The organism is Vibrio sp. S11_S32 (assembly GCF_014694465.1).
Classification (GTDB): Bacteria; Pseudomonadota; Gammaproteobacteria; order Enterobacterales; family Vibrionaceae; genus Vibrio; species Vibrio algicola.
The window spans coordinates 115,344-173,014 of the sequence record NZ_JAAUWS010000002.1; the positions used below are offsets into that span (position 1 = coordinate 115,344).

Below are 57,671 nucleotides of genomic sequence, written 5' to 3' on the forward strand. Positions count from 1 at the left end.
TTTGGTTTTATTTTTAGCTTTTATTAGACGATAAAGGATAACAGACATTAAAACTTAGCTAGATATCCTTAAATCGGAGTGAAACATCAGTTTTAGAGCTTATGCTGGCGGTTTCTCCGGCTAGACGCATTAAAACGATGACGGTAAAGTGATCAGGTTGAGAGTCGGGAATTCTCTCAATAATGCACCTCCTTAAGCGATTATGATCGAATTAAGGGGTACATAGATTGGATAGATATTCGCATCGTATCCCTCGTAGATACCGGTTGTAGTGTGAAGTTATCTCTTTATTTAGGCTAAAAATAAGCCCTAACTATGTAAACATTTATCGCATGGATGAGCGAGATGTCTCCATTTGGTAAGTGATGCCAAGCAAGTCATTTGATGATTGAAATCATTATGACGATTGGTCTATTAACGGAGGCAATATGGAAATGTTATCCGGCGCGGACATGGTCGTTCGCTCTTTGATTGATGAAGGTGTTGAACACATCTTTGGTTACCCTGGCGGCTCAGTACTCGACATCTATGATGCTTTGCATGAAAAAAGCGATATTGAGCATGTATTGGTTCGTCACGAACAAGCTGCCGCGCACATGGCTGATGGTTACGCTCGCGCTACCGGAAAAGTTGGCGTGGTGTTAGTGACATCGGGCCCCGGCGCCACCAATACTATTACAGGTATCGCAACCGCTTACATGGATTCAGCGCCAATGGTAGTGATATCTGGTCAAGTACCCAGTAACTTAATTGGTAATGATGCCTTTCAAGAATGCGACATGGTGGGGATCTCTCGCCCTGTGGTGAAACACAGTTTCTTGGTGCAAAGAGCGCAAGATATTCCTGAAGTAATCAAAAAAGCCTTCTATTTAGCATCCACCGGTCGTCCTGGTCCGGTAGTGGTTGATCTGCCTAAAAATGTATTAAACCCACTTGAAACTTTCCCTTATCAGTATCCTGATGAAGTTAAAATGCGATCGTATAATCCGACCACGTCAGGCCATAAAGGACAAATCAAAAAAGGCTTAAGAACCTTACTTGAAGCGAAAAAACCAGTGTTGTATGTCGGCGGAGGCGCGATCATTGCGGAGGCGAGCGAGCAACTGATTAAGCTGGCTGAAGCATTGAATTTACCCGTTGTCAGCACCTTAATGGGGCTCGGCGCTTTCCCTGCAACTCACAAAAATTCATTAGGTATGCTCGGGATGCACGGTACGTATGAGGCCAATATGGCGATGCATAATGCCGATTTGATCTTTGGTGTAGGGGTACGTTTTGATGATCGAACCACCAACAATGTAGAAAAATACTGTCCCAATGCCAAGATCATGCACATTGATATTGATCCTTCTTCTATTTCCAAGACCATTCATGCCGATCTGCCGATTGTTGGCTCGGCTGATGAAGTGCTCAATAGCATGCTTAAGCAACTGCCAGAAAAAGAGATCAAACAAGACAGTGAAGCGATCGAAACTTGGTGGCAAGAGCTGCAAGGTTGGAAAAATCGTCAGTGTTTGGAATTTGATCGCACCAGTGATCGTATTAAGCCACAACAAGTGATTGAAACGCTGTATAAATTGACCAAGGGCGAAGCGTATGTCGCTTCTGATGTCGGTCAGCACCAAATGTTTGCTGCGCTGTATTACCCATTTGATAAACCGCGCCGTTGGATTAACTCTGGCGGTCTGGGCACTATGGGCTTTGGTTTGCCTGCCGCGATGGGGGCCAAGTTTGCCATGCCACAAGAAGAGGTGGTGTGCGTCACTGGAGATGGCAGCATTCAAATGAATATCCAAGAGCTATCCACTTGTTTGCAATACGATATTCCGGTAAAAATTATTAACTTGAATAACCGATTCTTAGGCATGGTTAAGCAATGGCAAGACATCATTTACCAGGGACGTCATTCTCATTCTTATATGGATTCAGTACCCGATTTTGCCGCGATAGCCGAAGCCTATGGGCATGTTGGGATCCGAATTGATAAACCCGAAGATCTTGAAGCTGGCTTACAAAAAGCGTTAGATATGAAAGATCGTTTGGTGTTTGTTGATATTAATGTCGATGAAACTGAACATGTTTACCCAATGCAAGTGAAGGGTGAAAGTATGGATAAGATGTGGCTAAGCAAGACGGAGAAAACCTAATATGAGACATATTATTTCGCTATTATTAGAGAACCAAGCGGGGTCATTATCTCGCGTGGTGGGTCTATTTTCGCAGCGTGGTTATAACATTGAGTCACTAACGGTTTCAGCCACCGATGATCCAACTCTCTCTCGTTTAAATATTACTACCGCCAGTGACGCGCTTGAGTTAGAGCAAATTGAAAAACACTTACACAAGCTGGTGGATGTATTAAAAGTACAAGAAGTGACAGAGCAATCTTACGTTGAACGTGAGTTAATGTTGGTCAAAGTGAAAGCCAGTGGTTTTGCTCGCGCCGAAGTACACCGTTTATCGGATGTCTTTCGTGGTCAGATCGTCGATGTCACCGCCTCTTTATTTACCATTCAACTGGCGGGCGATAGTGAAAAACTGGATGCCTTCATTCGAGCGGTATCGGAAATGACAGATGTCATCGAAGTGGCGCGTAGTGGTGTGGTGGGTATTGCCCGTGGCGAGCGAGCGTTAAAAGCTTAGCTTATTTAGCGTGAGATCAAATTAAAGCTTAAGCAATCAAACAATTACTCTTTATAAGCAATACTAGCAGTCCTCAATGGGCTGCTTTTTTTTGCATTAACCAAAATACATTCGACTTTAGTCTAATAAAAAGTGTGATCTTAATCTAATCTTTAAAGTGTCGAACGGTATTTTGACTAGGTGTATATACCCAAAGTAATTGAAGTTGCAGTGAGGCGGCAAGTAAACGAAGCCCCATGAGCTTAGCTTGCCTAAGTGATTGGGGTGAGTTAGCGCAGCCAAAAAAGCTGCAGCTTCAAGTAAGAAGGGTATAGAATATGAGATAGGGGCGGAGGCAACAGGTTATGGCGAGCATAGCATTGGTGAGGTTAACAATCGGATCTTTGATGGTGTTAGGGTTTCAGCTCAGCGCGTTGTATTTTCTTTTGTTGGTGGTATTGCTCAATACCCATCATAAAGAATTTTTTGGGTGGTAATTAACGGTTAGATTAACGGCGTTAGTGGCAAAGCGGCAGTAGGAAAGTTGAAGTGGAAATTTTGACAATAAAAAAGGAGGCGATAAAGCCTCCTTTTGTTTTTCATCTTTTCGGTAACGCGAACTTTATATTAAAGAACGTGAACAGAAGAAGTGTTAGTTGTGCCTGATGGTACAAGAGCACCAGAAACCATAACTGCGACATCACCTTTCTCGCCGTAACCCATTTCTAGAGCTAGAGCCATACCTTGACGGTAGAAGTCTTCAGTATCATTGATAGCGGCAACAACGATTGGTGTAACACCTTTAGACAAGCAAAGTTGCGCGGCTGTTTTAGTGTTAGTTGTTACTGCAATGATTTTCGCTGTTGGGAAGTATTTACGTACTGAACGTGCAGATTTACCTGCTTCAGTTGCAATAACGATTACAGGAGCGGCTAGTTTCTCAGCGGTTTCAACGGCTGATTTACATACTGCTTCAGTGATGCGTAAACGTGGGCTATCTAAACGAGAACCTAGTTCAGCTTTCAAAGCGCGGTCTGTACGAGCACAGATTTGAGCCATGATAGTTACCGCTTCAACAGGGTATTTACCTTTTGCTGATTCACCAGAAAGCATAACTGCATCGGTGCCATCCATGATTGCGTTAGCAACGTCGCCCGCTTCTGCGCGAGTTGGACGTGGGTTTTTAATCATTGAATCAAGCATTTGAGTTGCAGTGATAACCACTTTACGTGCGCGGTTACATTTCTCAATCATCATTTTTTGAGCGAAGATTACTTCTTCAACTGGGATCTCAACACCTAGGTCGCCACGAGCAACCATGATGCCGTCTGATGCTTCAAGAATTTCGTCGAAGTTATCAACACCTTCTTGGTTCTCAATTTTAGAGATGATTTGGATGTTTTCGCCGCCGTTAGCGCAAAGAAGTTCACGGATTTCTTTAACATCATCAGCTTTACGGATGAAAGATGCAGCAACGAAATCAACGCCTTGCTCACAACCAAACTTAAGGTCAGCTTTATCTTTTTCTGCAAGAGCAGGAAGTTTTACTGAAACGCCAGGAAGGTTAACACCTTTGTTTTCACCTAAGTCACCGTTGTTAAGGACTTTACACTTAACTTCAGTATCGGTAGTCGCAATAACTTCCATTTCGATAAGACCATCATCCACTAGGATAGTATCGCCAGCAGTAAGATCTTGTGCGAAACCTGGGTAAGTAACCGCAACTGTGTTGATGTTACCCACAACCGTGATATCAGTGGTGAAAGTGAATTCTTGACCCGCAACTAGAGCAACATCGTCGCCATTTTCTAGTTTGATAGTACGGATTTCAGGACCTTTAGTATCAAGCAAGATAGCAAGTTGCTTGCTTGTGTTCTTCATCACTTGACGAAGATTATCAATACGAGTTCCGTGCTCTTCGAAATTACCGTGTGAGAAGTTTAAACGCATAACGTTCATACCTGCGTTAGCAAGTTCAGTTAGTTTCTCAACAGATTCAGTTTTCGGGCCAATCGTACATACGATTTTGGTCTTTTTCATTTGGGATACTCTCCAGTAAATAATATTAAATATTTGAATATTGTCGGTTTCGAAGGAGCCAAATCATCCAATCTAGATGGATAAGTACTCTTCAAAACAAAAACCGTGTAGACAGAAATGCTGTCATACAGTGTAGATGCTATTTATACGTCCGCATAATAATGATTTTCTCGCCTTTTTATAAAGCCAGATGACGACGGACGTTTACATTCAAGTTACGAGATTTTTAAGTAACTTAGTTATAGATGTAATTTACTTTCTAAATTGAGGTCGGAATTTTACCAGTCTTTGATACTAAGATCACGGTTCTTACTTGTCTTAGAACAAGATTTGGCCATAAAACAATTATTTTTCGTTGTGAATTAAATTGAATGTGAATAAAAGTTACAAAATAGCAGTAACAATTTGCTTGTTATTTTGGGCTTTTATTAAAGTGAATAAAAGGTCATTCAGGCTTATGAGAGCTTAGAGCTGCGTTAAAAATGAGCAATAAAAAACCGCCCAGGAATGTGGGCGGCGAGTATCGTAGCTTTTGCATTAATCTCATAAAGGTAAGTGAGAGCGATGCTTTTGCACTAAAGGTATTTAATCAAAGGTTATAAACCTTTAATGTTCTCAGCTTCTAATTCAGAGAAATACTTCACTGTTTTTACTTTTAGCTCTTGTTGCGCCGCTTCATCCGCCACCAAGATTGCTTTACGGTGCAATTGCAGCGTAGTCACAGTCCACATGTGGTTAACAGAGCCTTCAATCGCCATTTGTAGTGCTTGGCCTTTATTATGGCCAACAGACAAAATAACCACTTCTTCAGCGTCAAGCAAAGTGCCAACACCAATAGTTAGCGCGTATTTAGGCACTTGATTTAGATCGTCGTTAAAGAAACGTGAGTTTACGATACGGGTTTCTTCAGTCAGCGTTTTGATACGAGTACGAGAAGATAAAGACGATCCTGGCTCATTGAATGCAATGTGTCCGTCAACGCCAACGCCACCCATAAATAAGTTAATTTTGCCGTATGAACGAATTTTATCTTCATACGCTTGGCAATGCGCTTCCGTATCTGCCGCTTGACCGTCAAGAAGGTTGATGTTTTTTTCTTGAATATCAATGTGATTAAACAAGTTATTAAACATGAATGAACGGTAAGACTCAGGATGGTTAGGATCAATGCCAACATACTCATCCATATTGAAAGTCACGACATCTTTAAAACTTACGTCACCATTTTTACAAGCTTCAATTAAGTACTTGTAAGTTACTAGAGGTGTACCACCAGTAGGAAGACCTAAAACAAATGGGCGGTCAGCCGTTGGTTTGAAAGCATTAATACGACTTACGATATGACGAGCAGTCCATTTACCAACTTGTTCTGCATTTACTAATGGGATCAATCTCATGTTTATAGCCCTTATTTCAGATATTCATTTAATGTTTTTTTGTATTGTAAATTAAGTTCTTTTGTTTTCCTAGACAATTTGTTTGTAGTCTTGATCTGCCTCAATATCAACCAATATGAAACAATTTTCATCACTACAGTGGTTTTGGTTCGAAGCTTTTTAGTTTCGAATTGGTTTTTTGTGGATATTTTAATTGAATTAAAGTGAATGTTAAGTATTATAACTTTCGATTCGAAACTTATATCTTTCGTTTTATTGGGTTTAGCGAGGCTTTATTGGCTATTATGAGAAAAAGAAATACACAATTGCGTCGTCATGAAATTGTGAATCTAGTGGTTGAAAAAGGTGAGGTTAGTGTTGAAGAATTGGCGCTTACTTTTGAAACTTCTGAGGTGACGATTCGCAAAGATCTTACCGCTTTAGAAAGTAGTGGGCAGCTATTGCGTCGTCATGGTGGCGCCATTTTATTACCCAAAGAAGTCACTGACAGCATTGCAACCGAGGTCGCTTCAAAACAAAAAGAAGCCTTAGCAAAAACTGCGTTAACTTTAATCCAAGATTACAACCGGATTGTGATTGATTATGGCACTACTACTGGGGCATTGATCCCATTGTTGGGCAATAAACGTGGTTTAGTGGTGATGACCAACTCATTGGCATTGGCAAACTCGATTAACGATCTCGAAAACGAACCAACACTTATCATGACCGGGGGGACATGGGACACCAATTCAGAATCATTTCAAGGTAAGGTGGCCGAATCGGTGTTGCGTTCTTACGATTTTGATCAATTGTTTATCGGTGCCGATGGTTTGGATCTTGAACGTGGAACCACCACTTTTAATGAATTGACAGGTTTAAGCCAAGTGATGGCGGAAGTGTCGCGCGAAGTGATCGTGATGATCGAATCTGAAAAAATACATCGCAAAATGCCAAATCTAGAATTGGGTTGGGAAGGGATCGATATTTTGGTCACCGATGATCACTTATCTGATCAAGATATGGCAACCATAAAATCTAAAGGTGTACGCGTTATGCGGGCACACTATTAAAATAAATATCATTCATGACAAATCAATTTGAACATACCGAAAAGACGCTGTCCCGTCCATGGACGCTTGAAAAAGGTCATCCATGGCCTTTGGACACTTTTCTCTATATTCAATATTGATTCAGCATCTCGTTACCTGAATGGTAATAAATCTATTTTGAACACTTATCTTTACCTCCTTTGCTTGCTGCGGATATGAAGAATAAACAGGATACTTATATTATGTGTGGAATTGTTGGCGCAGTCGCGCAGCGTGATGTAGCTGAAATTTTAGTTGAAGGTCTACGTCGTTTAGAATATCGCGGTTATGACTCTGCTGGTGTGGCAGTGGTGGATGCCGATTCAAATATGACTCGTGTACGCCGTTTAGGCAAAGTGCAAGAGTTAGCCGATGCGGTAGAAGCGACTCATGTATCTGGCGGAACGGGGATCGCGCACACACGCTGGGCAACTCACGGTGAGCCTTCAGAAGTTAATGCTCATCCCCATGTTTCTGCGGATATTTCTGTGGTGCATAACGGCATTATTGAAAACCATGAATCATTGCGAGCCATTTTGCGTGAGCGTGGTTATATTTTCGAGTCTCAAACCGATACCGAAGTTATCGCGCACTTAGTTGAGTGGGAACGTCGCACTTCAGAAACCTTAGTTGAAGCGCTACAAAAAGCAGTTAAACAACTGGATGGCGCATACGGCACCGTGGTGTTTGATCGCAAAGATCCAAGCCGTGTGGTAGTGGCACGTTCTGGCAGCCCTATAGTGATTGGTTTTGGTGTTGGTGAGAATTTTATCGCCTCTGATCAATTAGCATTATTAAGCGTTACTCGCCGCTTTATGTATCTAGAAGAAGGCGATGTAGCCGAAGTAACGCGTCGTGAGGTCAGTGTATTTTCCGCCAACGGTGAGCAAATTAAGCGTGATATCACCGAATCAAACGCCGAGCATGATGCGGGTGATAAAGGTCAATATCGTCACTTTATGCAAAAAGAAATCTTCGAGCAGCCAACCGCATTAATTAATACCATGGAAGCGCGTTTAACCAAAGATAGTGTGATCACGGAAAGCATTGGTGTGAACGCTGCCGAGATTTTATCGAAAGTAGAGCATGTTCAAATCATTGCTTGTGGTACTTCTTACAATGCAGGTATGACCGCGCGTTACTGGTTTGAATCATTGGCCGGTGTGAGTTGCGATGTTGAAATTGCTTCTGAGTTCCGTTACCGCAAGTTTGTGACTCGTCCAAACAGCTTATTAATTACCTTATCGCAATCGGGTGAAACCGCCGATACCTTAGCTGCGCTACGTTTAGCCAAACAAAAAGGTTATATGTCGGCAATGTCTATTTGTAACGTTGCCGGTTCATCCTTGGTTCGTGAATCGGACTTGGCTTTTATGACTCGCGCAGGAACTGAAATTGGGGTGGCATCAACCAAAGCATTCACCACTCAACTGGCAGCCTTACTGATGCTAGTCACTGCTATGGGTAAAGAGCAACAACGCATTGATAGCGTAAAAGAAGCGGAAATTGTGGAAGCATTGCATGCTCTGCCGAATCAAATAGAAGCCGCATTAGCGTACGACAAAGAGATTGAAGCGTTAGCCGAAGATTTTGCCGACAAACAACACACCTTATTTTTAGGTCGTGGTGAGTTTTACCCAATTGCGGTAGAAGCATCGTTAAAGCTAAAAGAAATTTCTTATATTCACGCAGAATCTTATGCGGCTGGCGAACTGAAACATGGCCCATTAGCGTTAATTGATGCGGATATGCCAGTGGTGGTGGTCGCGCCGAATAATGAATTGCTCGAAAAATTGAAATCGAATGTGGAAGAAGTCCGCGCCCGTGGTGGTCTGTTATATGTTTTCGCGGATGCCGCCGCCGGTTTTGAAGCCGATGAAAGCATGAAGATCATCAACCTGCCACACGTCAGTGACATTACCGCGCCGATTTACTATACCATTCCAATGCAGTTGCTGTCGTATCATGTCGCGTTAATTAAAGGCACTGATGTCGATCAACCTCGTAATTTAGCCAAGGCTGTAACGGTAGAATAATTCTTTTAAATCAAATGGTTAATTTTTTCGGGGCAATAAAGTTTGATCGGTTACAATAAAGTCTGATCATATACAATAAAGATTGATCGTTTTTTGACCTCCTGCTAAGTTTAGCTTAGTCGGAGGTTTTTTTATGTCAGATGCAGATAAGCCATTTAATAAGAAAGACCAAAAGCGTTTAGATGAAAAACGAGGCGAAGGGGCGGGAAAAGATTACGTTCCCTTTATTAAAGTGGGAGAGTTCAGTAGCTCTGGCGAAAGCGTTCGAGTTAAAAGCTCCACAGTTGGCCGCATACATCACTTCTTCTCTGGAAATGAGCTTGCGGCATTTTTGGTGTTCGATTGGTGCAACGAGGTCGTGGACATTCGAGAGCAGTTTCCAATTCCTCTTGTTGATTCTTTAATTATTTGCCGACAACTTGGTATTCGTCACCCGCAAGAAAAGGGCGAGCTTAAAATAGTGACAACGGACTTACTCATCGATTTTTCCGATGGTTCCCAGTTAGCGATCCCCGTAAAACCCGCCCTAAAGCTTGATGAAAAACGCGTTGTCGAAAAGCTTAAAATAGAAAAATTATACTGGGAAGGCCTACAAGTTCTTTGCCCCATTTTCACAGATCAAGAAGTCTCAAACGAGCTAGAAATGAACTTGAAGTGGTTAAAGCCACTCATAGACATCGAAGCCGAATGCCCATTTTCTAAACAAGATGTTATAGATCTTGTAGGTAGACTTACGAAGCAACCCAAAGCTTTTGTTGCTCGATATTGTGCAAAATTGGATGACAAATACCAATTAGAGGAAGGTACTCATATCGGAGTATTTCGCTATGGCATTGCCAATCAGTATTTAAAAGCATCACTAGAAATTCCGTTTACTGAATGGAAGTGTGAAGATGTTGAACTCTTAGTTAGCGATAGTGTAGTGTCACATGGGCAATGTAGGGTTCATTTGCTAGGAATAACTCTTTCATGCGACCCTCTCTTATTATTAATGTTCTAATCTGTTACAAGCATAACCTTATATCGAGTTTATTTTCATTTGAGCCAATCCTTTTTTTGTTTTTTCTTGTTCTAAATTGAGTGAATCTATACAGTTAGAATTAACAAAAATTAAATTGTTTATCCTGAGTTTTACGCTACCGCGTTAGAGAACTGTTGCTCTAACGCGACATAATCATCTTAACCATCTGTATTAACTTGAGATTATATAAAACTACCAAGCATACGTCTCAATGACGTTTTTTTTCGCCATTGGATTGTGGTTAATGTGTTTATTAATGTTTTCTATAAATGGTTGACGAACCTCTGGCCACACACCTCGCATAGAGGCAATGTTATTACCGTGGTCACCCCAGTAGAAACTGAGGAAGTCATCCATGTTTTCAAGTAAGTACTTTTCTTCTTCGAGTATTTGCAGTGGCGTTGGTAAAATAAATTCACCGCGTGCCACTTCGCGCTCTAGCTCGCTTCCTGGCTGTATTGCCAAAGCCATTGGTGCAATCGCATCAGGACGCATGATATTAAGCAGACTAGTAGTGTTCTCTGCGTGCTCTTTTGAACGCTCACGACCGCCTAAACCAAAGATAAATGAAGCGAGAACCTGAATATCAGCCTCACGAGCCATCTCCATACCTTGAATAGCATGCTCGCGGGTCATCCCTTTTTTAATGCGTTCTAAGACAATCGGATCACCAGATTCAAGGCCAGAATATGCCGTGGTTAACCCTGCTGATCGAAGTTCTTTCAGCTCAGAGATACTTTTACGGCGAAAATCATTAAAGCCAGAGTACAGTGCAAGATGTTTTAATTCAGGAAATGTCACCTTGATTCGGTCAAGAATGGCCAGCAGTTTTTCGGTTCGCATCGCCATAACATTTCCATCAATCAAAAAGATTGATTCAACCTTACGATGGGTAGCACGAACCTCAGAAATGTCTTTGTAAATGTCTTCTAATTCACGAACTTTAAATCGCTTATCATCGAACATAGTACAAAAAGTACATTGGTTATTGCTGCAACCTAATGTGGTCTGGATCAGCACACTGTCTGCTTCCATCCAAGGGCGATAAACTTTACCTTCGTAATGCATGTTAAGCTCCTCAGCTCTGCAAATTTCGACGTTGGCAAGCTTACCTATTAATCTTTTGGTTGATAATAGCGATTAAAATCAAATCAGTATTAATATTTAATTAATAATATAAGTAAAAAAAGAGCGTGGATGTACCCAAGCTCTTTAACAGTTCAACTAAGCAGTGCTTGACGATTAACTCGTCAGCTTTTCTGCCAACACGCTATCAATCACTGCGACTACTTTTTCATTTTTCGCTTTATTCATTGCATCTGAGTGGGGTGTGGTGAATCGACCATCGTCATTATCAAAGTATTTACCCGTTGCATCCGCAAACTCTTCCGACAGTGCGGCTCTGTGCAGAATGTCGGCACCAATACCGAGATCATTACCTTGCATGCCATACGCTTCTTTTACGAGTTTACTACCAAGAAATGAAGCAGGATTCACCGCAACGACCGACGGGCCTTTGCCTTTTAGCTGCTCTGCAAGGTAAACCGACCACATGGTAATGGCCAATTTGGTTTGCGCATACGCAGAGCCATCATCCATTTGAGCATCAGAGCTAACTAAAGCATTGAGGTTAACAGGGGCTTGCGCTCTGGATGATAGATTAACGATTCGACCAGTGGTATCGAACAGACTTAGCAAACTCTTGGTCAATAAATACGGCGCAATGGTATTAACAACAAATCGAACATCGAGGTTATCTTTAGTGGTCACCGTTGGGACGATATAGACACCTGCATTGTTAATAAGCACATCCAAACGCTCGTGATCTTTTTTTACTGCAGCTGCAAACGCTTCCACGTCAGCAAGGCTTGATAAGTCAGCAGCATAACCTTCAACAATGGCTTTAGAAGAAAGCGTAGTTAGGGTTTCTTTTACTTTTTCCAGCTTTTGAGGGTTTCGGCCATGGACTAAGACATGATGCCCTTCTTCTACGAATTTTTTTGCGGTTTCAAAACCAATACCATCGGTTGAACCTGTCACTAAAATTACTTTCTTCATTCGTTTGCTCCGCTTGTGCCACGTTGATTGATTGTTAATCATACTAGACAAATGGACTTAAATATTATTAATAAAAAATTAATACTGATTGTAGATTAAGACCTATTATCAAATTTTAGCCAATGACTATACTGAACTCATAACGAAACGCGAGAGAGGTTACACCCCATGAAAGCGACAGTAATTGGTACATTTGGCAAGACAGACGTATTTAAAACAGTAGAACTTTCCAAGCCCGAAGTAAAGGCAGGTCATGTTGTTGTTAAAGTCGCTGCATCAAGCGTCAACACTATTGATATGATGATCCGTGACATGGGAGAAGCTTTGCCATTCCACCCACAATTGCCAGGCATTTTGGGTATGGATTTCGCAGGTATCGTTGACGCTGTTGGTGAGGGTGTGACTGATTATACTGTAGGCGATGAAGTGTATGGTTGTGCAGGTGGACTTGGTGATTTACAAGGCTCATTGGCTGAGTACATGCTGGCTGATATTAACTTAATCGCACATAAGCCCGATAATATTTCTATGCGAGAAGCGGCTGCTCTGCCTTTAGTCGGTATTACCGCTTATGAAGGTTTAGTGCGCGCTGGTATTACTGCTGGTCAAAAAGTACTCGTGCACGGCGGTGCTGGCGGTGTCGGGCATGTTGCTATACAACTGGCTCGCCATTTTGGTGCAGAGGTATTCGCAACCGGCGCTGCAGGTGAACAAACTGACTTAATCAGCAAACTCGGCGCAACTGCGATTGATTTTAAATCTGAATCTGTTGCTGACTATGTTGAAAAATACACGTCAGGTGCAGGTTTTGATGTCATTTTTGATTCTGTTGGTGGTACAAACCTAAACAATTCAATCGAAGCTGCAAAACTCAATGGTCAAATTGCCACAACACTTTCAATGCACGAACAGGACTTAACCATGTTGCACATGAAAGGTTTATCACTTCACGTTGTGTTTATGCTATTGCCGATGATTTACAACGTTGGCCGAGCAGAGCACGGTAAGATTCTAAAAGCGATGGCAAAAATTGTTGAAGCTGGTGAATTGCAACCTGTTCTAGATGCAAAAGAGTTCGCCCTTGCTGATGCGGGTAAAGCTCATGACCGACTCGCTAGCGGTCAGGCAATAGGTAAAGTCGTCGTTAGCATCTAATTTTAATACGACTCTCCCCTAGGGCCCGCTTTAAGTGGGCCTTTTTGTTGCTCTATTTCCCTTAAGATAATTGTGCTGAGGTATTAATGTCTGTGGTCTCACCTACACTAAAACTCATTATTGAACGAACGTTGCCACTAACCATTGGTATGTTCTCTATTATGCTCGTTCAACTGGTGGATTCTATTTTTATTGGGATGCTAGGGCTCGATGAGCTTGCTGTACATGGCATGACCTTACCTTTTCAAGCCGCTATTATTGGTGTGCAGGTTGGTATTGGTGTCGCGGCAACCTCGATTATCTCTCACGCGTGTGGCGCACAAGATACGATGCGATCAAACGCTACCGCCACTATCACAGTGTTGCTTGGTACAATTTTTATCTCACTTATCTGTTTGGGCTTATGGCTATTTAAAACCCCCATATTCAATACCTTTGCGTCACCCGATACGACCACTGAACAATTAGGGGTACTTGCAGCCATTTTCTATGCCTATTGGCCATTTTGGTTATTAAGTGCAGTCGCGGTCGCAGCTCTCTATCTATTAACGTGTATTTACCGTGCCAACGAAGACACCAAAACGGCTGGACGGATGTTTTTGCTCGCCAGCATCATTAACCTTGTTCTAGATCCGGTTCTTATTTTTGTGCTCGACATGGGGATTATTGGTGCGGCCGTTGCTTCAACGATTGGCTATGTCTTTTGTGCAGTTTATATGTTGTTCAAAGCTACTCGTAACGGCTGGCTAAGCTCTCTATCTGTTTGCTTTAAAGCGCGTCAATGTTTAGTCAAATTAGCCCGACTAAGCTCAGCGACCATTGCCAACCAGCTGTTACCGTCAGTGAGCGCCTTTATTAGTATGGTATTCATTGCACGCATCAGTACCAGCTCCATAGCGTTTTGGAGCTTATTAGCACGATTGGAAAGCTTTTTATTGGTGTTTACCTTGGCGTTAACTATGTCTGTCCCACCCATGATTGTTCGTTACTTTGGCGAGAAAAAAGAGCATGAGATTAGTGATTTACTCGTCTGTGCAAGCAAACTTCTCGTCTTATTCAATCTTGTTATGGCGCTAGTGCTAGCACTGAACGCTTCGTGGATTATACCGCTGCTAAGCAATGAGACTGTGATTCAGAACTGGTTTACCCATGCTATGTGGATCATCCCATTTAGTTATGCACCACTTGGTTTATGTATGCTTGTCGTCTCGATATTTAACACGCTTGGTAAACCCAAAACCGCATTAAGAGTCTCTATGGCAAGATTATTTGTGTTCTATGTACCCGCAGTTTGGTTTGGGGCTTCAACAGGCGATATCATCAATGTGATTTATTCAGCATCTATTGCCAATACTCTGGCTGGCGCTTATGCTTGGTTCAAGCTTAGTAAAACCATCATAACACCAACTTCAACAGCACAACCGATTGAAGCATAAGGACGCTTGTTGATGAATATCGAACACCTTCGACTATTTGTACGTATTGCGACGACACACAACATCAGTCAGGCGGGTAAAGAGTTAGGCTTGTCTGCTCCGGTAGCTAGTATGCATATCAATAAGCTTGAAGAAAGCATTGGTGCAAGGCTGATTCATCGCACGACACGAAAAGTATCACTTACAGAGGAAGGCGAAACGCTGCTCCCCTATGCTGAAGAAATAATCAGCAGTGTCGATGCTGCTCAAGCAACCGTGGGGACTGGAAAAGCGTGCCCAAAAGGGACATTACGCATTACCGCTCCCGCCTCGTTTGGTCGCATGCACCTAATGCCCGCATTAAAAGGTTTTCTCGCCCAATACCCTGATCTTTACGTTGATATTCGATTAACCGACTCTATGGTGGATTTGGTCGAGGGGGGCTTTGATGTTGCGATTCGCAATGCTGAGTTAAAAGATTCAACACTCATTGCAAAAAAACTGGCGACCGATAAACGTATTATGGTGGCGTCAGCAGACTACATTGCCGCACACGGCATGCCGAACCATCCATCGGAGCTAAAAAAACACGCATGTATTAACCAAGCAGGCCTTGATTCTTGGGTATTTAGTACCCTTGAAGGTGTTCAACATATTAAAGTAAAAGGCAAAATTAAAGTCGATCACGGTGAAGCGGTGCGAGATGCTGCTGTTGATGGCTTGGGAATTGCCATGTGCGCCACTTGGATTGCCTATCAACACTTACGTGATGGTACCCTTGTTCAAGTGCTTGAAGATTATGACTTGATTGACCACTCGGCAATTTGGGCGGTTTACCCAAGTTCAAGATTGCTTGCGCCTAAAGTTCGCGCGTTTGTTGATTATTTTTCAGAATACTACGGTACGCCACCTTATTGGGATTAAATATTACCCACTTGGAAAGTGATGGCGAAACAAGTAAAAGACTCGCTAAAGGAAAGTTATGGACTTATTTGCAGTATCTGATTTCAGTAAGCCACTGACAGAGCGGATGAGGCCTCAACAGCTTGAAAATATTATTGGTCAAGACCACATATCCTTGCAAAAGGCAAGTTACTCTATCGAGCGGTACAAGCTGACAAACTGGGGTCGACGATTCTATGGGGGCCGCCAGGGACAGGAAAAACGACCCTTGCTCATGTGATTGCTAATGTCACCAAAGCGCACTTTGAAGAGCTAAACGCCACTGAATCAGGCAAAAGCGAAATAGCCCGTGTGGTGCGCTCAGCCAAAGATAGGCTGATGATGCATGGTCAAAAAACGATTCTGTTTATTGATGAAATACATCGGTTCAATAAAGCTCAGCAAGACACATTACTGCCGCATGTTGAGCAAGGTATCATCGTCCTTATTGGTGCAACGACACAGAATCCGTACTATGAAATCAACGATGCGCTTATCTCCCGTTCACGTGTTTTTAAGCTCAATTCAATCAATGATTATCATATCCGGACACTATTACTGCGTGCCCTTGAACAAGATAGTCAGTTGAAAAGCCAGCCAATCAAACTCACCGATGACGCCCTCAAGCACTTTGCTCATGCGGCGAATGGCGATGCCCGTAATGCTCTCAATGCGCTTGAACTGGCCTATTTAACGACAGACAAAACCGACGGGAGCATCAATATTACTCTTGAGATTGCAGAAGAGAGTATTCAACAAAAAGCATTAAAGTACGATAAAGATGGCGACAATCATTACGATACCATCAGTGCTTATATTCTTAGTGTCAGAGGTAGCGATGTTGACGCGGCACTTTACTACATGGTGCAAATGCTTGAAGCAGGTGAAGACCCGAAGTATATTGCTCGCCGATTGATCGTCTGCGCTAGCGAGGAAGTGGGAATGGCCGATCCACAAGCGTTAGTGATAGCTTCACATGCTGCTCAAATAGTAGATTTTGTTGGAATGCCAGAGTGTATTTACGCCTTAGCTGAAGCAACAATTTATGTGACAAGCGTGCCTAAAAGCAACTCAGTATTTAAAGCAGTGCAACGAGTAAAAGCAGACATCCACAGTAAAAATGTCAAAGAGATACCATTGCATATCCGTGATTTCCTAAACAGTCATACGGAAAAAACTGGCAATGGTAAGGGCTACAAAAATGCCCATCATTACCCAAATCATTTTGTTGATCAGCAGCATCTTCCTGATGAACTGGTTGGTCAAGTGTACTATCAGCCAAACCAGCTAGGTAAAGAAAAGTACTTTGCACAGTGGTTAGAATATCTTAATAGAGAAAATTCCTAGCGCTTAACAATGATGAGTAAAGCTAAAGGCTTTCCATCATTAGGTTTAAAAGTAGCCTGTAGATATCAATTCAAAGCGTAAAGCAGAGCTCGTTAAGGAAATTATCGTAAGCAATGGTATGGACACCATCTCATCCTGCATATTTCGGAGCATTCCGATCGGCCATTTCCCCGCCAGAACGGAATCAGCAAAATAGGAAAAAGTACTATTTTGAGCTATCTAATGCGAGTGATTTTGCAAGAATTGAAGAGCTATTTGACGATCATTCAACGTTTTGCACGCACAATTTGGATTACTTTATTGGTGCTAAAAATATTATGCTGATGCAAAGGGCGCATCATGGTTTATATCAAAAGCTTTACTGGGAAATTACAGCCGTTGAAGAGATAAAAGCGGGGGTAATACGTATTGAGTTTGATTTTTCTGCCTTGAATAAGGCAAGTGAATCTGTTCGATTTTTAGGCATAGAGTATATCTTAATTCGTGAGGTGATCATTAGACATATTGAAGTTGCTTAGCTTAGCCGTTTGGAACCAATATACATAAATGGCATAGCATTGTAGTGGCCAAATTAACTATGCCACTTCAGAGGTTGTAACTGATACTGAGTAATCTGCAGCTAGCTATCATTATTACCCTTGTAAATTATTGTATGAAATTAGTTAATTCTGCGTTAAAAGCTTCAATGTGGCTCGTTGTCAAATGTCTTTAAGTGACACTCTTTGTTAGATTCCATTATGGTTCGCGAAAACACAAATAGATCAATCTTTATTGTTATATCAATAGATTTATCACTCGATGTGAACTTATAAAATGATCAAACTTTATTGTCCTCCGACAAATTTCATTGTAAGTAGATGAGTTAATTTATTGATGATAGTTAACAAAGGCAGTGAAGTCGTCGGGCTCACTGCCTTTTTTATCGGGGTAGGTAAGGTTAGTAGTTTGAGTTTTCTAGCACTTTTTCACCAAATTTTCCCGCATGTGGCATCGGGATGTTGGTGGTTTGTGCGCCTCTTAAGAAGCGGATCCCTTCAATTCCAATATGTTGCGCGGAAGTGATGTCTTGATCCGCGTCACCATAAAATAATTGGATTTTAGCTTGTTTCAGTTGGGTCTCTTTTTCGAGTCCGTTCGCAAAGATCACCGGTTGGATCTGCGCTCTATATTGTTTAGGGAAAATAGAACGAATGGTGTTGGTGACGGTTTCATGTCCTTTATTGACTGCGTTTCTGCCAGTCACAAAATAGACTGTATCACCATGTTGTAAGTGCATCGTCACTAAAGCAACCGCGCTTTTTTTCGGAATAGAAAAACGATCCAGCCCAGTACTGGCTTCATTCCAAAAATCTTGATTGTTTAAATAATCATTGCTACCTGGTGAGTATTTTTGTTGGCCGTAATAGAAAACTGGCGAAGAAAATAACATGGTATCGTCGATATCTAGGCCAATATTAATCGGATGATTGGGTAGGCTTTGTTTGATATCGGTAACACTGACCCAGTTGAGATCGGGGTAATTGCTTTGTGCTTGTTGAGTGTAACTATGAATATCAAAGCTTGGGTGTACTTCGGTACTGGCAAAAGAAGGTTGCATCGCGGATAGCACTAATATACCCGTGATCAGGCTAGCTTTTAATTTGAAAAAAGACATATTCCACCATTATTGGACTTTAAAAATTGCATTTTGAAGCAAAGCATTACATATTTATGTGATAAGGCGCATGATTATTGTGGTTATATCCAAGTTGTTGAGGGTATATCTGCTAATAACCCATTTGATTAGTAGAGGCAATTTTGGATTTCGAATTTAAGAAAAATACCTTAGACGGCAGTTATCGGGTGGTGTTTTCATCTGGGCACGAAGCCATTGGACATTGGTTAATTGAAGAGATCGGCACCGATGTCGATAAACTCGATGCTATCGTGCAACAACTTGGTGCACAAAAAAACATCAATCAAGAATGGCGACAATTAGGCAAGGATTGGACGCTATCGATTGAACAAAATGAAATTCATATCAGTGCTAACCATTTGTTAAATATGGACTCTGATGAAGAAGAAGAGTTCGATGATTCACTTTCGGCTTACGATGAAGAAAGTGTTTCTTGGTGCGGTATTGAAGATTTTGAACAAGTTTTGCAATCTTGGCGTGCATTTGTAAGCTAATAAACCACTAAATTAATAAACCCTCTTTTCCTATCTTGCCTCCGCTCGTGAGGCGCTCGCACTATCATGGTGCATTCATTATTGAGTACTTCTCCCTCTGCGCTATCATTTTCTTATTTAACAGTGACTTAAAAAGTTGGCATGTAACTTGATTATGTTTTAAGCATTAACAGCCTATACCCAGATTAAGATGGGTGTAAATGCAGAACATGACGAGGGAATGCAATGAAACAGATTAACGCAATTATCAAACCATTTAAATTAGACGATGTCCGTGAAGCGCTAGCCGATGTGGGTATTGAAGGCATGACAGTGTCTGAAGTGAAAGGTTTCGGGCGTCAAAAAGGCCACACTGAATTATATCGTGGTGCGGAATACCAAGTGGACTTCCTACCTAAAGTGAAAATCGAAATCGCAACCCAAGCAGACAATGTGGATCGCGTGATTGAAGCCATCACTAAAGCGGCGCAAACCGGAAAAATTGGTGACGGTAAAATCTTTGTTTACGACCTAACTCATGCGGTACGTATTCGTACTGGTGAGACGGATGATGAAGCACTATAAGCCTTGTTACTCGTCTTACTTGACGTTGTAGCTTTATTGAAACGCTCGCTACAAACATCAATGACTTGAGTATAAATTGCTAGCTTAAAATAGAACGATTGGAGAATTTAAAATGGAACTTTCAACCACAGTAGTAGAACTACGATACGCACTCGATACCTTTTTCTTCCTTATTTCAGGGGCGTTGGTGATGTGGATGGCAGCCGGTTTTGCCATGTTAGAAGCGGGGTTGGTTCGCTCTAAAAATACCACCGAAATCTTAACTAAAAACTTTGTGCTTTATGCTATTGCTTGTACGGTATTCCTATTAGTGGGTTACAACATAATGTACGTCGGCAATGATGAAGGCGGCTTTATTCCTTCTATTGGCGCATTAATTGGTACTCAAGCAGAAGGTGCAGACCATTCACTCGGATCGGATTTCTTCTTCCAAGTTGTGTTTGTTGCTACCGCAATGTCGGTGGTCTCTGGTGCGGTTGCTGAGCGTATGAAACTTTTCTCTTTCTTAGTCTTTGCGGTGGTTCTTACTGGCTTTATTTACCCAATGGAAGGTTACTGGACATGGGGTGGTGGTTTCCTAGCAGAAGCAGGATTTAGTGACTTTGCGGGTTCTGGTATTGTTCACTTAGCCGGCGCGGCTGCTGCACTAGCAGGTGTGTTACTACTTGGTGCTCGTAAAGGCAAATACGGTAAAAATGGCGACATTCATCCAATTCCAGGTTCAAGCATGCCGCTTGCAACATTAGGTACGTTTATCTTATGGATGGGTTGGTTTGGTTTTAACGGTGGCTCGCAACTTGCGCTTTCTAACTTTGAAAATGCCACTGCGGTAGGTCAAATTTTCTTAAACACCAATGCGGCTGCAGCAGCTGGTGCGATTGCTGCGCTGATTGTAGTTAAATCAATCTGGGGTAAAGCGGACCTTTCGATGATTCTTAACGGTGCATTAGCTGGCTTAGTCGCTATTACTGCCGACCCTCTTTCACCATCACCAGTCGCTGCCGTTCTGATTGGTGGTGTCGCGGGTATCTTAGTGGTATTTAGTATTCTAGCGTTTGATAAAGTGAAGATTGATGATCCAGTAGGTGCACTATCGGTACACGGTGTCTGTGGTGTCTTCGGCCTAATGGTTGTGCCAATCAGTAACGCTGATGCAAGCTTTGGCGCTCAGTTGTTCGGCGCAGTGGTTATCTTTGCTTGGGTATTTGGTGCTAGCCTTGTGGTTTGGGGTATCATCAAAGCAATAATGGGTATCCGAGTATCAGAAGAAGAAGAAGTTGAAGGTATGGACATTCACGATTGTGGTGTCGTGGCTTACCCTGAGTTTTCTTCATCTAAATAAGTAATACTCGTCGTAATTGAAGCCGCAGCTTTGTTGGTCACTATGTCAACTATGTGATTAGGGTGAATAAACGTAGCCAACAACTCTGTAGCGCCAAGGATGAAAGATATTTACATTTAATTACAAAGCCCTGCTCGTTTGAGTGGGGCTTTTTGACATTTATCTATCCTGAGATATTGAGTTATTTAACAAACTCTATACAATAATCGCATTGATAACTATTATCACTTGCATTTAACTTATTAAAGGATTGAATATGAAAAAGCTGTTTCTTGCTTCTGCCATTGCGGTCAGTGCGTTCTCACCCAGTGTTATGGCGGCAGACGAAGTAAATGTTTACTCTTATCGTCAGCCATTTCTTGTTGAACCAATGCTGAAGGAATTCACCAAAGAAACCGGCATTAAAGTGAATGTTAAGTTTGCCAAAGAAGGTTTAGCGGAAAAACTTAAGCAAGAAGGTGAATACAGCCCCGCAGATGTCGTGCTTACCGTTGATATTAGTCGTCTGGCTGAATTAACTAAAATGGATGTAGTGCAACCGGTGGATAGCAAGATCATTAATACCAATATCCCATCTCAATACCGTGATAAAGAAGGCGAATGGTTTGGCGTAACCACTCGTGCTCGCGCGGTTTATTCATCAAAAGATCGCATTGGTAAACTACCGGCTTCATTTGATTATTTGGATCTAGCTAAGCCTGAATTTAAAGGCAAGATTTGTACTCGTTCTGGTAAACATCCTTACAATGTTTCACTTGTTTCCGCCATGATTGCTCATTATGGTGAAACGGAAACCAAAACTTGGTTAGAAGGTGTGAAATCTAACCTTGCTCGTAAGCCCCAAGGTAGCGATCGTGCTCAAGTTCAAGCGATCAAAGAAGGTCTATGTGATGTGTCTCTCGGCAACAGTTACTACCTAGGTAAAATGCTGAACGATAAAGATCAAAAAGCTTGGGCTGATGCAGTTTACATCAACTTCCCAGGTCAAGAAGCCAAAGGTACTCATGTGAATATCAGTGGTATGGCGATGGCGAAATACGCACCCAATAAAGACAATGCCGTTAAGTTAATGGAGTTTTTGTCGGGTGATGTGGCGCAAGGTATGTATGCACAAGACAACTTTGAATCACCAGTAAAAGCGGGCGTGAAACGTTCAGATTTAGTGGCGTCATGGGGGGATTATAAAGCCGATACTTTATCTCTCGATGAGATTGCAGCGCATCATGCCGCGGCAATTAAACTGCTTGATGAAGTGAAGTTTGATCTTTAATCAGTGATTGCCCCCTTGAACTCGAGTTGCAGTGGACGTAAACCATTAAATGGTTAGCCAAGCTGCAGCTTGTAATGACATCGGGATCCTATTGACTTTCGACCTTTGAGTGGTAGGGAATGAAAGAACGATTTTTATTATGGAAAACCAGCAGTTGGGGCTTAACCTTGCTGCTGGTTTTGCCGATCCTGGCGATCTTCTATACCGCGCTATTTAATACTTCGCTGGGCAAAACCGACGATTTGTTTGCTCATCTATTTGCCACTGTTCTGCCGACCTACACTTATAATACCGTGGTTTTAGTGGCTGGCACTATGTTGCTGAGTGCAATATTTGGCGTGCCTGCCGCTTGGTTTATGGCGATGTGCAAAGTACCAGGTGAAAAGGTGCTGCAATGGGCATTAGTATTACCGTTGGCGATGCCAGGTTACATCGTGGGTTATATTTATACCGATTGGTTTGATGTGGCAGGGCCGATACAAATTCTATTACGAGATCTGACCGGTTGGCAGGTTCGCGCTTATTGGTTCCCCGATTTACGCACGCTTGCTGGCGCGATCACCATTTTAGCTTTAGTGCTTTATCCTTATGTTTACCTATTGGCTCGCGCGGCGTTTATGGAACAAAGTTCATCGCTGCTTCATTCTGCTCGCCTGTTAAAATGTACCCCTTGGCAAAGTTTCCGTCGAGTCTCATTACCTCTTGCTCGCCCAGCGATTGCGGTTGGTTTATCTTTAGTGGCGATGGAAGCGCTGGGCGATTATGGAACCATGAATTACTTTGCGGTGCGCACCTTAACCACCGCCGTTTATGATACTTGGCTCGGTTATTCTAACTTGACGGCAGCCGCCAAAATCTCCGCCATTATGTTGTTGGTGGTGGTGTTGCTATTAAGCCTAGAGCGTTACAGTCGTCGCAAGCAAAAACGTTTTCAAACTCAATTTTCTAGCCATGAAGATAATCGTTATACATTAACTGGAGGCAAAAAATGGCTGGTTTCATTTTGGTGCTGGGGGTTAGTGTGTGCAGGTTTCTTATTTCCGATCATTCAATTAGGCGATTATGCCAAACGCTATTTTAGTCGCAGTTGGACCACTGAATTCACCACTTACGCCATCAATAGCTTATATGTTTCCTTTAGCGTTGCGATAACCGCTGTGTGCGTAGCTTTGGTGGTTAATTTTTATCGCCGCTTATCCAATGATTCGAATAACAGCGCTTTGCCGATGCGATTAGCCTCACTGGGTTATGCGGTTCCGGGCACGGTGCTGGCGATTGGTATTATGGTGGCAGTATTAACCTTAGATCATAGCGTGAATGATATTGCAAAATTGATGGACTGGGGACGACCTGGCTTGATTTTCTCCGGCACTATGTTCGCGTTAGTATTTGCATTAACCGTGCGTTTTTCGGCGGTGGCGATTGGCAGTATTGAAAGCGGATTAAGCAAAGTATCACCAAGCTTGGATATGGCGGCGCGCACTATGGGATGCAACACCAATCAAATGTTACGCCGAGTTCATCTGCCGTTGGTGTCGCGCGGCGCACTGATCGCCGGTTTACTGGTATTTATTGAGTCGATGAAAGAGCTCAACGCCTCTTTGCTGTTACGGCCTTTTAATTTTGAAACTTTAGCCACTTATGTTTATAACTTTGCTTCTGATGAGCAATTAGAAATGGCGGCACTGCCTGCTATTTTATTGATCTTAGTGGGATTGATCCCGTTAATCTTAGTTAACCGTTCATTGGAAAAGGCGCATTAATAATGTCAGGTAATGCTCAATACTCAAACCAAAACCAAAACCAACACACAGCCTCTCAAGCGGAATTAACCATTCGCAATCTTACTTGCTGTTACGATGATCAATCAAGCACTCAAGCGGTACTTGAAGATCTCAACTTAACGGTAGAAAAAGGCGAGATCGTCTGTCTCCTTGGTGCTAGCGGTTGTGGCAAAACCACGCTACTAAAAGCGATTGCCGGATTGCTGCCATTATCAAAAGGCAACATGACCTTGGCCAATACCGTGATCGACAATGGTGACACTTGGTTGCCGCCAGAGTCTCGTAATATCGGCTTGATCTTCCAAGACTATGCGCTGTTTCCACATTTAACCGTGAGTGAAAATGTGGCGTTTGGCTTAACCGATTTGAATAAAATAGAGCAAGCTGAGGTGGTAGAAAGCATGCTCGAATTGGTGCATTTATCCGGTTTAAATGATCGCTATCCGCATCAATTATCCGGTGGACAGCAACAACGTGTCGCCATCGCTCGCTCGCTGGCTTATAAACCGGATTTATTATTATTGGATGAGCCGTTCTCCAATATCGATACTCAAGTTCGCCATGATCTTATTCGTGATATTCGCTCGATTTTTAAGAAGCAGGGCGTGACCGCAATTTTTGTGACTCACAGTCGTGAAGAGGCGTTTGCCTTTTCCGATAAAATGGCGGTCATGAATCACGGCGTGATCGAGCAATTTGGTAGCGCGGCGCAGCTTTACTACCAACCGTCGAGTCAGTTTGTGGCTAATTTCTTAGGTGGCGGTGCTTATTTACCCGCAATCAAAGGAGTCGAAAACCGTTTTGATAGCGTATTAGGCATACTTGAAGTTATGGGTTCTAATGTGCGAGAAGGACAGGCCTGTGAGATTTTATTGCGCCCACAACAAGTGATGATCCACGCTGATGCAGAGGGGGATATTCAAGTGATTGAGCAACAATTTATGGGTGAGCATTGCCGCTATATGATTGATGTGCAAGGGGTGAAATTACTCGCTCAAGCCAATCAACTACTCGATGTTGGCCAAAGTGTCAGTGTGGCGGTTGATACTAGCTCCGCAGTGGTGTTTGGCTAGTTCTTTATTTGAAATGATGAGTTACAGTGATTTCTCGAACTCTGTTTTATCTAATGTTAAGCTTGAGATATTAATTCAATGCTTATAAAAGGAATGCAGTAGATGGAATTAACCGAATTTGTACACCAAGTAACGACCGAACCTTTATCGGTTGAATTTGAACAGACCATTAGTGTGATTGATGGAAACTTTACCTTTACGCCAACGGCATTTAAAAATGGTGAAGTGGAGAATGATGCGGGGCAGAATAATGGCTCTTGCAAGATCTTTGCTTTTGCGCAAATGCATAACCTGACTGAAGCGCAAACCTTGGCATGTTTTGGCAAGTTTTATCGTCAAGATGTATTGGAACATCCAGAAAATGAAGATCATCAAAATATTCGTAATTTCATCACACATGGTTGGGCGGGGATCGAGTTTGCAGCGCCGGCTTTAAAGTAGATTTGAATTTTGGGCGATAAATAATACCCATTCCATTTAATTTTTGATCAATTTGAATACGCCGAAAAGACGCGGCTCCATCCTTGGTCGCTGATTAAATTGTTGGAATTGACATAACAAAGCCACACTCGATTGCTCGAGTGCGGCTTTGTTGTTTGAATGGATATACTCAAATCACGATTAAACCGCAGATCCCAAAGAATCGGGTGAGATTGGGGTTTTGTTGACTCGATGCAAACCAATCACAGCTAATAAAGACATGGTTAACATCAATGCCCCTAATGGCAGTTGATTTTGCGCCGGGATCATCGCGGCAACCAATGTGGCAAGCCCCGCGCCAAAATTTTGAAAACCGCCTAATATCGCACCAGCAGTACCCGCGTGATATGGAAATGGAGAGATAGCACCAGTGGTCGCCGCCGGGAATAACACCCCAGCGCCTAAGAAATAAATGGTTGCGCCGCCAACTAGCGTTAATGCATTGGTGTAACCAAATAAGCCTGGAATAAAGATCACCAAAGAACCAATCGCAATGGCGACTAAGCCAAAATTAAGCGCTCGTTTTTCTGAATGACGAGAGGCAACCCAACTCGACATTGCCGCGCCTAATAAATAACCAGGGATCGGCACAATAAATAATAAACTCACTGTGGTGGCGGCAAGTTTCAATTTGCCCGCCAATAGTACGCCCGCCGCCGCTTCAAATAATGCTACACCAGCAAAGGTTGCGACTAAACATAACAGGTAACCTTGAAACTGACGACTACTGAGCACATAACGATAGCTTGTGCTAACCGAATCATAACGACGAGATTCTTTTGGTAGCGTTTCTTTCATGTGAGTAAACATGATGATAGTCACGCCAATACTAAATAGAGCTAAGAATAAGTAACTACCACGCCAGTTAAACGCTTCGGTTAAGTAGCCACCTAATAAAGGCGCAACTAAAGGCGAGAACATTAAACACATGCTAATTAAGCTGTTAACCTTATGCAGTTGCGCACCAGAAAAACAATCACGGGTTAAGGTGCGAGCCATTGCGCCGCCACAACCAATTCCCATGCCTTGGATAAAGCTGCCAACTAGAAATAAACTAAAGTTATGCGAAAAAAGGGCAATAACTGAGCCGGTAATATAAATGCTCAGGCCGACTAAAATAATCGGGCGACGACCAAAGCGATCAGATAATGGGCCGTAGATAAATTGTGATAAGCCATAAGGGATCAAGTAACACGCCATAACCGCTTGCATTGAGGCTGCCGATACATGGAATTCATGCGCCATATAGCCCATTGATGGCACATACATGGTTTGCGTCATTTGTCCGACCGCCGCTAAAATGGCGATCAAAAAGGTTAGTTTGATAAAACTAAGCGGCGCAGACATGCAATCTCTCCTGGGTTAATAACAATAATTTAAGCAAAATAGGGTGAAATAAAGCCGGTTGAAAAGTGACCTTATTGATGGCGAGAATAGTAGTGTTAATACACAATTTCGGCAATCTAAATGTGACTAAGTTTGCAAGATCAAAATCGAGGTAATGGATTAGTTATTCTAATGCCTTATTCCCTTCCTTTAGCCAATATATTGATGTTTAGTGTCGAGCTCACCGCTAAGGGAGGGCGAGGGAGGGTTGTTGTATTGATAATACTCGTTTCGGAGTCATCTTCTTATTACATTTAACCTCACTTTGTTTGTTCATCGGCTAGCCTTCGGCGACCAACCTTTTTTCAACAGCCAAAAAAGGTGGCAAAAAGGCCGCCACTAAAAATTTTGTTATCTTGGATGGACTTGGTCTTTTTGTTAACGGCTTCAAGAGGACATCCATGCCCTCAAGAAGCCTAATCGTCATCCATGACGATTTACACAAAAAAACCAGCGCCCAACCAAGCAAAATTTAGGCGGAATTATCCCAATCCCAATTAATTTTAATACGCTGAAAAAATGCGGTCCCATCCTTGGTCGCTTGAGAAAAGGCCGTCCATTGCCTTTTACACTTCTATCTGTATTCAATTTTGATCGGTAAGTAAATTGTTAAAATGGGGGTAAACTCGCTTTCTGTTAGTTAAAACAAAAAAAAGAGATCGTAGCTTTCACTGTGATCTCTTTTAGAAGTAAGTTTGCTGGCTATTTTATAGCGCTAAAAATGCTTTCATCTGGGCGACGATTTTTTCTGCGGTTGGCTTGTCTTCCATTTCCGAGAAAATACGCAGTAGTGGTTCAGTGCCAGAGAAGCGGGCAATGACCCAGCCGCCATTTTTGAAGTAGACTTTAGCGCCATCTTCATAACTGACTTTCTCTACTTCATATTCAAATTCAGGTAGAAGTTTTTCCACATAAATTTTGTTGTATAACGTGTCTTTTTGCGCAGGCTTAAAGGTGCAATCGCCTTCCGCTGTGTAGGCATAACCATAACGAGCGTAAATCTCATCCAGCATCTCAGATAACTTCTTGCCAGTTACACTGATAAGCTCGACCAATAAGCTAGAGGCAAATACGCCATCTTTGCCTTTAATGTGGCCGCGAATGGTTAAGCCGCCCGAGCTTTCACCACCAATCAGTGAATCGTCGGCTTCCATTTGGCTACTGATGTGCTTAAAGCCTACTGGAACCTCAAAGCTCTTTTCGCCATGATCGGCTGCGATTTTATCCAACAGGTGGGTGGTAGCAATGTTCCGTACTACCGAGCCTTTCCAGCCTTTGTACTCAAGTAAGTAGTAATACAGCAGCATTAGCACTTCATTTGGGTGGATAAAGTTGCCTTTCTCATCGATGATGCCTAAGCGATCCGCATCGCCATCGGTACCAATACCAATGTCATAACCTTCCGCTGCCACTAAGTGCTTTAAACGGTATAAGGTTGCAGCATTGGGTGATGGCATTAAACCGCCGAAAGAAGGGTTTTCGCCATCGTTGATCACATCCACATCACAACGACCATTGATCAATACCGTTTGCAGCGCATTTTTCGCCACCCCAAACATAGGATCAATCAGCACGCGTAAGTTGGCTTTTTTAATCGCTTCAATATCAATAAAGTTGATCACTGAATCAACAAAATCGTTCATTGGATTAATGATGACCACTTTGCCTGTTCCGATCGCGTCTTCAAATTCGACCCGTTTGACATCGCTTGCGGTTAAGCCAGCAATTTGAGTTTCAATTTTTTCGGTGATGATTTCATCGGCATCACGCCCGCCTTCGATAAACACTTTAATGCCGTTATAGTCGGCTGGGTTATGGGACGCGGTAATACAAGCTGAATAAATACAGCCCATTTTGTTGCATTGAAACATCACAATCGGGGTTGGGACAAAGCGATTAATAAAGCTCACCGTAATGCCATTAGCGGCTAATACTTCGGCGAACCATGTTGCAGCTTTATCGGATAAAAAGCGGCGGTCATAGCCAATAACAAAGCCTTTATCGACCGCATTTTCATTGATCATGATGTTGGCAACAGCTTGAGCGACGAGGCGAACATTGGCTTGGGTAAATTCTTCCCCAATAAATGAGCGCCAGCCGCCAGTTCCAAATTTGATCATAACGATATCCTTAAAATGTAATTGTTCAGCGTCATCCCAAAAATGCTAATGATCGGGATGACGATGTTTTTTTGCTGTCATACCAAACTGCCCGTACTCAGGATGACGATACTTTTTATCGTCATTCCGGAAACGAGGAACGAGTTATCCGGAATCTCGCTTTAGATTGTATTGCTGCTTTAAAAGCGAGATCCCGTATCTTCTTCGCTTATGCTCATGTACGGGATGACGGTGTTTTTTGTTGTCATTCCACAAATACTCAGCTTGGGATGACGATGTTTTTTAGCTCTAGCCCATTACCACCACAACGTCATGCACGCTGCCATCCGCTTGAGTTGGGATCGCGCCTTCGATTGCTACGCCATTCAAAGTGATGGATTTCACCCCTTTGCTGACATTATCTGGGTTTTGTACTGTGATGTTGAAAGTCGCACCACGCCATTGACGAGTCACTTCAAATCCAGGCCAATCGGTTGGAATACATGGGTCAATGTTTAAGCCTTCAAAACCTAAGCTCACGCCTAAGATAAAGTTGGTTACCGCAAAGTAAGCCCAGCCAGAAGTACCGGTTAACCACGGGTGGTTTGCTCGGCCATGATCTTGATGATCGCGTCCCATCACGAATTGAACGTATGAATACGGTTCAGCAATGCGTTTTTCGATCATTTCATTTTGGTTGTAAGGATTAAGCGCGTCGTAGAACTTCATCGCTTTATCGCCACGGCCTAATTTGGCTTCTGCTACCCATGCCCAAGGGTTTGGATGAGAGAAGATCGCGCCGTTTTCTTTTACGCCCTGATACACACGAGTGACAAAACCAATGTCATCATTTGGAGTAGAGAAAGACGGAGAGTTTAAGTGCAAGCCGTAAGGAGAGTATAAGTGCTCATCGACCGAATCCATCGCACGCTCGCCACGTTCTTGTGATACGGCGCCCGACAAGACAGCGAGCGTGTTTGACTCTAAGTGAATACGACCTTCGGTTTGTTGCGCCGTGCCGATTTTGTCGCCATCTTTGGTTAGGCCGCGAATGTACCAACCGCCTTCGTCATCCCACAGGTGAGTTTCACATGCTTGGCGTACGCCTTCTGCCATGGTGGTGTAAGTATCGACATCGTCGTTTTTGCCTAGGTATTTAGCGAGGTCGATGAATTCTTGTAGCGCCCAGTAATGCAGGAAAGACACCATAGAAGACTCGCCGCCACCTAAGTTTAAGCAGTCGTTCCAATCGGCGCGTAGGCCTTTACAAATACCGGTGTTGCCGACATATTGAGCCGAGAAATCCAGCGCCGCTTTCATGTGATCGTAAACGCTAGCGTTGCCACCATCCGCGTAAGGAATTTGCTCATCAAAGAATGACTCTTCGCCGGTTTCCATCACATATTTACAGATGGTTGGGACGATCCATAAATGATCATCTGAACAAGTATCTTCAATGCCGTGGATCTTATCTTCATCACTTGGGGTCGGAACCACAGTTGGAGATTTAGACGGTTTAACATCAGCTTTTTCCGGATCAAACCAATCAGGATCAAATAAGTGCAGACCATAACCAGCTTTCACTTGGCCGCGCAGTAAGTCAACCAAACGCTTACGAGTCATTTCAGGATTGGAATGCGGAACTGAAATTGCATCTTGGGCGGTATCACGGTAACCCAGACCAGTACGACCACCGACTTCGATAAAGGAAGCAAAACGCGACCACACCACACAAGTTTCTGCTTGGTATAGAGTCCAAGTGTTGATCATGGTATCTAAGCCTTGGTTTGGCGATTTCACTTGGAACTTGTTACAACGCTCATCCCAGTGGGCTTTAATGCCAGCGAAAGCCGCATCGACATTTGCCAGATCTTGGTATTTAGTACGCAATTTCTCGCCGTTACCTTTACCAATACCTAAGATATACGCAAAGCGAACTTCTTCATCCGGTTGGATAACAAATTGCTTATGCAACGAGCCACAATGGTTGTAACAGGTTTGGGCTGAATTTGAACACTTGCCTTGTTCTACCGCGATTGGGTTGGCTTCATCGCGGTATAAACCTAAGAAATTATCACGTTGACCATCGTATGAATCTGGGTCGAACGTAGAAGCGAGGTAGTAAAAACCTTCCTGCTCATTGGTGTTGTAATAAAGGTCATATTCCAACACGCCGCCTTTGTATTCAGTACCGGCTGAGTACAATGACATTTGATGGTTTTGGTTGTCGGATTGAATGTGGCTAAAGGAGAATTCAACAAACGAGAACGTACTGATGGTGCGTGGTTTGTCGCTGGTGTTTTTGATCACCACATCCCACACTTCTGCGTCTTCACCTTTTGGTACAAACAAGGTTTTAGTGGCGGTGATGCCGTTGTACTCACACTTAAATTTAGAGTAAGACAAGCCGTGACGCACTTCGTAGCTTGCTTCATCGAGGCTTTTTGCTACTGGCTGCCATGAGATTGACCAGTAATCTCCGGTTTCATCATCGCGTAAATAGACATAATGTCCAGGGCGATCAAATGACGCGTTAGGGCGAAACTTAGTGACACGATTATGCTCTGGTGAGTTATAGAAAGAGTAACCACCTGCATTGTGAGAAATAACCGTACAGAACTTTTCTGTGCCTAAATAATTGGTCCATGGTGCAGGCACGTCTGGACGAGTGATGACATATTCACGATTGTCATTGTCGAAAAAGCCGTATTTCATTTTCTCTTCCTTAATCAAAATTCTTACTTAAAATTAAAAATATCCCCCGTATTACCTAGGGGATAAACAGCTGATCAGTTTAGTGATTTAAATTTTACCCCTTGGCGCGATAACGTTGGTGTATGGCCATGTAAACGCGCTAAAAAGTCTTGCCAATTACGGTTTTGTTTTTCGGTCCAACACGCTTCCGCTATGGCCAGAAGTCGTGGGAAAAGCATGTACTCCATGCGCTCTGGGGTGTCGATGATCTCGCACCATAAACCGCATTGAATACCGAAAATGTGTTGGCGGACAGGGTCATGACTGTCTAGCTGAGATAAAGGCTCATAGCTGTATGATTTCTCAAGCGGTGTCACCCCAGCCCAATCGACGCCCATTTCTTCTGCGCCATGGTCTTGTACGATGTCGAGGTAGGTAAATTGCGCGGGTTGCAAAATGACATCGAAGCCATTGCTGGCACAATGCAAACCGGCGTTTTCACTTAACCAAGAGCAAATAATGGTGTCTTTGCTAACTTTATCGCCATGCTGAACTTCTTCCCAACCGAGCATGCGCTTGCCTAGTGATTTGAGTTTATTTTCCGCGTGGCGTAATAAGTGTCCTTGCAACTCTTTAGGGTCGGTATAGCCTTGCGAAGCCATTAACGCTTGGCATTTCGGGCTTTGAGTCCATACCCCTTCTGGTACTTCATCACCACCAATGTGAACCAAAGGCGATGGGAATAAATCGGCGATCTCTTCTAATACGGTGTCGATAAAGGTGTAGGTGCCTTGTAGGGCAGGGGATAACACGTTATCGGTGTAGTATTGAATGCTGCGATATTGCGATTGATCTTCGGCATCAACTAATAAATGCGGCAATGATTTAATCGCGGCGCGGCAGTGACCTGGAATGTCGATCTCAGGGATCACTGTGATATTGCGCTCAGCGGCATAACGGATAACCTCGCGGATTTGGTCTTGGCTGTAAAAGCCGCCATAGGTCTCGCTTAAGTGAGAATACTGCGGCTCGATTGGCGTTTTTAGTCCGCGCCATGCCCCAATGTCGGTGAGCTGTGGCAACGCTTTGATCTCCACTCGCCAACCTTCATCATCGGTTAAGTGCCAATGAAAGGCGTTAAACTTGTATTTGGCCAATTGATTGATCAAGCGCTTAACTTGCTCGACGGTGTGGAAATGACGAGCACAGTCGAGCATCATGCCTCGGTGCTCAAAGCGCGGTTTATCTTGAATTAAAGTGCAAGGCAATTGCTGGCTGTTGGCATCAAATTGGTTGCTGATCAATTGCAGTAAGCTGGTGGCAGCATACATAAAACCACTGCTTGAGTTGGCTTCAAGTAATATTTGCTGAGCTTGAATTTCTAATTTGTATTCACCTTCGGCAAGGGTTGGCGTAGTCACAAAACAGACGTTGCCTTGGCTGCTTTTTTTTATCGGAAAGTCAGTAACTTGGCTGAGTTCATCGGCGAGCCATACCAAAGCGGACTGAGCGTAACTGCTGTGTGCTTGAAAGGTGATTGGCGTTTCTAAATTAAAGTATCCGGTTTGCGCTTCAATAAACTGAGGGGCTGGGATCACGCCATTTAAGTTGGCAGTAACCACAGGAAGCGAAATGCGTCTCTTTGGACTGGATGAAAGGGCGATCGGGGTGACCACCACATTAAGTGTTTGGGTGATGCCATCTTTGACCATTTGAATAAAGGCATCATCAAAGCCGTCATCAAGTAATTGGAAAGGCGCAGTATTGGTACCAAATTCAACATAATACGAATTATTGGCTTGTAAGGTTACGCCTTGTGGTGGGGTAAAAACACAATAACCTCCCACTTGCTTAATCTGACCTTGAGTTAACGTTTGTGGCTGAATATAGCGTCGAAAACTGACATGAATACTCCAATCATGTAGATCATGATCACTTAGATTATGCAGCGTTAAACCAAAACGAGAGTAGTTGGTTTGTTGTTCGATAACAGCAAGATCAATTCGGTAATTCATATTCCCACCTTTTGCGGTGTTATTTTTAGTTATATTCGCCATCGCGTAAAAATCAACGCTTTAAAGCAAGTGCTTTTCAATAAGCATTGTAAATAACGGTTTTAAAACAATGACCTTAAAGCAATGTCCTTAAAACAAAGACCTTAAAATAAATTGTGCTCTGGTTTACTGGCCATCATTAGCCCACCATCAATGGCATCTTTTTGCGGCTTGACTAACCATTGCTGGCTTTGCGGTTTGAGCCAAGGCCCGATACGCACCCCAATGCCACCCATTAAGGCAATCTTGCTAGCGCCTCGTTGATGAAGTGCCTCTAGATACATATCAATATCGGCCGCAGTTTGTTGTAAAAGATTGTTGGCAACCTCATCCCCATTGGCGGCACATTGAAATATTTGTGGCGAAAATTGGCCGTAATCACAAGGGCGCGCTCTTTTCGACCATTCAACAATGGCATCAACATCTTGATTAAAATGCTGCATTACAATTTGCGTAATATCGGAATGGGGTTTGATGCCATCTTGAGCGAGTAAAGTGTATTGGATTAAATGCAAACCCATGATCGCGCCACTGCCTTGATCGGAAATCGGGAATTCACGACCACCAACCACATGTTGCTGACCTTGTTTGATCAATAGCCCGCACGATCCTGTTCCTGCGATCATGATCGCGCCATCTTGACCATTGTGTGCGCCCAAACACGCGCCATAAGCATCGGTATTTAATACGATGCTGGCAAAAGGGTGATCCAGTTGCATAAAGCCTTGCCACGTTTTTCTTTGTTCCGCTGCCGCTAATGCCAAGCCTAAGTGCATCGAATTAAAATCGGCTTCGCTGAGGCAGGCTTGTTTAGCGGCTTTTCTTACGGCATGAATAATTGAAGCCATTGCAACTTCCACGCCTAATAAAATATTGGCGCTGCCGCTTTTGCCTTCGCCTAAAATGTTGCCTTGCGGATCGGTTAAACGAGCACGGCAAGAGGTTCCGCCACCATCAATACCGACTAAATAATATGAGTTCATAATGACTCCTTCATGGCGTAATCAAGATGATGTTGTTGGGCAATGATTGCCAATAAATACCAACCACCATGTGGGATCCATTGCTCACCCCAACGCCAGTTTTGCAGCATGTCATCTTTTTGCCCATCGGGATTAAACGCAATATCTTGCTCATCTTCAAAGCCGGCCGTCACGCCATTACATACGCCGCCTTTAGCATTAAAAAAGCCAAGCTCGGGTAGATAGTCAGGGTTGTTGTGACCATGGCCATCGAGCATGCACATGTCATACGGATTCAAGCCGACAATCCAATCTAACGCCGATTGTGAAAAACGCTGTAAATCGCAGATAAGGGCGGCATCTTGTAGGTGAGTTTGCGCAATATTGGCCATGCAGGATAACGAGGCTAAACGGGCATTTTCACCTTGCCACCAGTAACCAGACTCATTGTTGTGAGCGACAAAAAAGGCTTCTCGTTTGGCTTCATCGACCCCTTTAACGTATTGACGCGGGTAACCAAATGGGTTGTTGACTTTACCTGTGATGATTAATTCAAAACGAAGCGCATTTTCAATCACTTGTCGCGTAACTTGTTTGGCATTAGGGTCGGTTTCAATTGCTAAATATTCACATAGTGCGATCACGGGCAAACCGGCTTCTGAGGCATGGAAATAAGGACGAGAACCATCATCATTAGCCGACCAAAAGTGAGTCATATTCTCATCACTCATTTGGCGTTGAGCTAAACGTTGTGCCCAGATCTGTGCTTGATTGGCAAATTCTTGTTCTTGAGTGCAGTGGAAAAGTTCGACTGCCGCTAATAACGCGCAGTATTCATCAATGATGTTTTCAGTGCCGTCATTGAGGTATTGAGTATTGTGCTCAACCAAATGTTGATAAGCCTTGATCGCCGCTTCTAAATATTGATTTGAATTAAATTCACCGTGTTCTTCTAAGCGAGAAGCGCGGGCGAGGGCGGCGATGGCAATGCCGCCACCTTGACGAAATCCAGCTTGATAATCTTCGCCTTTATGCCCATCTTGAGTTTCATAAGCGCAGATCTCGCGTTGATTAATATCTTTACTCCACTTATCAAAAACAGTGGTGTAGAAATAGCCTTCAGGTGACAACATACGCACTAAAAAGTCAGCGCCAAATAAGGCTTCTTCGGTTAATCGAACCGTCGAAAAACGGGCAAAACTGTTCATCTCGGCTGTCAGTTCTAAACCTTTCAACATATTCCACACAACCATTGGAATTTGTTGTGGGTTGAGGAAATTGGCATAAGAAAGGTGACTGAGGTATTTACTCACATCCCCAGAGGCATCATACCAACCGCCATGCACATCGACGGTATTTTCACTATTAAGAACAGGGGTGTTGCGGTCGCGTTGATCGAAGATCCCGCCACAACGTTGAGATTTGAAATAGTGCAAACAATCGGAAAAAGTGCGCTTCATTAGCACATTTTGACCGATCTCAAAAGCATGAGAATGATCGCTGCCAATCGCAAGATAATAGTGGCCGGCTTGGGTGAAGTCTGAAAAGTCGATTTGATAGAAGTCGCCAAAATGCCAGTTATCGACTGATTTTTTGCCAGAGATGAGGAGATTTTTCACCACTTGATGAGTATTCGCATCGACCAATTTAGCGGTCAGATGTTGGTCCAGTGTTGAGGCAAGTACCACAGCATTTTTGCTACTAAAGCAAGGGTAACCAATATGGTTAGTAAAAATTTGCATCGAATGCTCCTAGCCTCTTTTAAAATAGGCTCTGACACCGATTAAGAGTCAGAGCCAATCTGTTGTAACTTGAAGCGACAAGCTTGCCGCTTCAATGTTCTTAGGTAATGCGTGTTTATTTTTCAAATAAGTAACAGCGAACAAAATGGTTAGTCGAAAGTTGCGTTACTTCCGGCATTTTTTCGCGGCACTTATCTGACACATGCAGACAACGACCGGCAAATGGACAACCGACAGACTCTGGCGTCCAAAGTGGAATATCACCTTTATTGCCTTTTAGCTTTTCGTGGATCGATTTCTTAGGATCCGGAACCGCTGATACCAATAATTGAGTGTATGGGTGCTGAGGATCATGAATGATCTCATCGGTGTCGCCCCATTCCACCATGTGTCCGACGTACATGACTGAAAGGTCTTCAGCAATATAACGAGCGGTAGCGATATCATGGGTGATATAAAGTAGAGACATTTTCTTCTCAAACTTCATCTCTTCCATTAGGTTCAAAACACCGGCGCGAATCGAAACATCCAACATTGATGTTGGTTCATCGGCAAGTACCACTTCAGCGCCGACTGCAATGTTACGAGCCAAGTTGACACGTTGACGTTGACCGCCAGATAACTGATGCGGGAATTTCACTGAGGTTTCTTTGGCTGGGTTTAGGCCCACTTGCTCAAGCAGTTCATAAACACGCTCTTGTAGCTCTTTTTTATTGCTGCTTTTTACTTTGTTATGAATTATCAAAGGGCGAGCAATGTGGTGAAAAATGTTATGGGTTGGATTTAACGACCCAAACGGGTCTTGCCATACCATTTGCACCCCTTCACGATATTGCATTAGATCGTGTTTCTTTTTGATCTCTTGAATATCACGACCTTTGTACTCAATGTGGCCACCGCTTGGAGCGTACATTTTGGCGATCATTTTGGCGGTGGTCGATTTACCTGAACCCGATTCACCGACCACAGCAAGACCACGGCTTTTGTACATCTTAAATGACACGTCATTGATAGCGCGCATTTTGGTTTGCTTCATTGAATTGCTGTTAAGCGGGAAATCTTTAATCAGATTCTTCCCTTCAATCAACAATTTTCCATATACTTCTGATGAGCTCATAATTGTCTCCAGCTTTACGCTAATTCTTTGTTAACTGGCTGTTATCGCCGTTTTTTCTATGCGTTGGTTCGCTATACTGTCGCGACTGAAATTGGCTCGCCATATAAATGACAGTTAGACAATCGACCCGGCTCAATTTGACGCAATTGGGTTGGAACTTGGCGACAAGTGTCATGAACACGTTCACAACGAGCTTGGAAACGACAGCCTTGTGGGATGTCTAGCAAGTTCAAAGGGTTACCCGGAATACCCGTTAGCTTGGTTTTTGGCCCAGTTAACGGTGGGAAAGAAGACCCCAGCCCTTTGGTGTACGGATGGTAAGGCGACTCTAAAATTTCTTTTGAAGGTGCGACTTCAATTAATTCACCTGAGTACATGATGCCGATGCGGTCAGAGAACTCGACCATCAGTGACAAATCATGGGTAATGAATAAAATTGAGAAACCAAACTCTTCTTTTAGCGCATAAATCTTTTGCAGAATTTCACGTTGTACCACTACATCGAGTGCGGTGGTTGGCTCATCCATAATGATCATTTTAGGATTAAGCGCTAACGCAATTGCAATAACTAAACGTTGACGCATACCACCAGAGAACTGGTGCGGGTAATCGTTTAAGCGATCGGGGTGAATATCCACGATTTCCAATAGACCTTGAGCGCGAATCACCGCTTGATCACGAGTCATATTGGTATGACGCATGATCACATCACAAAATTGCTCTTCTAGAGGTAATACTGGGTTCAAGGCGTTCATGGCACTTTGAAATACCATCGACATTTGGCTCCAGCGGAAAGACTGCATACGGTCTTCGCTGTACTTCAAAATATCTTCACCGTTAAAAATCACTTCACCGCCGGTAATAAAGGCTGGCGGCTTATGCAGACGCATTAGCGAGAATGCGACGGTTGATTTACCACAACCAGACTCACCGGCCAGACCAAATACTTCGCCTGGCGCTAGGTCAAAACTTACATTGTTCACCGCGCGGACATCGCCCGCGTCAGTGATGTAATCAACACATAAGTTACGAACTGAGATGAGCGGCTCATTTTTATTGATATCTGTCATATTATTTATCTCCGCTCCAAAGTGCATTTTGAGGAGGCATTTCTGGTGTCCGTTCTTTTACGTCTTGCTCGGCAATCTTCTTCCAACGCTTCATGCCTTTATGTGAACGTAATTGCGGGTTAGCAACTTCATCAACTGCGAAGTTAAGCAGTGCGAGACCAACAGCCAATACAGTCAATGCCATACATGGTGCAATCAGTTCCCACCATGCGCCAACCAAGATGGCGGATGAGGTTTGTACGTTGTATAACATGATGCCCCAGCTGATGGTGCTTGGGTCGCCAAGACCTAGGAACGAAATAGTCGCTTCCATCATGATGGCATACATCACAGAACCGATGAAACTTGCGCCTACAATCGAGATAAGGTTTGGCAGAATTTCAACAAAAATAATGCGGAATGAAGATTCACCCAATACTTCTGCTGCTTTGACGAACTCTTTTTCACGTAGAGCTAAAGTTTGTGAACGTACCACACGAGCGCCCCATGCCCAGGAGGTACAACCTATTATCAAGGCGATGGTTAATGGCCCTGCCTCACCAATAAAGGCAGCCAGAACAAACAGTAGTGGGTACTGCGGTATTACCAACATAATATTCATGGCGGCGGTGAGTACATCATCGGTTTTGCCACCAAAGTAGCCAGCCGAAACACCAATCACTGTGGCTAAGAAACACACCACAATACCAGCACCAAAACCCACACCTAGCGATACACGAGCACCGTAAGCAAGTTGAGACCAAACATCACGCCCCATACGAGTGGTACCCAGTGTGTGATCGGCTTTTTTCGACATCGCCATAGTGCGGCGGTCGTTAGCAAGATTGGTTGCGACCCATCCGTCTGGCGTGCTTTGTGCCATTTTTACGATAGCACTTGGGTATTCATGTGGATTACCGGTACGTTTATCGGGTGCATGTTTAGTGATAAACGGAGCAAATACTGCGATAAAAATGAATAACATTAAGATAATCATGCCGGTTAAAGCTTTAGGATTACCGACTATTAATTTAAGGAAACCTTTCATGATTATTTGCCTCCCTTACGTAGGCGAGGGTCAAGTACGACATACAACATGTCGGCCAGTAAGTTAAAGAACAGCATAAATAAGGTCATGATAAGCAGTTGACCTTGCAGAACTTGATAGTCACGAGAGTTGATGGCGTTAAATAACACCGAACCTAGGCCTGGGTAGTTAAAGATGATTTCAACAATCAACTGACCACCAATTGCCATACCTAACGACATCGACAGCGCGGTCACACTTGGTAGCATGGCGTTACGTGCCGCGTAGTTAAACACCACTCGGTTTTCGCTTAAGCCCTTCCCCTTTGCCATGGTGATGTAATCTTCACCTAACAAGTTAATCATGTTGTTACGCATGTTAATTAAGAAGCCACCAATCTGAACCACAGAGGCACAGAACAAAGGTAGAACGGCGTGATAGGCGACATCTTTAATAAATGTCCAGCTAGTCCAATCAGGTAGGTTACCTGCGGTGTAAGCGTAACCGGTTGGGAACCAACGCAAGCCAACCGCAAAGATAAACATGGCTAACATCGCAATAACCACTTGTGGTACCGCTTGCACCACTAACATTCCTGGAGAAATAAAAGTGTCGAATTTGCTGCCACGTTTCCATGCAGCGAAAATACCAAGAATGGAACCTAAAGAAAAAGAGAAAGCAACCGCAGTACCGGCTAAAAATAATGACCATCCAAATGCACGACCTAATAAGTCAGACACTGGTAATGGAAAGAACTGAATTGAGGTGCCCAAATTCCATTGGAAAATGTTTTTAATGTAGGCAAAATATTGTATAAAAATATTACCGTCGACAAAGCCTAATAGCTCTTTCATTGCCGCGATACGTTCTGGAGTAACCTGCACAGTAGCGTGAGCAAACATCATGGTAACTGGGTCACCAGGCATGGCACGCGGAATCGCAAAGTTAATCGTTGCAGCGACGACTAAAGCGATAAAATAAAAACCTAAACGTCTTAAGAAAAATCCCATAACTTACACCTTAACTATCCCAGATTTTTTGGCCTGACTCTGGTTTCAGGACGCCTATTTCAGACAAAGAAATCCCCTGACGACGAGCGCCATACTTTTATCAGTAGGAGGGAGATTTAAATGGCGGCGCATTAGGCATGCGCCGCACGAGTGAACGACTTGCTTATTTAACTGGTTTTAGGTCCAGTACTTGCAATAGACGCTCAGGAATACCAGCCCAGATGCTTGGACGGCCCTTTGGATTTTTCTCATTCCACCAACCAGTGAAGCGCTTCGTGTTGTACTGGAAGAATTGCGCGCCAGACATAACAGGAATCGTTACTTGGTTTTCAGCAATGATTTGTTGGATTTGGTGAGCAATGTTCATTTGCTCTTGCTTGTCAGCCGTTTTGTAGAAGCTGTTTAGCAATGAATCTAACTTATCATTTTTGAAGAAATGCATCGCGAAACGAGGCATACCCTGACCGCTTTGCAACGCTGAGTTGTAAGCCGAGTTCCAGTAAGTGTATGGATCCGCACCGTGGAAGTAGTTAGTGAACGCAACATCGTAGTTCGCATCAAGCATTGCTTGGTTGTAAACCGCAAACTCAGGGGTACGTGCTTTGGCTTTAATGCCCACTTCTTCTAGTTGCTCAACCGCAAGCTGTACTGTGTTGTTAAAGTCAGTCCAACCGTTTGGTGATTGAATCAATAACTCAAATGGCTTACCAGATGGAGTATCAACAAATCCATCGTTGTTTACGTCTTTAAAGCCCGCTTTAGCAAGCAGCTTCTTCGCGCCGTCAACGTTGTAAGTGTTGTAGCCTTTGTATTTATTGTGAACTTTTTCGTCAGACCATGCTTCGAATGCGTAGCCTAGGCCCGATGCGAAGTCATTGACTGTACCGCCGCCGTAGAATGCGATATCAATGATAGTTTGACGGTCAAGAGCCATTGAGAATGCGCGACGGAAGTCAACGTTAGTCAATGCTTCTTTCTTAGCTGGATCTTTTTCAGCAAAGTTCACCATAAAGCCTTGTGTACCTGCTGCAGGGTACCAGTAATGGTGATCCTTGCTGACAGATGCGTAGGTTTTATCAATGTCTGGTACGAACGAAGACGTCCAATCTAACTCAGAGTTAATGATCTTACTTAATAGTTGGTCATTGTTGGCGATTTGTGGCACGCGTAAACAATCAACATTTAGGTCTTTCGCATCCCAGTAATTTGGGTTTTCACACTGAATGTAAAGTTGTGGTGTAAAGGTGTCGATCTCAGTAAATGGACCAGTACCTACAGGGTTTTCATTGGTGAAAGTGGTTGGATCTTTTACGTCTTTCCAGATGTGCTCTGCAACAACAGGCACTTTGGCAATCTCGTAAGGGACATTTGAATTAGCTTCGTTTAGGTGGAAGATAATTTGGTAGTCGCCTTTGATCTCAACGCTTTTAAGTTGCTTGTTAATACCAGATTGGTCAAGTGCTGGGAATTTTTTCACAAGGTTAAACGAGTAAAGCACATCGTGTGCTGTGAACGGCTTACCATCAGACCATTTAACACCTTTACGGATATCAAAAGTTACCGTCATTAGGTCATCAGACATTTTGAAATCTTTTGCAAGACGCATCACTGGCGTATTGCCGTGCATTTCGTTAAAGATAACTAGTGGCTCGTAAATGAAATCCGTCGTTGTTTTTAAGTTAGTAGCACCTAAGTACGGGTTAAAGTTACGTACAAATGTAGGGTAGAAATCCGGTACGATAGTCAATTCACTGCGCTCTGCAGCTGTTGCTACTGTAGAGAAACCAGTAGCTGCAACAGAGATAACTGCTGCAGCGATTGCTGTTTTTTTTATTTTGTTAAGCATAGCTGTTCCTTACTTTTGCTTTTGATTTAGCTTATTAAAAGGAATGTCATCAATTGATAAACACTCGCTTAAGACCTACCCCTGAATAATCTTCTATTGTGGATGTGATGTTCAAACATTCACTAATCATTCCAGAGTGGCCTGTAGGCCCTTTGCCAGTACAGAAAACACCTTATCGTTGAAATCGTCAATTTGTATTCCCGTTAAAAACGTCAAAGTTATGGCTTGTGACGTTAATAACGTAAAAATAAAATTAAATTTGTCGTTTTATTGCGCAGTTTGAAATGTGATGCATATCACGATTACGTTTATTTGGTTAGTGTAAGTTAGTAATCACTACGTTTTAGTGCTTTAAATAAGGTGGTGTTTGTTATTGCTTTTGATCTTGCGATCTGGATCACTTACAGTGAGTGAGCTTACTTTTTTACTGAAAAATAGTATTGCCAATTTGTTGTGACTGACTTCGCATTACCTACAAAAGTTACGCTTTTGGGGTCAACAAAAATCCAAATTAGCGCTTTTTTGTTACTGTTTATCAGTCGGTACTGGCTGTTATTTATTAGTGTAAAATAAGTATTGGTGCGGTTTTGTTAGCTTGTTAGTGTGGTGCTTATCTTGTCTATAATGGTGAGTTGATCGTACAGCCTTAGGCGCCCCACCTTTTTTCAACCGCCAAAAAAGGTGGTAAAAAGGCCGCAGCAAAGCAGGGTTATCGAAGTTATACCCATTCCATCAATGTCATGATCGTTCAACATTGAGTGCAGAGAAGTGTGTCAAAGGCCATGATGACCTTTTCTCAAGCGGCCAAGGACAGATCCGCGTCTTTTTGGTGTATTCAAACTGATCAAATATTAAATGGAATTGGTATTGCTTCCTGCAGTGAACAAAAAAATGCCGTTAAGATGCTCAGATCTTAACGGCGTGATTATTATTACAATCGCTATCTTACTTAACTCATCAACATGGTTCTAACTTAGCAAGATTGCTGAACTCATCAATATAGTTTAACTTACCAACAATAGTTGCAGCTTTTCACGACACTCAATCAAATGCTGGCGCTGTGGGGTATTGGCGTTGCTGTGTTCTAGGATGTAATCAATGGTATTGAGTACGGTGCGCCAACGTGGTGTTTTAGGCAGGGTTTCAATCCGTAGATATTTATCTAAGGTGCGGGTTTGTAGGGTGCTACGGTCGAGATAGACGCGCCACAAGCCACTTTCCTCGGCTAAGGTGTATTTAGTTTGGCCCGTTGCCGATTCCCAATAATCGAGCGCGGTAGTCATTGTATCGACTAAAATATCACGCATAATTTGCTGTTTATCTTCGCTCTTATGCGACACTTTATCGGCTAAGCGAGTAAATTCACCGCCCAGCTCTTTAAGTTGCTGTAGTTTGTTTTTATCGCCTTCAAACGCATAACTCGACAGTGCTTCGATGGCGGTTTCTAAGTTATCAATTCGCTGCGCATTAACGCCGCCGCCAATATTAAAGATATACATAGATTGTAGGCCTGAAGCTTGCGGTAGCGTTAACACGTCACTTTGGATGTGCACTCGCTTATCTTCAATGAAAATATCCACATCGCCACAAAAATGCTCTTGGGTTAAATTCAGGTATTTCGGTGCGATAATCTCATCGGCGGTAGAGCGCTTGAGTTGCTCGGGGCTGCGCTTAAATAATTTAGCCGCCGAATCATTGGCAAAACGAATTCGACCATCTTCACGCACGCAAACAATCGCTTCTGGCGCCGACTCTAATTGCTCTAATAAGCGACCTTGAGTTTCCAGTAGGCTGGCTTCAACTTGTTCTCTAATGCGTAGCTCTTGTTGTAATTTGCTATTTTCTATCCGGCGTTGTTCGGCCTTACTGGCGGTTAAGTGAGCTTTAATCCGCGCCGCCAGTTCTTGTTTATTAAATGGTTTAGTTAAGTAGTCGTTCGCCCCCGCTTCAAAGCCTCGTACCCGATCTTTGCTTTGGCTTAGTGCTGTCAGTAAGATAACCGGCAGTTCACCATGATCATATTGTTGGCGGATTTCTTCACAGGCTTCATAACCACTCATACCTGGCATCATTACATCCAGTAAGGCTAATTCTGGTTTCTCTTTCTCAATTAATTGCAGCGCACTTAAACCATCGGCTGCGGTTTTCACTCGGTAGCCTTCTAAACGTAAGAAACTGTCTAAAATGCGTAAGTTCACCGGTTCATCATCAGCTACCACCAATAATGGACCATCGCTATTTACTGGCAATGATGAGGAATCAAGATCAGTGAGCGGGGCATTACTTTCTGGAGCTTGAAAATGCTCATTTGGCGCTTGGTATTTATGCTCAGCGATTTGTTGCTCACTGGCTATTGGTAATGAGAAGCTAAACGTGGTCCCGACCAGCGGCTGACTACTGACATACAGCGATCCCCCCATCAGTTCAATTAATTGGCGACTAATTGACAAGCCTAAACCTGCCCCTTGACGATAACGACTCGAATCTTGTCCAGCTTGGATAAGCGGCTCGAAGATGTGGTCAAGTTGATCGGCGGGGATCCCTTGGCCGGTATCCACCACTTGCATGCGAATATTATTATCTAGCACCGTGGCCGAGATAATGATCTTGCCTTCACAGGTGTATTTGATCGCATTACCAATTAAGTTATACAGCACTTGCTCTAAGCGTTGAGCATCGGCGGCGATTAACGGCAGCTCTAATGGAATTTGGTTAATAATGCGGATCGGTTTACTGCCAAGTAGATGTTGAGATAATTCCAATACTAAGCGAGTGGCCGACGCAACGTCCACTGTAGTGGTTTGAATGTCTAAATTGCCATAACGCATTTTATGGTAGTCGAGTAGGTCATCGACCAAAGTGGTTAGGCGTTGACCGCTATTAATAATAATATCGAGTTGATGCCTTTGATTGGCTGGCAATGGGCCATTCGCACCAGAGATCAACGATTCCGCAATGCCGACCATACCGTGCAATGGGGTTCTTAATTCATGAGAAGTCGTGGCCAAAAACTCATCTTTCAGCTTATTGGCCAGTTCCAAATCATCATTTTTTTGCTTGATGGTTTGAATATTATTTTCGAGAATTTTATTTTGATCGCCGATCAATAAGATCTTTTCTCTGATCGAGCGTTGCATACGGATAAAACTAACCGATAAGCGGCCAATTTCATCTTTGCGTTTTAATACTTCAAGCTCTTGATCGAGATCGCCGGCGGACACTCGCTCTGCTGCCCACGCAAGTTTTAATAATGGTGCGGTAATAAAGTTAGATAAATAATGAGAGCACACCACCACTAAAATAATGCCTATTACCATCACAATTGCGAAGATATTTTTTAATTGGTGAACTCGGGCATAAGCTTGTTTTTCAGGTAATTGAACTACTAGCGCCCAAGTTTTATCTTTTATATGAATAGGGGTGTAAGCGGCTAGAAGTTTTTCACCATTGGTATCGGTAAATGATTCAACCGCAGAATGACCGGCTAATGCTTTATCGATAACCAAGCTACTGGCATCGATACTTTTTTGAGATAAATCGAGTACTTTTGAATGTTTATGCTGGCCGACTAATAATTTGGTTAACGATTCTTTTTTACTATGCGCGTTGATCATATTTGATAAAGCTGTATTGGGCAGTTTAAACATTGCATAACTGTGTAAGTACCCTTGCTGAATGATAGGCGCCCCTAACCACAAAGTTTGCTTGGATTTGTCTTTATTAAAATCAGAGAAAATAACGGGGGTGTAATCTTCATTATTTTTACGTGAGGCTTTGACGGTATTTCTTAACTTAGCGAAAGTTTGGCCGAGCGGAGTTTTTTGATAAGGGCCGCTTAATAAGTTGGTGCCATAATCCGCGTCTTTTTTGACTGAGTAAGCTACGTTACCATTGCGATCAACTAATAATATATCGCTGAAATCAGAGCGTTTAAGCAGTTCGACAAATGCCCAATGGTAGCGTTTATGCAGCAGACGATAGCGCTCGCTGCCGATAAAATTAGGCGACTCTGGGAGGACCGCAGTTTTGATTTTATTGCCTGAACCTAAAATATAACGTTGTTGAGCATTTTTTCTAGCTTGCTCTATATTGTCACCGAGCATGGTGAAACCGTTGATTAAGCCATAAAAACGTCCGCCACTTGAATAGGCTAATTCAGAGCGAACCACCCCCATCACTTCCGATTCTTTCGCTTTGAGATAACTATTAACCTGTTGCTTTTTAGTATCACGAACGGAGAGCAAATAAGAGGTACTTTGTTCTTGCAAATCTTGGGTGTGAGAGTGTAAGAAAAAAACCGCAATAATAGTAAAAGGCGTAATACTTAGCACCAGAAACGCCACCATCAAGGTGTGCTGAAGCCTTTGGAATTTATTGGATTTTTTTGATTTAAACATAAGTGACTACTTGCTATTGAAATAAAGGGTGGCCGAAATGAAGAAAGTACTCATCTTTTAACTTTTTAGGCAAACGATTAAGCAAAGCCTTTTTACTACGTTATTTGTCGATAGGGAAGATAACTTTATTTTTGATATAAAAAAAGGTGATCGAGAACCAGTATTGTGAGTTTTAAAGTTTCAATATATCGTTGCTTATATTAAAAATTCTAACCCATCTGTTTTGTGAATAAATCTTGGCAGAGGGAATAAAGTAAACGAGATCGCAGATTGATAAGGGCAATATTGGCAGGAAATAATGGATCTTGAAAATAGAAAAAATTCAAGATCCACAAAGATTAGTGCTGAGTTTTATTGGCGTGGTAAATAGCAAATTTAGTATTTTTAGCCGCCACAATACAATGACCAAATGCTTGCTCAATAATCGGTTGGTATTTTAAAAAACTATTGGCGACGATAAACATTTGCCCTCGGGCAGAGAGATGCTGTGGTGCTTGCGATAACAAGGTTTCAGCCGCGCTGTATTGGGTATCTAAACCAGAATGAAACGGTGGATTACTGATTAAAAAATCATAACTTTTACCCACATCGGAATAAATATCTGAGGCAAAAACCTCACCGTCTAAACCATTAATGGCTAAAGTTGCTTTGCTTGATTCAATCGCAAGAGCGCTGATATCGCACATCGCTACGTTGGCCTTAGGGTAACGAGTGGCAAGCACACAGCCAATCACGCCAGCGCCACAACCAAAATCAAGCACTTTTCCTTTCAGCCTTGGTAGGGTTTCAAGCAGTAGCTCGGTACCTTTATCAAATTCGCCATGACTAAATACCCCAGGCAGACTTTTTATTTGCAGAGTGTCATTACCAATGATTAGCGGGTAAGTTTTATACCATTCATTTAAATCAAAAGCAGGCGCTTGGGTATGAGATTGACCCCAATAAAAAGAACAACGACGAGCGGAATCGTATTTCTTAACCGTGCCATATTGAGTAAACATTTTCTCAATACTCTTTACTCCTGAGCGGTTTTCGCCCACTACGCAGATTTCAGTATTCGGCCCTATTTTTGCCATCAACATAGCGAGTAAATATTGGGCCTCTGCCTTAGCTTTTGGCCAATATAGCAGCAACATATCCGCATCGATAGTGTCGGTCAGGTGCGCGCCAAAATAGGATTGAATCTGCTCATGCTGCTTAAATTGCTGATGATAGCCATAGTGAGTGGTAAAAACGGCTACCGACTGACAGTGTTTGGCTAATTCAAGACAAAACAGATCTTCGGCTTCACCGGCGATTAAGACGCGTTTATCTGAAAAGTACTCAATGTTACGTTGAGCGATTTGACTTGGAGCGGTATAGCTAGACATGGATGGGAAACTCTCAGTGAACAATGAGCAGATTTTCGCATAATATGGCCTTGATACCAATCATCTTACGAGTTACCAGCGGATTTAACCGGCAAGTGGTTGAAGTAGTGACGTATTGCAGCCGCGATTTATTAGGCGGTTACAATACGTCAATCGGGTAATATTTAGTTATTATCTTGCATATTGAGGAAATGTTTGAATTCTTCTTCATACATTTTAAATAGCACCATAGTGATAGCAAAAATCAATGGGCCATAAATTAAACCGATTAAACCGAATAATTGAATACCGCCTAATAAAGAGAAGAAGATCAATAAAGTATCCATGCCTGCGCTGCCTTGCATTAGCAGAGGACGAATGATGTTATCAATTGATCCAATGATGGTGACCCCCCATATAACCAAGAAAATCCCCCAACCAATATCACCAGTTAAGAATAAGTACGCCGCAGCGGGTACCCAAATTAATGCGGTTCCTACCACTGGAATAAACGAAGCTGCACCAATCATGGTTCCCCAGAACAATCCGGGTAACCCAACCAACCACAAGGAAAAACCACCAGCAATCGCTTGAGCAATCGCGGTTAAAAAGGAACCAAGCACTGCTGATTTAGATACCTGCTCAACTTCAGTGAGTAAGCGGTCTTCTTGGCTACGAGAGAGCGGTAGGATATGACGCATGCCATTAACCAGCTTATCGCGGTCGCGTAACAAGAAGAACAACACAAATAACATTAAAAAGAAATTAGCGAGAAATCCAGTCGCATCGCCTAAAATTTTGGCACTAAATGAGACCAAAACTGATCCAAATTGCGAGATAAAGCGTGCTGCTCGTTGGGCTATTTGTTGTGGGTCGAGGTTATCGAACGGTAAGTATTGATTGGCAATGTGCAGTGCTTTAGCGATATAAGGATGGCTAAGTAGCTCTTGAATACCGCCATCACTGGCCCAGGCATAAACGGTTTGGGAGAAGTGCGCTCCTTGCTGAATAATGGCGGCGAATACGGCTAATAATGGAATAACAATAATAAAAGTGAGCAGTAAACAAGAGATAAAAGCAATGCTATTAGGGCAACTTGACCAACGGTTTTCAAGCTTCTCATGTAATGGGTAAATAAGCAGTGAAATGATAAATGCCATCACAATTGAGTTGAGATAAGGGGATATCAATAAAAAACAAGCATAGGCAGCAAACAGTAATGCCACAATTAATACCCAATGTGTGGGGCCCATTCGAAACCTGTTAGTCATGTGTCGTCCTTGTTAAGGTCATATTGAAGCTATGGCTTCTTGAAATGAGTAGAATATAAGCGTATATAATGATGGTAAAGCTAATCGTTATCAATTAATGTTTAATCGCATTTGGAGGCAATATGGCATGTTGTGGTAAAAAAGAAGGTTGTGCGAGTAACAAGCGCAGAAAGCCTATTCCATGGTTCAGTGTTTTAGTTGCGGTTGTGGTATTGCTCGTTATTATTAATTGGCAATAATTATACCCTTCGTACTTGAAGCTACAGCTTTGTTGGCTACGTTCACTCACCCCAATCATTTAGGCAAGCTAAACTCATGGGGCTAAGCGATCTTGCCGCCTCACTGTAACCTCAATTACTTTGGGTATAAATAGCATCTTCGTACTTGAAGCTACAGCTTTGTTGGCTACGTTCACTCACCCCAATCACTTAGATGAGCCTTCTGTTTATAAAAGAATGCTCATGGGGCTGAGTGATGTTGGGGGTAAATAATTCCCTCTAAAATATTATTTAGACTCTGTGGCCATGATTGCAAAACAACGATCAGCGGCTTCAAGGGTTGCTTCTATCTCACGAGGTGAGTGAGCAAGTGACATAAAGCTGGCCTCAAATGCTGATGGTGCTAAGTTAACACCATGCTCAAGCATTAAGTGGAAGAAGCGCTTAAAGCGTTCTGTGTCACATTTAGTCACGTCTTCATAGCAAGTAACGGTTTTTTGCTCAGTAAAGAAGAAACCGAACATACCACCTACATAGTTAATCGCCATTGGAATGCCGTGCTCTGCAGCGGATTTTTTTAGCCCTTTAGCCAATCGTTTAGTGTGTTTAGCTAGGCGCGCTTCGTTTTCTTCACCTTCTAATTCGTTCAAACAAGCTAGACCTGCCGCCATCGCGATAGGGTTACCAGAGAGTGTACCTGCTTGGTAAACCGGACCGGTAGGGGCAACAAATTGCATTACATCGCGACGACCACCAAATGCGCCGACTGGCATGCCGCCACCAATCACCTTACCCAGTGTGGTTAAGTCTGGCTTGATGTCGTAGTACGCTTGTGCGCCACCTTGGGCCACCCGAAAACCTGTCATCACTTCATCAAAAATCAGCAATGCGCCGGATGCATCACAAATCTCACGTAAGCCTTCAAGAAAACCTTCAACCGGAGGAATGCAGTTCATGTTGCCCGCTACAGGCTCCACAATAATACAAGCAATCTCACCTTGGTTAGCATCAAACAACTCTTGCACTGAGGTTAAATCATTAAAGGTGGCGGTTAATGTGTATTTAGCAAAATCAGCGGGTACGCCAGGAGAGCTTGGTTGGCCTAAGGTTAATGCACCAGAACCGGCTTTAACTAATAAGCTATCAGCGTGGCCGTGGTAACAACCTTCAAATTTAAGGATCTTATCGCGACCGGTAAAACCACGCGCTAAACGAATGGCACTCATGGTCGCTTCAGTGCCTGAATTCACCATGCGCAGTTGTTCCATTGATGGCACTAACTCAGAGACTTTTTCAGCCATTTTGATTTCAGATTCAGTTGGCGCGCCAAAACTAAGACCTCGTTCTGCCGCTTTAATCACCGCGTTACGAACAGCAGTATTGTTATGGCCTAAAATCATCGGTCCCCAAGAACCCACATAATCAATATAAGCTTTACCATCGGCATCAAAGATTAATGGACCATCTGCACGTTTGATGAAAAGAGGGGTGCCACCGACACCATTAAATGCACGTACAGGTGAATTGACACCACCGGGAATAGTCTGCTGTGCTTGTTGGTACAGTTCAGAAGATTTGCTCATGGGGTTTCCTTTATTTTTCTCTTAGTCGCTACGCGCTTCTTGTCGCAGCCAGAAGTCTTATGCGGAAAGTACAACACCGCTATTCATTTAGCATGCTTGTTGATTTAGGCATGACTGGAATACCTGAGCATTGTATAACTAAGATGGTAGATATTGCACTGATTTAGACGTTAAAATTTGTTAAAGCCGCGCCAATGGTGTTAAATCAGAGGCACTTTATTTTGTCAAAACAAGATCAATACTTGAACGATAAGGTCAGGTATTAGATAATCACTACAATTCAAGTTTGATTGCATAACATAGATGGTAAGACATTCTTAATGCAGTTGTATCTTACGCTAAGCCTGATTAAGTGAATGGGTTTGGTATTTACGCTAATGTGAGAGGCTGTCATGAGCGATGAGCAACTACCTTTATCTTTTTCTGAAACCGCTGCGGCGCGAGTAAAAATCTTGATTGAGGAAGAAGAAAATCCAGAATTAAAATTACGTGTTTATATCACCGGTGGTGGTTGCAGTGGTTTTCAATACGGCTTTACTTTCGATGAGAAGGTAAACGAAGGCGATACCACCATTATCAAACAAGGTGTGACCTTAGTGGTTGACCCTATGAGCTTACAATATTTACTTGGTGGTGTAGTTGATTATACCGAAGGCCTTGAAGGTTCTCGTTTCTTCGTCAATAACCCTAATGCTACGACAACCTGTGGCTGTGGTGCTTCATTTAGCGTGTAACGTTAATTAAATCAATTATTGATGATGTTAAAAATGCCTATCTTATTTAAGATAGGCATTTTTTATGGGGCTCAATTATCAACTTTGATCGATATTTTAATTTTTTGAATGGAGGTTACTTTTTCGCGATCAACAAATGGTTATAGCGCTTGAGCTGCTCTAAATTTTGTTTCGCCAGTTTGATGAAGTCATTTTTCTTTTTATCCGTCAATGATTTAGATTGCGGTAAATTGACTGTTCTTGGGTTTTTATGTACCCCATGAACTAAGAATTCATAATGCAGATGAGGGCCTGTCACTCGCCCTGTGCCGCCTAGTGTGCCGACAGTATCACCTTGTTTAACTCGTTGACCGGTTTTTACCGAACGCTTCTTCATGTGCAAATATTTGGTAATGTAAGTATTACTATGGCGGATAAACACATAGTTGCCATTAAATTGGTTATAACCTGATTTTGCCACGATACCATCACCAGCCGCCCAGATGGGGGTGCCAACGGGCGCAGCATAATCGGTGCCACGGTGTGCGACGACTTGTCCGGTTACTGGATGACGACGAGTAGGGTTAAAATTTGAGCTGACACGACGAAAATCAATCGGTGAGCGTAAAAAGGCCTTTTTCATCGCACGGCCCTGATCATCATAGTAATTACCATCTTCAGGGTTATAAATGGCTTTAAAGGTCGAACCTTGGTTAGTGAACACCGCCGCAATAATATTACCTTGGCCAATATTGCGCCCTTCGACAAAGCGATCTTCGTACAAGACTTCAAAGTGATCGCCTGCGCGTAAATCCAACGCAAAATCAATATCCCAACCAAAAATCCCGGCTAATGCCATAATTTGATTGGCTGATAACCCTGAGCTTACGGCTGCATTCCAAAAATTAGAACTGATGGTGGCTTCGGTATAATTGTATTGAACATCGATATCTTTATTTTCGACCTTGGCAATAAAACTATCGCCTTGTTTATAAACCCGAAAAGATTGATGAGCGGAGAGAGGGCGAACTAGTTCAACTAATTGATTGCTTTGGTCAAAACCAAAATTAAGCGTATCACCTGGGCGCAAACGTGACAGTTGCTTTTCAATCTCAGCATCGCTGGTAATTAATTGATGCAGCAATTTGGCCGAAAGTCCGATACGACTAAATAATAACGAAGCACTTTCACCCGATTGCACCGTATAAGGTTGCCAATGGAGCCAATTTTTTTCAATAGGAGTGGAGCTTAATGCTTCGGTTGGGATCTCTAGCGGGTAAGATTTCCCGATTTTAAACTTGGGTTGATGCTGAGTGAGATCGTCCATATCCGGTAAAATCAATACCGCCAGAGTAATGAACACCACAATAGAGGCGATCAAGATTTTATGTAATTTTGGCAGTCGGGATGATTGGGTGCGTATGTTCATTGAGATTGATATAAATATAGTGATAAAAATAAGATGAGTCAGTCTAACTGGTTTCCAAAAAGGGCGCTATTGAGTATCATGTCTTGATACACTTTTTATGCCTAATTTTCGGAGTAAATCTAAATGGCGAGTATTGAAGCAGCACTGGCAGAGATTAAGCGCGGTGTCGAAGAATTGATCCCTGAAGCTGAATTGATTGAGAAATTAAAACTTAACCGCCCTTTACGTATTAAATTAGGCGCCGATCCAACTGCACCTGATATCCATTTAGGTCATACGGTTATCCTTAATAAATTACGCGCATTCCAAGAATTGGGTCATGATGTGACGTTTTTGATTGGTGATTTTACCGGTATGGTTGGCGATCCAAGTGGCAAAAACACCACTCGTCCACCATTAACCCGTGAAGATGTATTGGCCAATGCCGAAACGTACAAGCAGCAAGTGTTTAAAATTCTTGATCCAGCCAAAACCAAAATTCAATTTAACTCTGAATGGTTAAATGAATTAGGCGCAGCCGGTATGATCCGTTTAGCCTCCAACCAGACTGTAGCTCGCATGCTTGAACGTGATGATTTTAAAAAGCGTTATGCTGGTAATCAACCAATCGCTATCCACGAATTTATGTATCCTTTATTGCAAGGCTACGATTCAGTTGCGATGGAAACCGATGTGGAATTAGGCGGGGCGGATCAAAAATTCAACTTGTTAATGGGTCGTGAATTGCAAAAAGCGCACGGACAAAAACCTCAAGTTGTACTAATGATGCCTTTGCTGGTGGGTTTAGACGGTGAGAAGAAAATGTCTAAATCTTCTCATAACTACATTGGTGTTAGTGAAGCGCCAAGTGAGATGTTTGGTAAGATCATGTCGATCTCGGATGTGTTGATGTGGAGCTACTACGAGTTGCTTTCATTCCGTCCATTAGACGAAATCGCCCAATTTAAAGCCGATGTTGAAGCGGGTAAAAACCCACGCGATGTTAAGATTCTTTTAGCCAAAGAAATCATTGCACGTTTCCATACTCAAGCCGACGCCGATGCCGCTGAGCAAGAATTCATTAACCGTTTCCAAAAAGGTGCGATGCCTGACGAAATGCCAGAATTTGAATTTGAAGCCGGTATTGCGATTGCTAATCTATTAAAAGAAGCGAGCCTAGTGGGTTCTACTTCAGATGCAATGCGTATGATCCGTCAAGGCGCAGCAAAATTAGATGGTAATAAGATTGAAGATACTAAGCTGGTACCGGAAGTTGGTACGGCGGTATACCAAGTAGGTAAGCGTAAGTTTGCCCGTATTACGATTAAGTAATTGAATAAGCTAACGAGCGACTAAATTCTAGCGACTCGTTATGCTTGTTATCAATAAAAGCGAGATTCCCTGTCTATTCGCCTAGGCTCACGCATGGAATGACGAACTTTTTGCTCGTCATCCCAGAAATGAGGCACGAATTATCTGGGATCTCGCTTTTTGCTTTATTTAATTATGTTAGATTTTAATTATGTTAGAGACTTGAGCCTATCACTAACCTTTTAGCTGAAAAGTCGGCAGCGATAAATGCCAACGAATCGCCGCTAAACGAATGCTCAATGTCACCACCACGCCGAGTAGAAAGGCTGGGGAACTATCAATGCCAAAATACAACGCACAGGTATGAACAATACCGCCGGCAATACAGGCCACCGCATAGATCTCGCTACGCAATACCATCGGAATTTCACGCGCTAAAATATCGCGAATGATCCCACCGCCACAACCGGTTAATACCCCCATTAAAACTGCGATCATCATTGAATCTTGCAAGCGTAATGATTTCTCAACCCCAATGCCGACAAACACCGCCAGACCAATGGCATCACAAACGGGAAGTATATACCAAGGCAGTTTTGTTGGGCGTCTTACCAAAATGAGAGTGGTTAAACAGGTAAGTAAGATAACCCACAAGTAATTATTATCAATGATCCAAAAAATCGGTGTCGCACCCAGCATCATATCGCGGATCGAACCACCACCAATGGCGGTTACTGCTGCTAATACCACCACTCCAAAAGGGTCCATTTTTAATCGTCCAGCGAGTAATACGCCGGAAATGGCAAAAATGGCGGTGCCAAATAAATCGAAAAAATAAAGTAAAGATATATCCATGGTAATAAGGTCTGCGATTGGGTTAACAATATTGCGGCAGATTCTACTGTGGTTCGGCCTTAATGCAAAACCTTATTCGAGTGGCGAGCTTGATCAAAATCATCACACACTTGCTTAATTGCTTTCAAGCTACGCATAGTAGGGCGATTTAACCAATCGGGGTTTAATGTCCAAATAAACTGATGCTTAACGGCGGGGATTTGCGGCCAGTCTTGCCACAATTTGGTCGTAATGTTTTGTTGATTAGAGGTGAAAATAACCTGTGGTTTGGCATTGATCACTTGTTCACGACCCACTTGAGGATAGGGGGCGGAACTGTTGGCAAAGATATTGTGACCATGGCAAATATCAAAAATAGCGCTCGGCCAGTAAGGATCGGACATGGTGATGATCGGTGAGTCACCCATTTGGAAGAAGTAATTTACTCGCGCTTTATTTTTGTTTTCGGTTCTAATTGCGGTGAGTTGCTGGCGAAAAAGCTGCGCCTGTTGCTGGCCAATAGTGGGATCAGGTGCCCATCGGCTTAGATCTTCTAAGCTATCGGCAATATCATCAAGGGTATTGATGGAGGAGTAGTAAACCGGAATACCAAATTGTTTGAGTTTTTCAACTTCGCGTGGGCTAGAGTTTTTCGACCAAGCGATGACTAAATCAGGCTTAAGCGCAATAATACGCTCTAATTTAATGCCTTGATAATTAGATACTCTTTCCAGTTTTAATGCTTGAGGAGGGTAATCGCTGCTTTCACTGACACCAACTAAGCTATCGCCTAAACCGGCAGAAAACGCCAACTCGGTGGCATGAGGGGTTAGCGTGATCACTCTTTTCGCTACTGGGTGTGCAGGCGTATTAGCGATACTGCTATTTGCCGTACTGCTATTTGCGATACAGCTTGCTGAGATCAATAGCAGAATAAGAAAGAGGTAAAAAGAGCGTAGTGCCGACATGTCAGGATCCATTGCGTGTCAGTGATGAAATTTCTGTAAAAGCCTTTTTCACGAACAATATTGCCGCATCAGCTATCAATATTGAGCATAGAGAAAGTGTTAAAGACTATAGGTGGTCTTTTTCAAGCACCCATAGATGGGGCCGCGTCTTTTCGATATGTTCAAATTGATAGCTTAGCTTATCGCGTGAATAGGATAAATATTAAGCTTTAATAAGCGTCAACATTGCCATCACCATCGCCGAAGAACTCTTGGCCGCTAATGGTAAAAATTCATCAAAGCTCATTGGTGATTCTTTATCGGCTACATCTGAGATTGCACGCACGACCACAAATGGCTTGGCAAATTGATGACAGGTTTGAGCAATCGCTGCCGCTTCCATTTCAACCGCAACCGCAGTTGGGAAGTGTTGGCGAATAAAGGCTTGTTTTTCAGGGGTACAGGCAAATACATCACCAGTACAAATAAGACCGCGAACTGCGTAAGTATCGTTCATGGTTGCCAGTGCTTGTTCGGTCAGTTGGATCAGTTTTTCATCGGCAATAAAAGCGGCAGGTTGTTGCGCCATTTGACCAATTTCATAACCAAAAGCGGTAACATCAGCATCGTGATGACGAACTTCAGACGAAATCACCACATCACCAAGATTTAAGCTTGAATCAAAACCACCAGCAGAACCGGTATTAATCACCACATCCGGTTGGAAGCATTCAATTAGTAGCGCAGTACCAACACTGGCTGCCACTTTACCTATTCCTGATTGCAGCAACACAACATCGACACCATTGATGCTACCGGTGTAAAAAGTACAGCCACCTTTGGTTTGTGATTCGCTATTGCTTAATGCG

At 43.0% G+C, this 57,671-nt stretch carries 43 protein-coding genes (1 of these 43 only partly in view); 19 read left to right on the forward strand and 24 right to left on the reverse strand.

All coding sequences use genetic code 11. From position 1 onward, the window contains the following. The first annotated feature begins 428 nt into the window (after window positions 1-428). Window positions 429-2,147 carry an acetolactate synthase 3 large subunit gene (locus tag HC723_RS02240; protein ID WP_153447763.1) on the forward strand — a complete coding sequence of 573 codons (1,719 nt, stop codon included), beginning with the start codon at window positions 429-431 and terminating at the stop codon, window positions 2,145-2,147. A 1-nt stretch (window position 2,148) separates the two neighbouring features. Continuing rightward, window positions 2,149-2,643: an acetolactate synthase small subunit gene (gene ilvN / locus HC723_RS02245; protein ID WP_153447762.1), complete on the forward strand. Its 495-nt coding sequence runs from the start codon at window positions 2,149-2,151 to the stop codon at window positions 2,641-2,643. 606 nt (window positions 2,644-3,249) lie between these two features. On the opposite strand, the gene pykF is transcribed toward ilvN, so the two are convergent. Both pykF and nagB read right to left on the reverse strand, forming a co-directional pair. Then, complete coding sequence (pykF, locus tag HC723_RS02250) at window positions 3,250-4,662, reverse strand: pyruvate kinase PykF (RefSeq protein WP_190338076.1); 1,413 nt, start codon at window positions 4,660-4,662, stop codon at window positions 3,250-3,252. Window positions 4,663-5,258: 596 nt separating this feature from the next. Next, window positions 5,259-6,059 (reverse strand): glucosamine-6-phosphate deaminase, encoded by an 801-nt coding sequence (gene nagB, locus HC723_RS02255; protein WP_153447760.1) that lies wholly within the window; start codon window positions 6,057-6,059, stop codon window positions 5,259-5,261. A gap of 284 nt (window positions 6,060-6,343) precedes the next feature. On the opposite strand from nagB, the gene HC723_RS02260 reads away from it, so the two are divergent. From HC723_RS02260 to HC723_RS02270, 3 genes are all read left to right on the forward strand, one after another. Continuing rightward, window positions 6,344-7,111, forward strand: a complete 768-nt coding sequence (locus tag HC723_RS02260; protein WP_153447759.1) for a DeoR/GlpR family DNA-binding transcription regulator — start codon at window positions 6,344-6,346, stop codon at window positions 7,109-7,111. Between the two features lie 221 nt (window positions 7,112-7,332). After that, on the forward strand, window positions 7,333-9,165 hold the full coding sequence (gene glmS / locus HC723_RS02265) for a glutamine--fructose-6-phosphate transaminase (isomerizing) (protein ID WP_153448205.1): 1,833 nt from the start codon (window positions 7,333-7,335) through the stop codon (window positions 9,163-9,165). 133 nt (window positions 9,166-9,298) lie between these two features. Further along, window positions 9,299-10,165, forward strand: a complete 867-nt coding sequence (locus HC723_RS02270) for a TnsA endonuclease N-terminal domain-containing protein (protein ID WP_238925392.1) — start codon at window positions 9,299-9,301, stop codon at window positions 10,163-10,165. Between the two features lie 213 nt (window positions 10,166-10,378). Here the strand turns inward: HC723_RS02270 and HC723_RS02275 are convergent, their stop codons facing one another. Further along, entirely contained in the window at window positions 10,379-11,254 is an 876-nt protein-coding gene (locus HC723_RS02275; protein WP_190338078.1) for a radical SAM protein, read from the reverse strand. Window positions 11,255-11,428: 174 nt separating this feature from the next. Then, the gene (locus HC723_RS02280; RefSeq protein WP_153447757.1) at window positions 11,429-12,244 is read right to left on the reverse strand and encodes an SDR family NAD(P)-dependent oxidoreductase; all 816 of its coding nucleotides are present in this window, start codon (window positions 12,242-12,244) and stop codon (window positions 11,429-11,431) included. Window positions 12,245-12,412: 168 nt separating this feature from the next. On the opposite strand from HC723_RS02280, the gene HC723_RS02285 reads away from it, so the two are divergent. The 5 genes from HC723_RS02285 to HC723_RS02305 all read left to right on the forward strand — a co-directional run bounded on the left by HC723_RS02285 (window position 12,413) and on the right by HC723_RS02305 (window position 17,621). Next, window positions 12,413-13,399 carry a zinc-dependent alcohol dehydrogenase family protein gene (locus HC723_RS02285; protein WP_190338079.1) on the forward strand — a complete coding sequence of 329 codons (987 nt, stop codon included), beginning with the start codon at window positions 12,413-12,415 and terminating at the stop codon, window positions 13,397-13,399. Between the two features lie 86 nt (window positions 13,400-13,485). After that, on the forward strand, window positions 13,486-14,835 hold the full coding sequence (locus HC723_RS02290) for an MATE family efflux transporter (protein ID WP_190338081.1): 1,350 nt from the start codon (window positions 13,486-13,488) through the stop codon (window positions 14,833-14,835). A gap of 12 nt (window positions 14,836-14,847) precedes the next feature. Further along, the gene (locus HC723_RS02295; protein ID WP_153447754.1) at window positions 14,848-15,738 is read left to right on the forward strand and encodes a LysR family transcriptional regulator; all 891 of its coding nucleotides are present in this window, start codon (window positions 14,848-14,850) and stop codon (window positions 15,736-15,738) included. A 198-nt stretch (window positions 15,739-15,936) separates the two neighbouring features. Beyond that, on the forward strand, window positions 15,937-17,103 hold the full coding sequence (locus tag HC723_RS02300; protein WP_238925397.1) for a replication-associated recombination protein A: 1,167 nt from the start codon (window positions 15,937-15,939) through the stop codon (window positions 17,101-17,103). 113 nt (window positions 17,104-17,216) lie between these two features. After that, the gene (locus HC723_RS02305) at window positions 17,217-17,621 is read left to right on the forward strand and encodes a hypothetical protein (protein ID WP_190338082.1); all 405 of its coding nucleotides are present in this window, start codon (window positions 17,217-17,219) and stop codon (window positions 17,619-17,621) included. A 419-nt stretch (window positions 17,622-18,040) separates the two neighbouring features. Here HC723_RS02305 and aphA read toward each other — a convergent pair whose 3' ends face one another. Continuing rightward, window positions 18,041-18,757, reverse strand: coding sequence for an acid phosphatase AphA (gene aphA / locus HC723_RS02310; RefSeq protein ID WP_190338084.1), 717 nt, complete (start codon window positions 18,755-18,757; stop codon window positions 18,041-18,043). Window positions 18,758-18,900: 143 nt separating this feature from the next. On the opposite strand from aphA, the gene HC723_RS02315 reads away from it, so the two are divergent. From HC723_RS02315 to HC723_RS02345, 7 genes are all read left to right on the forward strand, one after another. After that, a complete protein-coding gene (locus HC723_RS02315) occupies window positions 18,901-19,272 on the forward strand; it encodes a YacL family protein (protein ID WP_153447752.1) in 372 nt (123 codons plus the stop codon). Between the two features lie 225 nt (window positions 19,273-19,497). Continuing rightward, the gene (glnK, locus tag HC723_RS02320; RefSeq protein ID WP_153447751.1) at window positions 19,498-19,836 is read left to right on the forward strand and encodes a P-II family nitrogen regulator; all 339 of its coding nucleotides are present in this window, start codon (window positions 19,498-19,500) and stop codon (window positions 19,834-19,836) included. A 112-nt stretch (window positions 19,837-19,948) separates the two neighbouring features. Next, window positions 19,949-21,178: an ammonium transporter gene (locus tag HC723_RS02325; protein ID WP_190338086.1), complete on the forward strand. Its 1,230-nt coding sequence runs from the start codon at window positions 19,949-19,951 to the stop codon at window positions 21,176-21,178. A 256-nt stretch (window positions 21,179-21,434) separates the two neighbouring features. Then, window positions 21,435-22,448, forward strand: coding sequence for a Fe(3+) ABC transporter substrate-binding protein (locus HC723_RS02330; RefSeq protein ID WP_190338087.1), 1,014 nt, complete (start codon window positions 21,435-21,437; stop codon window positions 22,446-22,448). A gap of 119 nt (window positions 22,449-22,567) precedes the next feature. After that, window positions 22,568-24,211: an ABC transporter permease gene (locus tag HC723_RS02335; protein WP_190338089.1), complete on the forward strand. Its 1,644-nt coding sequence runs from the start codon at window positions 22,568-22,570 to the stop codon at window positions 24,209-24,211. Window positions 24,212-24,213: 2 nt separating this feature from the next. Next, window positions 24,214-25,305, forward strand: a complete 1,092-nt coding sequence (locus HC723_RS02340; RefSeq protein ID WP_190338091.1) for an ABC transporter ATP-binding protein — start codon at window positions 24,214-24,216, stop codon at window positions 25,303-25,305. Between the two features lie 102 nt (window positions 25,306-25,407). Further along, complete coding sequence (locus HC723_RS02345; RefSeq protein ID WP_153447746.1) at window positions 25,408-25,746, forward strand: HopJ type III effector protein; 339 nt, start codon at window positions 25,408-25,410, stop codon at window positions 25,744-25,746. A gap of 180 nt (window positions 25,747-25,926) precedes the next feature. Here the strand turns inward: HC723_RS02345 and emrD are convergent, their stop codons facing one another. From emrD to hemL, 15 genes are all read right to left on the reverse strand, one after another. After that, window positions 25,927-27,132, reverse strand: a complete 1,206-nt coding sequence (emrD, locus tag HC723_RS02350) for a multidrug efflux MFS transporter EmrD (protein ID WP_190338093.1) — start codon at window positions 27,130-27,132, stop codon at window positions 25,927-25,929. A 746-nt stretch (window positions 27,133-27,878) separates the two neighbouring features. Continuing rightward, window positions 27,879-29,291: a phosphoglucomutase/phosphomannomutase family protein gene (locus HC723_RS02355; protein ID WP_190338096.1), complete on the reverse strand. Its 1,413-nt coding sequence runs from the start codon at window positions 29,289-29,291 to the stop codon at window positions 27,879-27,881. 288 nt (window positions 29,292-29,579) lie between these two features. Continuing rightward, window positions 29,580-31,985, reverse strand: coding sequence for a GH36-type glycosyl hydrolase domain-containing protein (locus HC723_RS02360; protein ID WP_190338097.1), 2,406 nt, complete (start codon window positions 31,983-31,985; stop codon window positions 29,580-29,582). A 74-nt stretch (window positions 31,986-32,059) separates the two neighbouring features. Then, a complete protein-coding gene (locus HC723_RS02365) occupies window positions 32,060-33,979 on the reverse strand; it encodes a beta-N-acetylhexosaminidase (RefSeq protein ID WP_190338099.1) in 1,920 nt (639 codons plus the stop codon). A 143-nt stretch (window positions 33,980-34,122) separates the two neighbouring features. Next, the gene (locus HC723_RS02370; protein ID WP_190338101.1) at window positions 34,123-35,001 is read right to left on the reverse strand and encodes an N-acetylglucosamine kinase; all 879 of its coding nucleotides are present in this window, start codon (window positions 34,999-35,001) and stop codon (window positions 34,123-34,125) included. Next, window positions 34,998-36,722, reverse strand: a complete 1,725-nt coding sequence (locus HC723_RS02375) for a glycoside hydrolase family 9 protein (RefSeq protein ID WP_190338103.1) — start codon at window positions 36,720-36,722, stop codon at window positions 34,998-35,000. Before HC723_RS02375 ends, HC723_RS02370 begins: the two co-directional genes overlap by 4 nt. A gap of 115 nt (window positions 36,723-36,837) precedes the next feature. Next, entirely contained in the window at window positions 36,838-37,839 is a 1,002-nt protein-coding gene (locus tag HC723_RS02380) for an ABC transporter ATP-binding protein (protein ID WP_153447739.1), read from the reverse strand. Between the two features lie 71 nt (window positions 37,840-37,910). Further along, window positions 37,911-38,909, reverse strand: a complete 999-nt coding sequence (locus HC723_RS02385; protein WP_153447738.1) for an ABC transporter ATP-binding protein — start codon at window positions 38,907-38,909, stop codon at window positions 37,911-37,913. A 1-nt stretch (window position 38,910) separates the two neighbouring features. Further along, window positions 38,911-39,936, reverse strand: a complete 1,026-nt coding sequence (locus tag HC723_RS02390; RefSeq protein ID WP_153447737.1) for an ABC transporter permease — start codon at window positions 39,934-39,936, stop codon at window positions 38,911-38,913. Between the two features lie 2 nt (window positions 39,937-39,938). Next, window positions 39,939-40,925, reverse strand: a complete 987-nt coding sequence (locus HC723_RS02395) for an ABC transporter permease (protein ID WP_190338105.1) — start codon at window positions 40,923-40,925, stop codon at window positions 39,939-39,941. 163 nt (window positions 40,926-41,088) lie between these two features. Beyond that, entirely contained in the window at window positions 41,089-42,771 is a 1,683-nt protein-coding gene (locus tag HC723_RS02400; protein WP_153447735.1) for an ABC transporter substrate-binding protein, read from the reverse strand. A 1,004-nt stretch (window positions 42,772-43,775) separates the two neighbouring features. Then, entirely contained in the window at window positions 43,776-47,168 is a 3,393-nt protein-coding gene (locus HC723_RS02405; RefSeq protein ID WP_190338107.1) for a response regulator, read from the reverse strand. Between the two features lie 338 nt (window positions 47,169-47,506). Then, the gene (rsmC, locus tag HC723_RS02410; RefSeq protein ID WP_190338109.1) at window positions 47,507-48,538 is read right to left on the reverse strand and encodes a 16S rRNA (guanine(1207)-N(2))-methyltransferase RsmC; all 1,032 of its coding nucleotides are present in this window, start codon (window positions 48,536-48,538) and stop codon (window positions 47,507-47,509) included. Window positions 48,539-48,702: 164 nt separating this feature from the next. After that, on the reverse strand, window positions 48,703-49,788 hold the full coding sequence (locus HC723_RS02415) for an AI-2E family transporter (protein ID WP_153447732.1): 1,086 nt from the start codon (window positions 49,786-49,788) through the stop codon (window positions 48,703-48,705). 505 nt (window positions 49,789-50,293) lie between these two features. Beyond that, window positions 50,294-51,589 (reverse strand): glutamate-1-semialdehyde 2,1-aminomutase, encoded by a 1,296-nt coding sequence (gene hemL / locus HC723_RS02420; protein ID WP_190338111.1) that lies wholly within the window; start codon window positions 51,587-51,589, stop codon window positions 50,294-50,296. Between the two features lie 392 nt (window positions 51,590-51,981). On the opposite strand from hemL, the gene erpA reads away from it, so the two are divergent. Further along, entirely contained in the window at window positions 51,982-52,323 is a 342-nt protein-coding gene (gene erpA / locus HC723_RS02425) for an iron-sulfur cluster insertion protein ErpA (RefSeq protein ID WP_153447730.1), read from the forward strand. Window positions 52,324-52,438: 115 nt separating this feature from the next. On the opposite strand, the gene HC723_RS02430 is transcribed toward erpA, so the two are convergent. After that, complete coding sequence (locus HC723_RS02430) at window positions 52,439-53,731, reverse strand: peptidoglycan DD-metalloendopeptidase family protein (protein ID WP_190338113.1); 1,293 nt, start codon at window positions 53,729-53,731, stop codon at window positions 52,439-52,441. Between the two features lie 123 nt (window positions 53,732-53,854). Here HC723_RS02430 and tyrS point away from each other — a divergent pair, with 123 nt between their 5' ends. After that, window positions 53,855-55,042, forward strand: a complete 1,188-nt coding sequence (gene tyrS, locus HC723_RS02435) for a tyrosine--tRNA ligase (protein ID WP_153447729.1) — start codon at window positions 53,855-53,857, stop codon at window positions 55,040-55,042. Window positions 55,043-55,255: 213 nt separating this feature from the next. Here tyrS and HC723_RS02440 read toward each other — a convergent pair whose 3' ends face one another. From HC723_RS02440 to mtnN, 3 genes are all read right to left on the reverse strand, one after another. Further along, window positions 55,256-55,876 carry a TRIC cation channel family protein gene (locus HC723_RS02440; protein ID WP_190338115.1) on the reverse strand — a complete coding sequence of 207 codons (621 nt, stop codon included), beginning with the start codon at window positions 55,874-55,876 and terminating at the stop codon, window positions 55,256-55,258. 59 nt (window positions 55,877-55,935) lie between these two features. After that, the gene (gene btuF / locus HC723_RS02445) at window positions 55,936-56,823 is read right to left on the reverse strand and encodes a vitamin B12 ABC transporter substrate-binding protein BtuF (RefSeq protein WP_190338117.1); all 888 of its coding nucleotides are present in this window, start codon (window positions 56,821-56,823) and stop codon (window positions 55,936-55,938) included. A 202-nt stretch (window positions 56,824-57,025) separates the two neighbouring features. Next, a protein-coding gene (mtnN, locus tag HC723_RS02450; RefSeq protein ID WP_190338119.1) for a 5'-methylthioadenosine/S-adenosylhomocysteine nucleosidase crosses the window boundary here: on the reverse strand, window positions 57,026-57,671 show its 3' portion. 53 nt of this gene lie beyond the right edge of the window; only the last 646 of its 699 coding nucleotides appear in the window; its start codon lies beyond the right edge, outside the window; it ends in the stop codon at window positions 57,026-57,028.

Coding starts and splice junctions, on each gene's coding strand:
- tyrS (WP_153447729.1), top strand. CDS start 53,855: ATGGCGAGTATTGAAGCAGCACTGGCAGAGATTAAGCGCGGTGTCGAA.
- HC723_RS02400 (WP_153447735.1), bottom strand. CDS start 42,771: ATGCTTAACAAAATAAAAAAAACAGCAATCGCTGCAGCAGTTATCTCT.
- HC723_RS02380 (WP_153447739.1), bottom strand. CDS start 37,839: ATGAGCTCATCAGAAGTATATGGAAAATTGTTGATTGAAGGGAAGAAT.
- HC723_RS02295 (WP_153447754.1), top strand. CDS start 14,848: ATGAATATCGAACACCTTCGACTATTTGTACGTATTGCGACGACACAC.
- HC723_RS02240 (WP_153447763.1), top strand. CDS start 429: ATGGAAATGTTATCCGGCGCGGACATGGTCGTTCGCTCTTTGATTGAT.
- HC723_RS02345 (WP_153447746.1), top strand. CDS start 25,408: ATGGAATTAACCGAATTTGTACACCAAGTAACGACCGAACCTTTATCG.
- glnK (WP_153447751.1), top strand. CDS start 19,498: ATGAAACAGATTAACGCAATTATCAAACCATTTAAATTAGACGATGTC.
- erpA (WP_153447730.1), top strand. CDS start 51,982: ATGAGCGATGAGCAACTACCTTTATCTTTTTCTGAAACCGCTGCGGCG.
- nagB (WP_153447760.1), bottom strand. CDS start 6,059: ATGAGATTGATCCCATTAGTAAATGCAGAACAAGTTGGTAAATGGACT.
- HC723_RS02290 (WP_190338081.1), top strand. CDS start 13,486: ATGTCTGTGGTCTCACCTACACTAAAACTCATTATTGAACGAACGTTG.
- HC723_RS02385 (WP_153447738.1), bottom strand. CDS start 38,909: ATGACAGATATCAATAAAAATGAGCCGCTCATCTCAGTTCGTAACTTA.
- HC723_RS02325 (WP_190338086.1), top strand. CDS start 19,949: ATGGAACTTTCAACCACAGTAGTAGAACTACGATACGCACTCGATACC.
- HC723_RS02415 (WP_153447732.1), bottom strand. CDS start 49,788: ATGACTAACAGGTTTCGAATGGGCCCCACACATTGGGTATTAATTGTG.
- HC723_RS02405 (WP_190338107.1), bottom strand. CDS start 47,168: ATGTTTAAATCAAAAAAATCCAATAAATTCCAAAGGCTTCAGCACACC.
- glmS (WP_153448205.1), top strand. CDS start 7,333: ATGTGTGGAATTGTTGGCGCAGTCGCGCAGCGTGATGTAGCTGAAATT.
- hemL (WP_190338111.1), bottom strand. CDS start 51,589: ATGAGCAAATCTTCTGAACTGTACCAACAAGCACAGCAGACTATTCCC.
- HC723_RS02370 (WP_190338101.1), bottom strand. CDS start 35,001: ATGAACTCATATTATTTAGTCGGTATTGATGGTGGCGGAACCTCTTGC.
- HC723_RS02430 (WP_190338113.1), bottom strand. CDS start 53,731: ATGAACATACGCACCCAATCATCCCGACTGCCAAAATTACATAAAATC.
- HC723_RS02285 (WP_190338079.1), top strand. CDS start 12,413: ATGAAAGCGACAGTAATTGGTACATTTGGCAAGACAGACGTATTTAAA.
- aphA (WP_190338084.1), bottom strand. CDS start 18,757: ATGTCTTTTTTCAAATTAAAAGCTAGCCTGATCACGGGTATATTAGTG.
- HC723_RS02305 (WP_190338082.1), top strand. CDS start 17,217: ATGGTATGGACACCATCTCATCCTGCATATTTCGGAGCATTCCGATCG.
- HC723_RS02440 (WP_190338115.1), bottom strand. CDS start 55,876: ATGGATATATCTTTACTTTATTTTTTCGATTTATTTGGCACCGCCATT.
- btuF (WP_190338117.1), bottom strand. CDS start 56,823: ATGTCGGCACTACGCTCTTTTTACCTCTTTCTTATTCTGCTATTGATC.
- emrD (WP_190338093.1), bottom strand. CDS start 27,132: ATGTCTGCGCCGCTTAGTTTTATCAAACTAACCTTTTTGATCGCCATT.
- HC723_RS02395 (WP_190338105.1), bottom strand. CDS start 40,925: ATGGGATTTTTCTTAAGACGTTTAGGTTTTTATTTTATCGCTTTAGTC.
- HC723_RS02360 (WP_190338097.1), bottom strand. CDS start 31,985: ATGAAATACGGCTTTTTCGACAATGACAATCGTGAATATGTCATCACT.
- HC723_RS02280 (WP_153447757.1), bottom strand. CDS start 12,244: ATGAAGAAAGTAATTTTAGTGACAGGTTCAACCGATGGTATTGGTTTT.
- HC723_RS02355 (WP_190338096.1), bottom strand. CDS start 29,291: ATGATCAAATTTGGAACTGGCGGCTGGCGCTCATTTATTGGGGAAGAA.
- HC723_RS02330 (WP_190338087.1), top strand. CDS start 21,435: ATGAAAAAGCTGTTTCTTGCTTCTGCCATTGCGGTCAGTGCGTTCTCA.
- HC723_RS02390 (WP_153447737.1), bottom strand. CDS start 39,936: ATGAAAGGTTTCCTTAAATTAATAGTCGGTAATCCTAAAGCTTTAACC.
- ilvN (WP_153447762.1), top strand. CDS start 2,149: ATGAGACATATTATTTCGCTATTATTAGAGAACCAAGCGGGGTCATTA.
- HC723_RS02340 (WP_190338091.1), top strand. CDS start 24,214: ATGTCAGGTAATGCTCAATACTCAAACCAAAACCAAAACCAACACACA.
- pykF (WP_190338076.1), bottom strand. CDS start 4,662: ATGAAAAAGACCAAAATCGTATGTACGATTGGCCCGAAAACTGAATCT.
- HC723_RS02375 (WP_190338103.1), bottom strand. CDS start 36,722: ATGCAAATTTTTACTAACCATATTGGTTACCCTTGCTTTAGTAGCAAA.
- HC723_RS02275 (WP_190338078.1), bottom strand. CDS start 11,254: ATGCATTACGAAGGTAAAGTTTATCGCCCTTGGATGGAAGCAGACAGT.
- HC723_RS02260 (WP_153447759.1), top strand. CDS start 6,344: ATGAGAAAAAGAAATACACAATTGCGTCGTCATGAAATTGTGAATCTA.
- rsmC (WP_190338109.1), bottom strand. CDS start 48,538: ATGTCTAGCTATACCGCTCCAAGTCAAATCGCTCAACGTAACATTGAG.
- HC723_RS02365 (WP_190338099.1), bottom strand. CDS start 33,979: ATGAATTACCGAATTGATCTTGCTGTTATCGAACAACAAACCAACTAC.
- HC723_RS02270 (WP_238925392.1), top strand. CDS start 9,299: ATGTCAGATGCAGATAAGCCATTTAATAAGAAAGACCAAAAGCGTTTA.
- HC723_RS02335 (WP_190338089.1), top strand. CDS start 22,568: ATGAAAGAACGATTTTTATTATGGAAAACCAGCAGTTGGGGCTTAACC.